The 55,115-nt window shown below is 63.2% G+C and carries 55 protein-coding genes and 2 tRNA genes (2 of these 57 cut by a window edge); 16 read left to right on the top strand and 41 right to left on the bottom strand.

The window, feature by feature from the left end:
- From GTP41_RS09095 to GTP41_RS09070, 6 genes are all read left to right on the top strand, one after another.
- Window positions 1-2,003, top strand: the 3' portion of a protein-coding gene (locus tag GTP41_RS09095) for an ATP-binding protein (RefSeq protein ID WP_371867309.1). 133 nt of this gene lie to the left of the window's left edge; the window shows 2,003 of its 2,136 coding nt (coding positions 134-2,136); its start codon lies beyond the left edge, outside the window; its stop codon occupies window positions 2,001-2,003.
- Window positions 2,000-2,200 carry a hypothetical protein gene (locus GTP41_RS09090; protein WP_161025249.1) on the top strand — a complete coding sequence of 67 codons (201 nt, stop codon included), beginning with the start codon at window positions 2,000-2,002 and terminating at the stop codon, window positions 2,198-2,200. The genes GTP41_RS09095 and GTP41_RS09090 overlap by 4 nt, the downstream gene beginning before the upstream one ends.
- A gap of 51 nt (window positions 2,201-2,251) precedes the next feature.
- A complete protein-coding gene (locus GTP41_RS09085) occupies window positions 2,252-2,785 on the top strand; it encodes a phasin family protein (protein ID WP_161025248.1) in 534 nt (177 codons plus the stop codon).
- 58 nt (window positions 2,786-2,843) lie between these two features.
- Window positions 2,844-4,484: a VRR-NUC domain-containing protein gene (locus GTP41_RS09080; protein WP_161025247.1), complete on the top strand. Its 1,641-nt coding sequence runs from the start codon at window positions 2,844-2,846 to the stop codon at window positions 4,482-4,484.
- Window positions 4,481-6,766: an ATP-dependent DNA helicase gene (locus tag GTP41_RS09075; protein WP_161025246.1), complete on the top strand. Its 2,286-nt coding sequence runs from the start codon at window positions 4,481-4,483 to the stop codon at window positions 6,764-6,766. Before GTP41_RS09080 ends, GTP41_RS09075 begins: the two co-directional genes overlap by 4 nt.
- A 71-nt stretch (window positions 6,767-6,837) precedes the next feature.
- Window positions 6,838-7,065 (top strand): hypothetical protein, encoded by a 228-nt coding sequence (locus GTP41_RS09070; RefSeq protein ID WP_161025245.1) that lies wholly within the window; start codon window positions 6,838-6,840, stop codon window positions 7,063-7,065.
- A gap of 254 nt (window positions 7,066-7,319) precedes the next feature.
- On the opposite strand, the gene GTP41_RS09065 is transcribed toward GTP41_RS09070, so the two are convergent.
- The 7 genes from GTP41_RS09065 to GTP41_RS27095 form a co-directional block, all read right to left on the bottom strand.
- Window positions 7,320-7,826 (bottom strand): DUF4124 domain-containing protein, encoded by a 507-nt coding sequence (locus GTP41_RS09065; RefSeq protein WP_161025244.1) that lies wholly within the window; start codon window positions 7,824-7,826, stop codon window positions 7,320-7,322.
- A gap of 15 nt (window positions 7,827-7,841) precedes the next feature.
- Complete coding sequence (locus GTP41_RS27100) at window positions 7,842-8,390, bottom strand: hypothetical protein (RefSeq protein ID WP_202419671.1); 549 nt, start codon at window positions 8,388-8,390, stop codon at window positions 7,842-7,844.
- Window positions 8,391-8,480: 90 nt separating this feature from the next.
- The gene (locus tag GTP41_RS09055) at window positions 8,481-9,206 is read right to left on the bottom strand and encodes a LytR/AlgR family response regulator transcription factor (RefSeq protein WP_161025243.1); all 726 of its coding nucleotides are present in this window, start codon (window positions 9,204-9,206) and stop codon (window positions 8,481-8,483) included.
- A 3-nt stretch (window positions 9,207-9,209) separates the two neighbouring features.
- On the bottom strand, window positions 9,210-10,271 hold the full coding sequence (locus GTP41_RS09050) for a sensor histidine kinase (protein WP_161025242.1): 1,062 nt from the start codon (window positions 10,269-10,271) through the stop codon (window positions 9,210-9,212).
- Entirely contained in the window at window positions 10,271-11,023 is a 753-nt protein-coding gene (locus GTP41_RS09045) for a LiaF transmembrane domain-containing protein (RefSeq protein ID WP_161025241.1), read from the bottom strand. Before GTP41_RS09045 ends, GTP41_RS09050 begins: the two co-directional genes overlap by 1 nt.
- A complete protein-coding gene (locus tag GTP41_RS09040; RefSeq protein ID WP_161025240.1) occupies window positions 11,023-11,379 on the bottom strand; it encodes a LiaF transmembrane domain-containing protein in 357 nt (118 codons plus the stop codon). Before GTP41_RS09040 ends, GTP41_RS09045 begins: the two co-directional genes overlap by 1 nt.
- Window positions 11,380-11,574: 195 nt before the next feature.
- Window positions 11,575-11,733 (bottom strand): hypothetical protein, encoded by a 159-nt coding sequence (locus tag GTP41_RS27095; protein WP_202419670.1) that lies wholly within the window; start codon window positions 11,731-11,733, stop codon window positions 11,575-11,577.
- A gap of 393 nt (window positions 11,734-12,126) precedes the next feature.
- On the opposite strand from GTP41_RS27095, the gene GTP41_RS09035 reads away from it, so the two are divergent.
- Entirely contained in the window at window positions 12,127-12,678 is a 552-nt protein-coding gene (locus tag GTP41_RS09035; protein WP_308700840.1) for an FxDxF family PEP-CTERM protein, read from the top strand.
- 43 nt (window positions 12,679-12,721) lie between these two features.
- Here the strand turns inward: GTP41_RS09035 and GTP41_RS09030 are convergent, their stop codons facing one another.
- On the bottom strand, window positions 12,722-13,276 hold the full coding sequence (locus GTP41_RS09030) for a TorD/DmsD family molecular chaperone (protein WP_161025238.1): 555 nt from the start codon (window positions 13,274-13,276) through the stop codon (window positions 12,722-12,724).
- A 154-nt stretch (window positions 13,277-13,430) separates the two neighbouring features.
- On the opposite strand from GTP41_RS09030, the gene GTP41_RS09025 reads away from it, so the two are divergent.
- Complete coding sequence (locus tag GTP41_RS09025) at window positions 13,431-14,447, top strand: type II asparaginase (RefSeq protein ID WP_229502803.1); 1,017 nt, start codon at window positions 13,431-13,433, stop codon at window positions 14,445-14,447.
- Between the two features lie 78 nt (window positions 14,448-14,525).
- Here GTP41_RS09025 and GTP41_RS09020 read toward each other — a convergent pair whose 3' ends face one another.
- A complete protein-coding gene (locus tag GTP41_RS09020) occupies window positions 14,526-15,422 on the bottom strand; it encodes a LysR family transcriptional regulator ArgP (protein ID WP_161025236.1) in 897 nt (298 codons plus the stop codon).
- Between the two features lie 105 nt (window positions 15,423-15,527).
- Between GTP41_RS09020 and GTP41_RS09015 the strand changes: the two genes are divergently transcribed.
- Entirely contained in the window at window positions 15,528-16,148 is a 621-nt protein-coding gene (locus GTP41_RS09015; protein ID WP_229502795.1) for a LysE/ArgO family amino acid transporter, read from the top strand.
- 10 nt (window positions 16,149-16,158) lie between these two features.
- On the top strand, window positions 16,159-18,171 hold the full coding sequence (locus GTP41_RS09010) for a spermidine synthase (protein ID WP_161025235.1): 2,013 nt from the start codon (window positions 16,159-16,161) through the stop codon (window positions 18,169-18,171).
- Here GTP41_RS09010 and GTP41_RS09005 read toward each other — a convergent pair.
- Window positions 18,164-18,799, bottom strand: coding sequence for an NAD(P)H-binding protein (locus GTP41_RS09005; RefSeq protein ID WP_161025234.1), 636 nt, complete (start codon window positions 18,797-18,799; stop codon window positions 18,164-18,166). The two genes, GTP41_RS09010 and GTP41_RS09005, sit on opposite strands and share 8 nt — an antisense overlap.
- Window positions 18,796-19,494, bottom strand: coding sequence for an SGNH/GDSL hydrolase family protein (locus tag GTP41_RS09000; protein ID WP_229502794.1), 699 nt, complete (start codon window positions 19,492-19,494; stop codon window positions 18,796-18,798). Before GTP41_RS09000 ends, GTP41_RS09005 begins: the two co-directional genes overlap by 4 nt.
- 200 nt (window positions 19,495-19,694) lie before the next feature.
- On the opposite strand from GTP41_RS09000, the gene GTP41_RS08995 reads away from it, so the two are divergent.
- Window positions 19,695-20,702, top strand: coding sequence for a DUF7305 domain-containing protein (locus GTP41_RS08995; RefSeq protein WP_161025233.1), 1,008 nt, complete (start codon window positions 19,695-19,697; stop codon window positions 20,700-20,702).
- A gap of 170 nt (window positions 20,703-20,872) precedes the next feature.
- Here GTP41_RS08995 and GTP41_RS08990 read toward each other — a convergent pair.
- From GTP41_RS08990 to GTP41_RS08965, 6 genes are all read right to left on the bottom strand, one after another.
- Window positions 20,873-20,949 (bottom strand) — tRNA-Arg (locus tag GTP41_RS08990).
- Window positions 20,950-21,028: 79 nt separating this feature from the next.
- Window positions 21,029-21,105, bottom strand: a tRNA-Pro gene (locus tag GTP41_RS08985).
- A gap of 55 nt (window positions 21,106-21,160) precedes the next feature.
- Window positions 21,161-22,513, bottom strand: coding sequence for a phosphoglucosamine mutase (glmM, locus tag GTP41_RS08980; RefSeq protein ID WP_161025232.1), 1,353 nt, complete (start codon window positions 22,511-22,513; stop codon window positions 21,161-21,163).
- A gap of 23 nt (window positions 22,514-22,536) precedes the next feature.
- Window positions 22,537-23,361, bottom strand: coding sequence for a dihydropteroate synthase (gene folP / locus GTP41_RS08975; RefSeq protein ID WP_161025231.1), 825 nt, complete (start codon window positions 23,359-23,361; stop codon window positions 22,537-22,539).
- Window positions 23,362-23,452: 91 nt separating this feature from the next.
- On the bottom strand, window positions 23,453-25,339 hold the full coding sequence (gene ftsH / locus GTP41_RS08970) for an ATP-dependent zinc metalloprotease FtsH (RefSeq protein ID WP_161025230.1): 1,887 nt from the start codon (window positions 25,337-25,339) through the stop codon (window positions 23,453-23,455).
- Window positions 25,340-25,492: 153 nt separating this feature from the next.
- On the bottom strand, window positions 25,493-26,140 hold the full coding sequence (locus tag GTP41_RS08965; protein WP_161025229.1) for an RlmE family RNA methyltransferase: 648 nt from the start codon (window positions 26,138-26,140) through the stop codon (window positions 25,493-25,495).
- Between the two features lie 45 nt (window positions 26,141-26,185).
- Between GTP41_RS08965 and yhbY the strand changes: the two genes are divergently transcribed.
- Entirely contained in the window at window positions 26,186-26,647 is a 462-nt protein-coding gene (gene yhbY / locus GTP41_RS08960) for a ribosome assembly RNA-binding protein YhbY (protein WP_161025228.1), read from the top strand.
- A gap of 51 nt (window positions 26,648-26,698) precedes the next feature.
- On the opposite strand, the gene GTP41_RS08955 is transcribed toward yhbY, so the two are convergent.
- The 15 genes from GTP41_RS08955 to pstS all read right to left on the bottom strand — a co-directional run bounded on the left by GTP41_RS08955 (window position 26,699) and on the right by pstS (window position 41,742).
- A complete protein-coding gene (locus GTP41_RS08955) occupies window positions 26,699-27,115 on the bottom strand; it encodes a DUF4149 domain-containing protein (RefSeq protein ID WP_161025227.1) in 417 nt (138 codons plus the stop codon).
- A complete protein-coding gene (gene greA, locus GTP41_RS08950; RefSeq protein WP_055925467.1) occupies window positions 27,115-27,591 on the bottom strand; it encodes a transcription elongation factor GreA in 477 nt (158 codons plus the stop codon). Before greA ends, GTP41_RS08955 begins: the two co-directional genes overlap by 1 nt.
- A 97-nt stretch (window positions 27,592-27,688) precedes the next feature.
- Window positions 27,689-30,907 carry a carbamoyl-phosphate synthase large subunit gene (gene carB, locus GTP41_RS08945; RefSeq protein WP_161025226.1) on the bottom strand — a complete coding sequence of 1,073 codons (3,219 nt, stop codon included), beginning with the start codon at window positions 30,905-30,907 and terminating at the stop codon, window positions 27,689-27,691.
- Window positions 30,908-32,071, bottom strand: a complete 1,164-nt coding sequence (gene carA, locus GTP41_RS08940; protein ID WP_161025225.1) for a glutamine-hydrolyzing carbamoyl-phosphate synthase small subunit — start codon at window positions 32,069-32,071, stop codon at window positions 30,908-30,910. It abuts the gene before it with no gap.
- 179 nt (window positions 32,072-32,250) lie between these two features.
- Window positions 32,251-32,898: a substrate-binding periplasmic protein gene (locus GTP41_RS08935; RefSeq protein WP_161025224.1), complete on the bottom strand. Its 648-nt coding sequence runs from the start codon at window positions 32,896-32,898 to the stop codon at window positions 32,251-32,253.
- Between the two features lie 2 nt (window positions 32,899-32,900).
- Entirely contained in the window at window positions 32,901-33,587 is a 687-nt protein-coding gene (locus tag GTP41_RS08930; RefSeq protein WP_161025223.1) for a substrate-binding periplasmic protein, read from the bottom strand.
- A gap of 49 nt (window positions 33,588-33,636) precedes the next feature.
- Entirely contained in the window at window positions 33,637-34,041 is a 405-nt protein-coding gene (locus tag GTP41_RS08925; protein WP_161025222.1) for a GlcG/HbpS family heme-binding protein, read from the bottom strand.
- 21 nt (window positions 34,042-34,062) lie between these two features.
- Window positions 34,063-35,055 carry a patatin-like phospholipase family protein gene (locus GTP41_RS08920; protein ID WP_229502793.1) on the bottom strand — a complete coding sequence of 331 codons (993 nt, stop codon included), beginning with the start codon at window positions 35,053-35,055 and terminating at the stop codon, window positions 34,063-34,065.
- A 112-nt stretch (window positions 35,056-35,167) separates the two neighbouring features.
- Window positions 35,168-36,445 (bottom strand): phosphate regulon sensor histidine kinase PhoR, encoded by a 1,278-nt coding sequence (gene phoR / locus GTP41_RS08915; RefSeq protein WP_161025221.1) that lies wholly within the window; start codon window positions 36,443-36,445, stop codon window positions 35,168-35,170.
- Window positions 36,442-37,134: a phosphate regulon transcriptional regulator PhoB gene (gene phoB / locus GTP41_RS08910; protein WP_161025220.1), complete on the bottom strand. Its 693-nt coding sequence runs from the start codon at window positions 37,132-37,134 to the stop codon at window positions 36,442-36,444. Before phoB ends, phoR begins: the two co-directional genes overlap by 4 nt.
- Window positions 37,135-37,143: 9 nt before the next feature.
- A complete protein-coding gene (phoU, locus tag GTP41_RS08905; protein WP_161025219.1) occupies window positions 37,144-37,848 on the bottom strand; it encodes a phosphate signaling complex protein PhoU in 705 nt (234 codons plus the stop codon).
- Window positions 37,849-37,869: 21 nt separating this feature from the next.
- A complete protein-coding gene (pstB, locus tag GTP41_RS08900; RefSeq protein WP_161025218.1) occupies window positions 37,870-38,634 on the bottom strand; it encodes a phosphate ABC transporter ATP-binding protein PstB in 765 nt (254 codons plus the stop codon).
- 12 nt (window positions 38,635-38,646) lie between these two features.
- Complete coding sequence (gene pstA, locus GTP41_RS08895) at window positions 38,647-39,504, bottom strand: phosphate ABC transporter permease PstA (protein WP_161025217.1); 858 nt, start codon at window positions 39,502-39,504, stop codon at window positions 38,647-38,649.
- Complete coding sequence (gene pstC, locus GTP41_RS08890; protein WP_308700839.1) at window positions 39,501-40,445, bottom strand: phosphate ABC transporter permease subunit PstC; 945 nt, start codon at window positions 40,443-40,445, stop codon at window positions 39,501-39,503. The genes pstA and pstC overlap by 4 nt, the downstream gene beginning before the upstream one ends.
- Window positions 40,446-40,698: 253 nt before the next feature.
- A complete protein-coding gene (gene pstS, locus GTP41_RS08885) occupies window positions 40,699-41,742 on the bottom strand; it encodes a phosphate ABC transporter substrate-binding protein PstS (protein ID WP_161025215.1) in 1,044 nt (347 codons plus the stop codon).
- Between the two features lie 158 nt (window positions 41,743-41,900).
- Between pstS and ppk1 the strand changes: the two genes are divergently transcribed.
- Window positions 41,901-43,985 (top strand): polyphosphate kinase 1, encoded by a 2,085-nt coding sequence (gene ppk1 / locus GTP41_RS08880; RefSeq protein ID WP_161025214.1) that lies wholly within the window; start codon window positions 41,901-41,903, stop codon window positions 43,983-43,985.
- A 21-nt stretch (window positions 43,986-44,006) separates the two neighbouring features.
- A complete protein-coding gene (locus tag GTP41_RS08875) occupies window positions 44,007-44,474 on the top strand; it encodes a SixA phosphatase family protein (protein ID WP_161025213.1) in 468 nt (155 codons plus the stop codon).
- A gap of 323 nt (window positions 44,475-44,797) precedes the next feature.
- Here the strand turns inward: GTP41_RS08875 and fliD are convergent, their stop codons facing one another.
- The 4 genes from fliD to alr all read right to left on the bottom strand — a co-directional run bounded on the left by fliD (window position 44,798) and on the right by alr (window position 48,977).
- On the bottom strand, window positions 44,798-46,108 hold the full coding sequence (gene fliD / locus GTP41_RS08870) for a flagellar filament capping protein FliD (RefSeq protein ID WP_161025212.1): 1,311 nt from the start codon (window positions 46,106-46,108) through the stop codon (window positions 44,798-44,800).
- A 9-nt stretch (window positions 46,109-46,117) separates the two neighbouring features.
- Window positions 46,118-46,438, bottom strand: coding sequence for a PilZ domain-containing protein (locus GTP41_RS08865; RefSeq protein WP_229502791.1), 321 nt, complete (start codon window positions 46,436-46,438; stop codon window positions 46,118-46,120).
- A 71-nt stretch (window positions 46,439-46,509) separates the two neighbouring features.
- Window positions 46,510-47,886: a DNA repair protein RadA gene (radA, locus tag GTP41_RS08860; protein WP_161025211.1), complete on the bottom strand. Its 1,377-nt coding sequence runs from the start codon at window positions 47,884-47,886 to the stop codon at window positions 46,510-46,512.
- Between the two features lie 2 nt (window positions 47,887-47,888).
- Complete coding sequence (alr, locus tag GTP41_RS08855; RefSeq protein WP_161025210.1) at window positions 47,889-48,977, bottom strand: alanine racemase; 1,089 nt, start codon at window positions 48,975-48,977, stop codon at window positions 47,889-47,891.
- Window positions 48,978-49,105: 128 nt separating this feature from the next.
- On the opposite strand from alr, the gene lplT reads away from it, so the two are divergent.
- On the top strand, window positions 49,106-50,368 hold the full coding sequence (gene lplT / locus GTP41_RS08850) for a lysophospholipid transporter LplT (RefSeq protein WP_161025209.1): 1,263 nt from the start codon (window positions 49,106-49,108) through the stop codon (window positions 50,366-50,368).
- On the opposite strand, the gene GTP41_RS08845 is transcribed toward lplT, so the two are convergent.
- From GTP41_RS08845 to tsaB, 4 genes are read right to left on the bottom strand one after another with little or no spacing between them, the layout of a single operon-like run.
- Window positions 50,365-51,357: a DUF1853 family protein gene (locus GTP41_RS08845; protein ID WP_161025208.1), complete on the bottom strand. Its 993-nt coding sequence runs from the start codon at window positions 51,355-51,357 to the stop codon at window positions 50,365-50,367. The genes lplT and GTP41_RS08845 overlap by 4 nt on opposite strands.
- Window positions 51,341-52,558, bottom strand: coding sequence for a uracil-DNA glycosylase (locus GTP41_RS08840; protein WP_229502790.1), 1,218 nt, complete (start codon window positions 52,556-52,558; stop codon window positions 51,341-51,343). Before GTP41_RS08840 ends, GTP41_RS08845 begins: the two co-directional genes overlap by 17 nt.
- Entirely contained in the window at window positions 52,555-53,028 is a 474-nt protein-coding gene (gene rimI, locus GTP41_RS08835) for a ribosomal protein S18-alanine N-acetyltransferase (protein ID WP_161025207.1), read from the bottom strand. Before rimI ends, GTP41_RS08840 begins: the two co-directional genes overlap by 4 nt.
- Window positions 53,025-53,732, bottom strand: a complete 708-nt coding sequence (gene tsaB, locus GTP41_RS08830; RefSeq protein ID WP_161025206.1) for a tRNA (adenosine(37)-N6)-threonylcarbamoyltransferase complex dimerization subunit type 1 TsaB — start codon at window positions 53,730-53,732, stop codon at window positions 53,025-53,027. The genes rimI and tsaB overlap by 4 nt, the downstream gene beginning before the upstream one ends.
- A gap of 40 nt (window positions 53,733-53,772) precedes the next feature.
- Here tsaB and GTP41_RS08825 point away from each other — a divergent pair, with 40 nt between their 5' ends.
- A complete protein-coding gene (locus GTP41_RS08825) occupies window positions 53,773-54,189 on the top strand; it encodes a thioredoxin family protein (protein WP_161025205.1) in 417 nt (138 codons plus the stop codon).
- Here GTP41_RS08825 and GTP41_RS08820 read toward each other — a convergent pair.
- Window positions 54,181-55,115, bottom strand: the 3' portion of a protein-coding gene (locus tag GTP41_RS08820; protein WP_161025204.1) for a xanthine dehydrogenase family protein molybdopterin-binding subunit. The gene runs 1,333 nt beyond the window's last position; the window shows 935 of its 2,268 coding nt (coding positions 1,334-2,268); the start codon falls outside the window, past its right edge; it ends in the stop codon at window positions 54,181-54,183. The genes GTP41_RS08825 and GTP41_RS08820 overlap by 9 nt on opposite strands.

The following is a 55,115-nucleotide window of genomic DNA, read 5'->3' as shown; positions in this document are numbered from 1 at the left end:
CTGCCGGCGGGGTCGCCCTGGTCTTGCTGGATGCGGCGCAAGCCGGCAGCGCGGAATTGGAACTGACCGGTCAACTGGCGCTGGCGGAAGCGGGCCGCCGCATTCCCGTCCTGGTCATGTCGCACCGCCCTTCGCAGGATGAACAACAGCGTGCCGCGCGCGCCGGCGCGGTGGGCTATTTCGGCCTGCCGCTCACCACCACCAGCGTGGTCGATCACGTGCTGCTGGCCCTCCAGGGCCCGCGCATCGGCGGCTTTGACCTGGAAGTCAACTATCACGCGATGGCCGCCGCTTCGCCGGATGCGGTGCTGCTGCTGGACATGGATTCCGGCCGCCCGGTTGATCTGAATTACCGTGCCGAGCAGCTCCTGGGCCGCAGCGCGCTGGAGCTGCTGGCCATGCCGTACTCCGACCTATGCGATCCAGCTGAACTTGCCGCCATGATGGAACGCGTGCATGCGGGCGAATTGCGCGTCCACCGCATCAACTTCACCCATAGCAGCGGGCGCATGCTCGAGTGCGAGGTGCGCGGCGTGCGCATTGCACGTCCGGGGCGGCGCCTGTTCCATATCCGTCTGGTGGACGCCTCCGGCGCCCAGCGCGCAGAGGCCTTGCGCCTGGGCCAGGAGCAGCTGCTGGAGATGATGGCGCGCGGCGCGCCGCTGCAGGCCACCCTGGAAGCCCTGGTGGCGCTGGTGGAGTCGCAGTCGGATGGCGTGCTGTGCTCCGTGATGCTGCTGGACGAGGACGGCCAGCATATGCACAGCACCTGCTGCCCAAGCCTGCCGCCCGAGTATGCCGCCAGCCTGGAAGGCTTGGGCATCGGGCCTGGCGTCGGCTCCTGCGGCACGGCCATGTACCGGCGCGAGGCGGTTGTGGTGTCGGACATCGAGCACGATCCGCTGTGGGCCCCCTACCGTGCCCTGGTCCAGGCGCACGGCCTGCGCGCTTGCTGGTCCATGCCGATCATGCAGGACGAGCACACGGTGCTGGGCTCCTTCGCCATGTATTACCGCACGGTGCGCCACCCTGATGTAGAGGAGCAGCGCCTGATCGGCGTCGCCAGCCACCTGGCCAGCATCGCCATTGAACGGGCGCGGCGCGAGGCCGAGCTGCTGCGTCACCGCACCCACCTGGAGGAGCTGGTGGCGGCGCGCACCGCCGACCTGTCGCGCGCCATGGAACAGGCCGAGCTGACCAACGAAGAGCTGCAGTCGGCGCTGGAAAACCTCAGCATGACGCAGGAGGAGCTGGTGCGGCGCGACAAGCTGGCGGCGCTGGGTTCGCTGGTGGCCGGGGTGGCGCATGAATTGAACACGCCGATCGGCAACAGCCTGGTCACCGCGTCCACCTTTGCCGACCACACTTCGGCCCTGGCGGGCCAGATGGCAGCCGGCATCCGCCGTTCGGAACTGGCGGCCTACCTGGCGCAGGCGCGCGAGGCGGGCGCGATCCTGCAGCGCAACCTGCAGCGCGCCGCCAGCCTGGTGGCCAGCTTTAAACAGATCGCCGTCGATACCACGGACGTCCAGCGCCGCAGCTTCGACCTGGCGCAGCTGTTGCAGGAATTGCTGACGCCCCTATGGGCCAGCCTGCCGCAACCGCGCCCGCAACTGGCGCTGGACGTGGCGCCCGGCCTGCAACTGGACAGCTACCCCGGCCCGCTGGCGCAAGCGCTGGGCCACCTGCTCGACAACTGCATAACGCATGCTTTCGGCGCGCAACCGGCGGCCGGCGCCAAAGTCAGCCTCGGCGCCCACGCGGAAGGCAGCGAAGTGCTGCTGACCGTGGCCGACAATGGCGCCGGCATCGCCCCTGAACACCTGCGCCGCATCTTCGACCCGTTTTTCACCACCCGCCTGGGCGCCGGCCAGTCCGGCCTTGGCCTCTACATCACCCACAATATCGTGACCGGCGTGCTGGCCGGCCATATCGAGGTGGCCAGCACGCCCGGCCAGGGCAGCACCTTTACCTTGCATTTACCCATGAGCGCTCCCCGATGAAACGCCGCCTCGCCCTCCTCCTGCTGACCGCCAGCGCCGCCGCCGCCGCACTGGCCGCCCCCGCCCGCTGGTACCTGTACCAGAGCCGCCTCGACGGCCAGAAAGCCTGCTCGCAAACGCCGCTGGGCGAAGGCTGGACGCAAATCGCCGGCCCGTACCAAGATGCCCATTGCGAAAAGTTGGTGCGTACTAAATAATGGAGCCAGAGCAAGAAGCAGCGCCATCCCAACGACCACGAAGGAGACCGTATGTTTCAAAATCCCGAGCAGTTCGCCAACGCCACCAAGACCCTGTTTGAATTCCAGCTGGAGACCTTCAACACCCTGACCAGCCGTGCCATGCAGGGCGTGGAGCAGGCGGTGGCCCTGAATATGTCTACGGCCCGCAAGGCGCTGGACGAGCATGTGGATGCCGGCCGCCAGGTCAGCGCCGCCGCCAGCCCGCAGGAGGCGCTGGACGTGATCAACGCCCGCCTGCAGCCCGGCATGGCGGCGACCAACGCCTATAACCAGCAGCTGAGCGCCCTGTTGACAGAAATGTCGACCGACTTCCACAAGGCCGCCGACGCCCACCTGGCCGAGGCCAAGTCCAACTTGAGCGCCCTGATTTACGACGTGACCAAGAATGTGCCGCCCGGTTCGGCCAACGCGGTGGAAATTGTCAAAACGGCCATCGATAACGCCTTTAAAGGCTATGAACAGGTGACCCAGGCCACGCGCGACGCCGTCAAACAGTTCGAGCACCAGGTCGAAAAAGCCAGCGCCAAGAGCAAGAAGGGCTGACAACGCCGGCGCCGGCGCGTTATACTGTATATAAATACAGTTTTCGCGCCGCGCCTGCATGAACCCAGTCCTTGAAAATCCGTTCTATTACCTGGAAAACTTCCACCAGGTCCTGCATTGGATTGGCGAGCGCTATAGCGACCTGCTGACCGGCGAGGAAGCCGAATTCCTCGCCCGCTTCCCTGCCCTGCCCCAACCGGCGCGCGCGCTGTTCGTGCGCATGGTCATGCGCAAGGGCGAATTTTTCCGCGCCTCCAAGCTCAGTTACCCCGAAATCGGCTGCACCGTCAGCGCCGCCGCGCCCCTGGTCGAGCAAGGCTGGCTGCTGCAGGACCCGGAACTGACCCTGGACGAATTATTCGACCTGCTGCAAAAGCCGGAGATCGCGCGCGTGTTCGCGCTGACCGGCGCCGAACGCAGCGCGCGCAAGGCCGAGCAGCTGGAAGCGCTGCGCGCGCGCCACGAAGGCCGCCACCGTTTCACCGCCTGGTATGCCGACGCCGGCGACCAGGTCTACCACATCCTCTCCAAGCCGCTGTGCGACCGGCTGCGCCTGATCTTCTTCGGTAACTTCCACCAGGACTGGTCGGAATTCGTGCTGTCCAACCTGGGCATCTACCGCTATGAGAAGGTCGAGTTCTCGCCGGCGGCGCGTGGTTTCCGCTCGCGGCGCGACATCGACGATTACCTGGCCCTGCACGCCTGCCGCGAGCGCTTTGCCGACGGTGCTGACCCGCTGCTGCTGGCGCGCGAACTGCCGGCGCTGGCCGGCGACAATGAATGGCTGCTCAGCCGGCGCCAGAAAATGCTGTTCCAGTTCGGCCAGCAGCTGGAAAAGCTCGGCAACTGGGCCGGCGCATTTGAGCTGTACGAGCAGTGCGCCTATCCCGGCGCCCGCGCCCGCGCCATCCGCGTGCTGGAGAAAGACGAGCGCCTGGGCCTGGCCTACGAATGGCTGCAGCGCGCGCAAGCCGCGCCCGAAAGCGAGGCCGAGCGCCAACAGCTGCTGCGCATGGCGCCGCGCCTGCGCCGCAAACTGGGGCATATGCGCGCACCGGCCCACAAGCCCACGCCGGTGGAGCGCATCGACCTGCAACTGCCCATGCCCAGCGAGGATTGGTGGGTCGAGGGCGTGGTGCGCGACCACCTGTGGCAGGACGACGCGCCCTGCTTCTACGTTGAGAACGCGCTGGCCAACTCGCTGTTTGGCCTGCTGTGCTGGGATGCGGTGTTTGCCGCCATTCCCGGTGCCTTCTTCCATCCCTTCCACCACGGCCCGGCCGACCTGCACAGCGCCGACTTCCAGCGCCGCCGCGCCGCCCTGTTCGAGGCCTGCTTCGCGCGCCTGGACGACGGCAGCTACGTTGACCATATCCGCGCCAACTTCGCCGCCAAGTCCGGCCTGCAGTCGCCCTTTGTGTACTGGGACGCGATCGACGGCGAGCTGCTGGAACTGGCGCTGGCCTGCATTCCGGTCGCCCACCTGCGCCGCTGGTTTGAGCGCATCCTGCTGGACATCAAATCCAACCGCAGCGGCTTCCCGGACCTGATCCAGTTCTGGCCCGCCGAATCCCGCTACCGCATGGTGGAGGTGAAAGGCCCGGGCGACCGCCTGCAGGACAACCAGCTGCGCTGGATCGATTACTGCGCCGAGCACGGCATGCCCGTTTCCGTCTGCTACCTGGCATGGCAAGAATGAGCTATACGATCGCCGTCCGCGCCCTGTGCGAATTCACCGCCAAGCAAGGCGACCTTGACCTGCGCTTCACGCCCACGCCGACCGCGCAGGAAGGCATCGAGGGCCACGCCATCGTCACCAGTCGCCGTGACGACGGCTATGAGCGCGAGGTAAGCCTGGCGGGCGACTTCGGCCCGCTGCATGTGCGCGGCCGCGCCGACGGCTACGACCCGCGCCAGAACCAGCTGGAGGAAATCAAGACCTACCGCGGCGACCTGGCGCGCCAGCCTGCCAACCACCGCATCCTGCACTGGGCCCAGCTCAAGGTCTACGGCCACCTGCTGTGCGCCGCGCGCGGCCTGCCGGCACTGCGCCTGGCGCTGGTCTATTTCGACATCGGCACGCAAAAGGAAACCGTGCTGGCCGAAGACGCGGATGCCGCCACCCTGCGCGCCTTCTTCGAAGAGCATTGCGGGCGCTTCATCGCCTGGGCCGAACAGGAGCTGGCGCACCGCACCGCGCGCGACGAACAACTACGCGCCCTGCGCTTCCCGCACGACGATTTTCGCCCCGGCCAGCGCCAGCTGGCAGAAGCCATGTTCAAGGCCAGCGCACGCGGCTGCTCGCTGCTGGCGCAGGCGCCGACCGGCATCGGCAAGAGTATCGGCAGCATCTTCCCCATGCTCAAAGCCAGCGCCGAACATTGCCTGGACAAGGTCTTCTTCCTCGCCGCCAAAACCAGCGGCCGCAGCATGGCGCTCGGCGCGGTGGAAACCATCAAGCGCAGCGCGCCGCTGCTGCCGCTGCGCGCGCTGGAGCTGGCCGCCAAAACCACCGCCTGCGAGAACCCGGACAAAGCCTGCCACGGTGAGTCCTGCCCGCTGGCGCAAGGCTTCTACGACCGCCTGGCCGGCGCGCGCGCGGCCGCGCTGCAACTGCCGATGCTGGACCGGGCCGCCGTGCGCGAGGTGGCGCTGGCACACCAGGTCTGCCCCTACTACCTGCAATCGGAGCTGGTGCGCTGGGCCGACGTGGTGGTGGGCGACTACAACTACTACTTCGACATCAGCGCCATGCTGTACTCGCTGACGCAGATGAACGGCTGGAAGGTCGGCGTGCTGGCCGACGAGGCGCACAATATGGTGTCGCGCGCGCGCAAGATGTACTCGGCCGAGATGGACCATGTGCGCCTGCGCGTGCTGCGCAAGACCGCGCCGGAAGCGCTGCGCAAGCCTTTGGACCGCGTCCACCGGCAATGGAGCGCGCTGGAGAAAGAGCAGGAAGGCGCCTACGCCTGCCACGCCGCGCTGCCGGAAAAGTTCATGGCCGCGCTGCAGAACGCCTGCAGCGAAATCGGCGACTACATGGCCGAGCACCCAGCCTGGTTCGACGCGGACGTGCTGGACTTCTATTTCAACGCCCTGCTGTTCGGCCGCCTGGGCGAAAGCTTTGGCGAGCACTCGCTGTTCGATATCGAGATCAGCGACGGCGGGCGCGGCGCGGCGGCGGGCCGGGTCAACTCGGTGCTTTGCATCCGCAACATCCTGCCCGCGCCTTTCCTCAAGCAGCGCTTCGAAGCAGCGCACACGGTAGCCCTGTTTTCCGCCACGCTCAGCCCCTGGAACTACTACGCCGACACGCTCGGCATGCCGGAAGGTAGCGCCTGGGTCGATGTCGCCTCCCCGTTCGAGGCGCAACAACTGCAAGTGCATATCGCCAGCCACATCTCCACCCGCTACCAGCACCGCGAACGCTCACTGGCCCCCATCGCCGCACTGATGGGCGAGCAATACCAGCGCCAGCCCGGCAACTACCTGGCCTTCTTCAGCAGTTTCGATTACATGGAAAAGGTGGCCGAGTTGTTTGCCGCGCGCCACCCCGACGTGCCGCTGTGGCGCCAGGAGCGCCGCATGGACGAAAGCGCGCGCGACGCCTTCCTGGCCCGCTTCCGCACCGGCGGCGAAGGCATCGGCTTCGCCGTGCTGGGCGGCTCCTTCGGCGAAGGCATCGACCTGCCGGGCGACCGCCTGATCGGCGCCTTCATCGCCACCCTCGGCCTGCCGCAGATCAATCCGGTCAACGAGCAGATCAAGGCTCGCATGGAGAGCGCGTTCGGCGCCGGCTACGACTACACCTACCTCTACCCCGGCCTGCAGAAAGTGGTGCAGGCCGCCGGCCGCGTGATCCGCACCACCAGCGACCAAGGCACCATCCACCTCATCGACGACCGCTTCGCCCGCCCCGAAATCCAGGCCCTCCTCCCCGCCTGGTGGCAAGTCGCAGCGCGGAACTTTTCTGCATAGGTCCTGTCCAATGTCAAAACCTGCTGGTGTCACGTAGGCCACAGTGAAGTTTTAGCCCAGCAGGAGGCCACATGGATCACGGGGAGCGACTCGCTAAATTAGAGGCTGAAGTGGACTATATACGGGAAACCCTTGTAGAAATTAAAGGTGAGCAAGTCCGGCTCCGGGACCATATAGATCGCGGATTTGCCGAGTTGCGCACAGAGATGGCAAAAAACACGCGCTGGATGATCGGCATCGCCGTAACCTATGGTACGGCAATCCTCGGCATGATGGCCAAGATGGCCGGAATGTACTGAGCCCTGCAGCTCCGCAGGGACGAAACACTTCAAACGACGTAACCAGCGAGGGTTCCAGCTTAACTTTTGCCGCGTCTAGCCCATGCTTCCGTTTAAAGCCGCGTTTGAGCTCCGTAAGGGAATCATTACGATTCCGGTCTGATAGAACGTGGCAACTGTAGGCTTTGCTTTTGCAGAACCCCTACGGCCCGTCGTTAGACCCAGCAACCGCGCCGCGAGACTCCAAACCGCCGGTTCAACAGGCCTGAAGACAGTTATCGCCGGCGCTGGCCGGGGCCGCACAGGAGGGCGTGGTTCTCCTTGCGCTGGCGGACAATCTCGCGTGTTTCTTCCTCGCTCGCGACCGAACTTGCGCCGTTGGCGCGGTTGAAGGCGAGGCGCTTGGCTTTCTCGGAGTATGCGATCTGCTGCGCGTCGCGCGTACACATCTCATCGTCCGTCATCGGCTTGTCGGATTTGTGCATGCTGGGGTTGTACGGCTCTTTATTCGCCTGCTGCGCTGCCCGAGCCGCCGTCCTGCGCTCCTCCTGCTGCTGTTTGACCAGGCGCTCGCGCGACGCCCTTTCCCGCTCTCGCCAGTCGTCGCCGCCGGCCGACCCGGTCGACCCGGAGGTGGCGGCACGCGGCACCGCCTTCACATCCACCCCATCCTGTGGGCGATCCGAATAGTGCACCTTGCCGTTGGCATCGGTCCACTTGTACAACTGCGCGTGGGCCGGCAGGGCTGCCAGCGCCAGCACCATCCACAAAAATCGTTGCATACCTGTTCCAACCGTTTATTTAAGCGCAGGGAATTCCGCGCTGGAGACCATAAGCGAGAACTCGTGCCTGAATTCGTAATCGCCAACGTAAGCCTGTGCGATTTTTCCAGTCCAGGTAATCCTGAATTGAGAGGTATCGCCAATCCGGTCGAAGCGGATCTTGTGCTTTGCCGCCGCATCGTGTCCCAGCAAGTAAATGTGGAACGCCAGGTCTTCGAAATCCTCAACGGCCTCGGGCTCAGGATCGATACTCAGTTCCAGCCCGTCTAACATTTCGGGGGAATAGTCCGCTTTGGGACAAACGCGGAATCCCTCGTTACCCCAGTAGTTTGAGGACAACGTGCACGCGTGGTAATTGCCCCAGACGATGGGGGCTGCCCAGTCGGATGGATAATCCACGTCCTCATCATCCTGAATGTCCCGCTCCGCGTAGTAGTCGGCGGACTTGAGGTGCAGGTCGAACCACACCTCGCCGTGCATCTCTTTGGCGGACCATGAGAACTCTTTGATGGGGTGGCCTTCCGGCCACGGATTGTCCTTGAAATAGATCCGGTCAGGCGTCATGCGCATTTCTTATTGGCTGCAAACCCGGCATATTAGCTTGCGCGGGACAAGTGCAATCTCACCAAAAGTCACGCAACGGCCAGGGGCGCCTTATAAACCCTTCACTTTCTGGTAACCGCTGCGGCTCACCGGGATCTTGCGGCCGTCTTTCAGCACGGCGCAGTGGCTGTCCTTGGTGGCCTGTTCGATGCGCTCGATACGCTCCACATTCACGATCCACGAGCGGTGCAGGCGCACGAAGCGGGTCTGGTCCAGCTGCTCCTCCAGCTCCGACAGGCGCTGGTTCTTCAGGTAGGGTTTGCCCTCGGCCAGAATTTCGACGTAATCATCCTGCGCTTCGATGGAGTCGATGCGCTCCGCCGCGATCACGTGCACGCGCGCGCCGTCGCGGATCAGCACCCGCTCCAGCGGGCCATTGCGCACCGCCGCTTCGGCGGCCATCTGCACCACCGCCGGCCGCTCGCCGCCCAGCCGCTTGCGCACATGGGCCAGCGCCTGGTCCAGGCGCTCTTGCGGATAGGGCTTGAGCAGGTAGTCGATGGCGTGCACCTCGAACGCCTTCAGGGCATACTGGTCGTAGGCTGTCGCGAAAACGTAATGCGGCTTGCTGCCGGCCAGCTCCACCACTTCAAAACCGTCCAGCTTGGGCATCTGGATATCCAGGAACACCACATCGGGCTCCATCTCCGCGATCGCCTTGACCGCCTCGAAACCGTTGGCGCATTCCGCCACCACGTCCACGTCGGCGTGGGCGCGCAGGTATTCCCGCATGACGCCACGGGCCAGTTCTTCATCATCGACAATGACGACGCGCATATTTCAGGACTCCTTCGTCTCGACGGGCAGCGTCAGCGCCACCCGGTATTTGTTATTCTCTTGCGTGCAATGCAGTTTGGCCAAGTGGCCGTATGCCGCCTGCAAACGTTCGCGCACATTGACCAGGCCGATGCCATTGCCCTTGCGCGGCGGCGTGTCCGGGTCGGTATCGTTTTCCACGCTCACCGTCAGCAGCGAACCCTCGCGCCGCGCCTCGATGCGCACCACACCACCCTCCGGCAAACCGCCGATGCCGTGCTTGACCGCGTTTTCCACCAGCGGCTGCAGCAGCATGGGCGGCAGCAGGCATGGCAAGGCTGCGTCATCCACCTCCTGCTCAACGCCCAGCCGCGCGCCGAAACGCACTTTCTCGATCGCCAGAAAGTGGCCGATCAGGCGCACTTCTTCTTCCAGCGTGATTTTGCCTTGCGCTTCGATGCCCAGGCTCTGGCGGAAGAAGTCCGACAGGCGCTGCGTCATATCGCGCGCCCGCTTGGGGTCGATCGAGGTCAGGGCGCTGATCGAATTCAAGCTGTTGAACAGGAAGTGCGGGTCGATCTGGGTGCGCAGCATGCGCAACTCCGCATTGCGCGCCAACAGCTTCGACTCCAGCTCGCGCTGCTCCGCCTGGCGCGCCCGCAGGAACTCGGCCAGCAGGTAGTTCAGGGTGGCCAGCAGGCCGTACAGCATGACGCCAAGGCTGAACAACAGGGCCACCAGCTGGGGCCGGGGCGCGATGGCCTGCGCTTCGAACGCTTCGGCCGCGCCGTTCCACACGCCCAGTAAAAAGACCCAGAAGAAGCCGGCGCACACGGCAGCGGTCAGGGTCGAGACCAGGATCACCGCCGGGCTGCGCTCACGCAAGGGGTTGGCCTTGCACATATAGTAGGCGGAGAAGCCGGCCGCCACCGAGAACAGCAGGCTGGCCGGCACTGCGAACAACTGGGCGCGCAGCATGGTTTCGTCGCACAGGGCGGCCACCGCCCCGCCCGCGCCAAGCCCCAGCAGCAGCCACACGGTCAGGTACAGCAGCACGCCGCTGCGGCTGGTCAGTACGCGCTGCATCAGTTGCGGATTTCCACGCCGCCCATGATGGCGGTGCCACGCACCACCAGGCGCTTGCTGGCGTCCTTCGGCTCCATGGTTTTCTCGTCGAAGCCGCCCAGGATCGGCGTGCCTTCCAGTTCCACTGTCCAGTCGGTCGGCACCTTGATCGAAATGCCGCCCATGATGGCGAACACGTTCAGCACGGCGGTGCCGTTCAGGGAGGCGGTACGCATGTCCAGGTCCACGCCGCCCATGATGCTGGTGATGTCGCCGCCGCGGAAGTCCTGCGTCGTCACCTTGCGCTGGAAGCCGCCCAGGACAGCCGTCAGGTCCAGTACGCGTTCGCTGGTCTCGCCTTCCGACACGCCGAACAACGCGGAGTGGTCGGGATTATCGATATCGGCCAACGCATCGGCAGTCGACGAGCTGGAATTGCGGCGACGGGCACGGAACACCATCAGCACGCCAACCGCGATGAGGCCGATCGGGAACAGCACCTTCCAGCTGATATAGATCAGGCCCAGGCCCTTCAGCAAGGACACGGCGCCGAAGCCGATCATCATGCCGCCCGCCAGGTAGGCCACGCCGCCACGGCGCGGCGCTTGCGCCAGGGTCGAGGCGCCCACAACCATCAGGATGAAGGGCCAGAAGTGCACCCGCATATCCAGGTCGATCCACCCCAGATTATCGATCAGGAACAGGAAACCGGCCAGGATGACGGCGGCGCCGATCAGCATCTGGGTGGTGGTATTGCGCTCGCGGCTAGTCATTATTGGTTCTCCTCTTTTTTGGCGGTGTATTTAATCACAACTGGCTGCACCAGCATACTGATGCCTGCGATGATGACCAGGATCGGCCAGCTGTTGTTGAAGGTCAGGCCCCACAGGTGTTCGAACGATGCGTAGAACCAGCCGGCGAAGGCGATCTGGCACAGGCCGTCCACCACATGTTTGGGGGCGGTGGGCGGAATCAGTTTCACGGCGCCGAAGATCATCACCAGGAACGGCCAGTAACGCCACAGCTGGCCAATCGGCGGCATGTCGAAGTCGATCAGGAACAGCACGCCCACAGCGATGACGATCAGGCCCCAGAGCAGTTGGTTGCGGCCTTGCATGTCTTTGTTCATTTTCTTGCTCCCCGTTGATTGGATGGGTGAACGATACCGGGGGGCGGGCGGCGGCGAAACGGCTTTTCGGTGAATGGCGGCGCCGGCTCGGTGAATGGCGAAGATTTCAGCGAACGGCGAGGAAATGGGCACGACAGGCGAAAAAATGCCCGCTGCCGGTCTGGTCAGCGGGCTATGGTGGCGGGGTACGGAGACCTAACGACCTTGCTCCATCTTTGGTTCGAAAAGCATCAAGCCCCAACCGAGTTGGCGGCGAATCTCCTCTGGCGAAGGGGGCGGCTTGATCTCTTGCGAACGGCGTTCGAGGTATTCGCGCACCACGTACTTGGATGGATGGTTCGTTTGGGTCTGCATGATAGGCCTCCGTATTCTGTTTGCTCGATCACGGTTCCATGTTATGGCCGGGCACCGCACCGGACGGTGCGTTTGCGTACAAATCCCCCGTCAGTTCGGCTCTTGCTACTGTCGGATTCGGCCTACGAACCCTGCGCACGAAAAAAAGTTCCGCTTGACCTTGGGCGGAGATTGGACGACGCCCGGGAACCCGCGCAGGCCTTTGTACGCTTGAAAACATACACACTTCATTAATGAAGTATATAGCAAAACCAGTGGGCTATATTGGTCAGCGTTAGTAAGCGGGAAAGGTTATGTTTTCAGCAGGCCACTGATGATATAGCCAAGCAATTTCTCGCGTGCTAGCAAAGCTTCGCTTCACCTTCACAACAACACTACTCAAGGGGTATTAACATGAAGAAAGCGTTTTTTAGCAAGGTAGCCGGTACATTGATGCTATCCGCAGGGCTGTTTGCCAGCTCCGGCGCAATGGCACAAACAACCCTGACCTTTGATGGTGCAGGCAATGCGATCTTTGGCGCATTGCATGCCACGCCGGGCGACTTTATCGACACTTATCTGTTCTCGGTCGATACCAATGCCAGCTACGCCAGCGGCTCAGTCGTCGTAGGCCGCACCTGGCTCGACGCCGCCCGCCTGGCAAACTATGGCATTACCGGCATCCAGTTCTTTAAGGTCGAAGCCGACGCCAGCCGCACCGATCTGGACACCACGTTTGACACCTCCTCGGGCATCCAGTTCTTCCCGATCGACGCCCTGATGTCGGGCAATTACGGCTTCACCGTGACCGGTTCCACTGCGCTTGAAGGCATGGGCGGCTCGTACGCCGGCAACCTGAACCTGGCTGCACCGATTCCGGAACCAGCCACTTATGCCATGCTGTTGGTTGGGGTTGGCCTGCTGGGCCTGGCTTCGCGCCGCAAATCCAACGATAAACTGGGCTAAGTCGCCACCCTCCCCTCGTGGAAACCCGCTGCGGCGGGTTTTTTTACGCCGGCATCCGGGCGAAGGTCTGGCTTTCCACCTGCACGAAATGGCGCGCCAGGCCGCCCGCCGCGCGGTAATAGGAGGCGCCGGGGTGGGCGTCGATCGCATCGAACAACTGCATGCCCCAGGGTTGGATATGGGCGCCGAAAAATGCCCGCTGCGCCGGCAAATTGCCGTGCAAGGAACGCATGGCATCGCACAAAGCGGCGAAATGGTCTTCGCCCTCGGTCAGGTGCTCGGAGCGCTCCAGACCCAGACGGGCCAGGTCTTCATGCAGGCTGGCCAGTGCGGCAGCGGACAGGTAATGCGAACCGCACAGGGCAACCGCCGGCTGGCCGTCCCCGGCAAACAGCGTCCGGTACTCTTGCAGCACCTTATCCTGGTCGGTTTTGCCGCTGGCACGCTGCAAGCTGCGCCAGCCGCTGGCCAAGGCCCCCTCGCCTTCAATCGCGGCATCGGTGATCAGGTCCAGCACCACTTGCGACGGCGGCCCATAGAACAGCATGGACAGCAAGCCGTACAGTTCCGAACGCGCGTACTCTTCATCTTCGGTCATCAACGTCCCACCTCAATAATGGAAGCCTACTGCCAATACTGCACCAGATTTAGTAAGATGCGCAACATTCCCAACATTCCCTCAATAAGTCCAAGGAGATCGCATGCACCGTTCCAAGCCCGCGCAATTCATCTTCGCCCTGTTTGCCTTCCTCATGGCATTCAGTGTGCATGCGCAGAAACTTCCTAACGTGATGATCCTGGCAACCGGCGGCACCATCGCCGGTACCGGCGCCACGTCCACCACCACGGTCGGCTACACCGCCGCCACGGTCGGTGTCCAGCAGCTGATCAACGCGGTGCCCGAACTGCGTAAAGTTGCCAACGTCAGCGGTGAGCAAGTCTTCCAGATCGCATCTGAAAGCATGACCAACGAGCACTGGCTGACCCTGGGCAAGCGCGTCAACACCCTGCTGGCCCAGCCAAACGTGGACGGCATCGTGATCACCCACGGCACCGATACCCTGGAAGAAACCGCCTACTTCCTGAACCTGGTGGTCAAGTCGCGCAAGCCGGTGGTGCTGGTCGGCGCCATGCGCCCCTCCACCGCCCTGTCGGCGGACGGCCCGATCAACCTGTATAACGCGGTATTAATTGCCGGCAGCCAGGACGCGGTTGGCAAAGGCGTGCTGGTGGCTTTGGGCGATCAAATCCATAGCGCGCGCGATGTCACCAAAGCGAATACCTCGACCCCGGATGCATTTAAAACCGCCGAATTGGGCATGATGGGTTATGTGCAGGGTCCAAAAGCGCATTTCTACCGTGTTTCGACCCGCAAGCACACCACCGAAACTGAATTCGATATTTCCAGCCTGAACGCGCTGCCGCAAGTTGATATTGTGTATGGCTATGCGAATATGAATGCGGTCGCGCTGAATGCGTTTATTGCGGCGGGCGCCAAAGGCATTATCCACGCCGGCACTGGCGATGGCAGCCTGGCAGCAAAAGTAAAGCCAGACCTGATTGCGGCGCGTAAAAGCGGTACGATTATTGTGCGCTCCAGCCGGGTTGGCCAAGGTATTTTGGCGCGCAATGGCGAAGCAAATGACGATGAATTGGACTTCGTGGTAGCCGATACACTGAACCCACAAAAGGCGCGTATTCTGCTGATGCTGGCCATGACCAAAACCAGCAATACCAAAGAACTGCAGCGCATGTTCTACACGTATTGATTCTTGCCCCGAGAGCCCGCCGCACGCGGGCTTTTTTGCGCCCATTTTGAGCCAACTATTGGCGCGTTCACGCCATCTTTAAGCCTGCCTGTCCAGCGCGCGCCCCGCAGCGGCGATCACCTCCTCCGTCAGGCGCACCAGGCGCGGCGACTGAATGCGCCATGCATGCCAATACAATTGGACATCCAGGTATTTTCCCGGCGCCAAATCGACCAATTCCCCCGTTTCCAGCATCGATTTATATTGCTGGCGCGGCAGCATGCCATAGCCCATTCCCAGCCGGATGGAAGCGACAAATGGATCGCTGGAAGGAATATATTGGACCGGATAAGCGCCCAAAGGTAATCCGAGTTCACGCTCGATAAATATCTGCTGCAGCGAGTCTTTCCGATCGAAAAACATGACCGGCGCATTGCGCGCGGCTTCACGATTAAATCCCTCCGGGAACCAGCGCGCGGCGAATTCCGGATGCGCCAATAAACGGTAGCGCATATAGCCCAAATGCTGGGCGCGGCAGCCGCGCATCGGTTCGGGCGCACTGGAAACCCCGGCCAGCACTAATCCCTTTTCGAATAAGGAATACGTATGGTCCTGGTCATCCAGAATTATCTCCAGCAGGATATTCTCCTTATTCAGGAAAGAACTCAGCTCAGGCAGGAACCAGGTGCCCAAGGTATCGTTATTCACCGCGACCGCAATACGCGGCGGTACCGCATCGGCGATTTTCAATTCCGCCAGAAACTCCTGCTCCATTAAACGGCTGCGGCGCAGATACTGCACTAACTGCTGCCCGGCCGAGGTCAGCCGGATGGGGCGGCTGCGGATCAGGAGCGGCGTCCCGAGCGCTGCCTCCAGCCCGCTGACCCGCTGCGACACGGCCGAGGGCGTCAAGTGCAAGGCCGCCGCGGCCTGTTCAAAACTGCCGCCATCGATCACCGCCAGCAGCGCCTCGCCCTGCCTTGGGTCTGGAATCATTACCGCACTCCTTAAGCAAATTTAATGAATAGTGAAATATATTAATTGAGCTTCACTTGGCGTGCCATGCGCCGCAGAATCCGGGCTCCACAACAGGAGGGAAAAATGCAGGCATACGTCAACGGTTTGGGGCTGGGCGCCAGCCTGATCATGGCCATCGGAGCGCAAAACGCCCATGTATTGCGGATGGGAATCAAACGCCAGCATGTCGCGCTGACGGTGGCCGCTTGCATCGTGATCGACGTGGTGCTGATCGGCCTGGGCGTGGCAGGTGCCGGCGCCATGATCCAGTCTTCGCCCCTGCTGCTGGCGGCGGCGCGCTGGGGCGGCGCCGCCTTCCTGCTGTGGTATGGGCTGCGCAGCTGGCATTCCATGCTGACGCCAAAATCCCTGGCCATCGAGGATACCGCCCCGGCGCCGGACGCGCGCCAGGCCCTGGCCAGCGTGATCGCCCTCTCCCTGCTGAACCCGCACGTTTATCTCGACACGGTCGTCCTGCTGGGTTCGGTCGGCGGCAGCTATCCCGACAGCCAACGGCTCGGCTTCACGGCCGGCGCCATGAGCGCCTCCCTCCTGTGGTTCAGCGCGCTGGGCTTTGGCGCCAGCCGCCTGGCAGGGGTATTCGGCCGTCCCATGGCATGGAAATGCATCGAAGGCCTGACCGGCGCCATCATGCTGGCCCTGGCCGCCAGCCTGGTGCTGGGCTCAGCGGCCGTTACGGGGTAAGATTGACCGCATGCTCATCCTTTACGCCGGCACCATTGTCCTCAGCGCCTTCCTGCTGTTCCAGGTGCAGCCGATTATCGGCAAGATGGTGCTGCCCTGGTTCGGCGGATCGGCGGCGGCGTGGACGGTCTGCATGCTGTTCTTCCAGTTCACCTTGCTGCTCGGCTACCTGTACGCCCACCTCAGCAGCCGCAACCTGGCGCCGCGCCGCCAAGCGTGGCTACACGCCGCCCTGTTGCTGGCTGCGGCCCTGACGCTCCCCATCATCCCCGCCGATAGCTGGAAACCCGGGCCCGGCGACGACCCGGCCCTGCTCCTGCTGGGCCTGTTGAGCGCCAGCATCGGCCTGCCCTACTTCCTGCTATCGACCACCGGACCGCTGCTGCAGCACTGGTTCGCGCAAGAGCGGCCGGGCAGCGTGCCCTACCGCCTGTTCGCCCTATCCAATTTTGCCTCCCTGCTCGGCCTGCTCAGCTATCCGCTGCTGTTCGAACCGCGCTTCACGGTCCAAGAAATGTCCACCCTCTGGTCGGCGGGCTTCATCCTGTTCGCCCTGTTCTGCGCCGCGCTGGCATTGAACGGACGCGGCCGCACCGCAAGCAGCGCGCGCCCCGTCCCCGCGCCCGCTGGCGCCCCCGGTCTGCGCGACAGCCTGACCTGGTGCGCCCTGACCGCCGTGCCCAGCGTGATCCTGATAGCCGCCACCAGCCACCTCACCGCCAACATCGCACCGATCCCGATGTTGTGGGTGCTGCCGCTGGTGCTCTACCTGCTGACCTTTATCCTGTGCTTTGAAAGCGCCCGCTGGTACAAGCGCTGGCTATTCCTGCCGCTGATGGCCGTGCTCACGCCCCTGCTAATCGCCGGCACCACCTTCCCCAGCCTGCTCCCCTCCGGCATCGCCTGGCCGGTGCTGCTGTTCAGCGTCAGCATCTTTGCGTACTGCATGGCCTGCCACGGTGAACTGGCCCGCCTCAAACCGGCGCCCGCCCAGCTCACCGCCTACTACCTGATGATCGCGGTCGGCGGCGCCGTGGGCGGCCTGTTCGCAGGCCTGGTCGCACCGCGTATCTTCAACGACGACTATGAACTGACGCTGTCCTGCATTGCCGCCGTCTGCGTGGTCGGCGCCGCCTGCTACCACCGCCCGGCCGAAAAGATGCAGCGCGGCGCGCGCATCAAAGCCACGGTCTTCTGCACCACGCTGGTGGGCGTGCTGTGGGGCGCCAACGCCATCTGGCCCTCCACCCCCACCGCCAAAGCGCGCAATTTCTACGGCACCGTCAAAGTCAAGGATAGCCAGCGCGACGAAGGCAAGGTCCGCCAGCTGACGCACGGCGTCATCGTCCACGGCCGGCAGTTCCTCGACCCGCAGAAACGGCGTTGGCCCACCACCTACTACGGCAACACCGGCGGCGCCGGTATCGCCATTGCCGCCAGCCGCCATGGCGAAGGCCAGCACGTCGGCGTGATCGGGCTCGGCGCCGGCACCATGGCCGCCTACTGCCGTCCGGGCGACGTCTACCGCTTCTATGAGATCAACCCGCTGGTCATCGAGTTCGCCGAGCGCCACTTCAGCTTCCTGCGCGACTGCCCCGCCAGCAAAGAATTCGCCCTGGGCGACGCCCGGCTCGTGCTCGATGCCGAAGCGTCGCGGCAATTCGACATGCTGGCGGTGGACGCCTTCTCCGGCGACGCCGTGCCCGTCCACCTGCTCACGCGCGAAGCCTTCGCCATCTACTTCCGCCACCTGAAGCCGGACGGCGTACTGGCCATCCATATCTCCAACCGCTACCTGAATATGGCACCCGTGATAAAGCGCGCCGCCGACAGCATGCAGCGACCCGCCTACCTGGTGGAGAACAAGTCCGACCCCGCGCGCGGCATCACCGCCGCCACCTGGGTGCTGCTTGGCCCGCGCGAGCGCCTGCAACGCTACGCCGGCCTGCAGGAACTGCCGGCCGCACCCGGCGTCCGGCCATGGACCGACGATTACAGCAGCCTGATAGGCATCATCAAATAGTCATCCTGTCGGACGAAATGATGTGCTCGCCGGGCTGGGGATGCAGCGCCGCCTCCAGCATGGCCCGCGCAATGCACGACGCAGGATTGATACGCCAAGCGCGCGGCAAAACCGGCCCCAGCGCCGTCAGAACGGCCGCCAGGGCACGCTCCCCGGGCCGGAACTCCTCCCGCGCACCGCCAATCAAGCCGGGGCGCACGATCACCAGGGAAGGAAACGCAAGCGAGCGCAAGCCATGCTCCACCTCACCCTTCACGCGATTGTAGAAAACGCCGGAACCCGCATCCGCCCCCAGCGCGGAATTCAACACAAAGGCCGGCGTTCCATGCTGGCGCGCCAAACGCGCCACCGCCATCGGATAGCCATAATCGACCTTGCGGAACGCCTCCTGCGAGCCAGCCAGCTTGATCGTCGTGCCCAAGGCGCAGATGACCGCATCGGCCTGCCACCACGGCTCCATGGCCGGCAACTGGTCGAAATCCACCACCGGTGCCGTCAACTTGGGATGCGGCGCCAAACGACGCCGCGCAGGCGCCACCACTGCACTCACAGCAGGCGACTCCAGCGCCATGCGCAACACCTCGCGCCCCACCAGGCCGGTCGCGCCAACGATCAATAACTTAGTCATTTAACTCCCATATAAGCGGCGGCCAGCAAGTCCGCCCACACCTCGCAGCCCTTGGCCGAAGGATGGTAGCCATCCTCCGCCGCCAGCGCAGCATCGTTGCGCGAATCCAGCACAAGCGGCACATGGTACAGCCAGGCATGCTCACGCGCCAAGGCAGCCAGCCCGCGATCGAGCGCCGCCGCCTTCAAGCCCAGGACCCAGCGCAAAGGACGCGGCAACGCGGGGAACTCCCGCATCGGCGGCACGCCCGACAGCAGCACCAAACGCGGCTGGCACCGCGCGCGCAAGTGCTCCAGCAAGGCCAGCACATCCCGCTGCCAGGCGCCGACCGGACGGAACGCCACCGTATCGTTCACCCCAAAGGCCACCAGCAGCACATCGACCGGCTCCGGCGGCACCTGCGGCAGCAACTGCGCCAGCGCATCGCGCACCGTCGCACCATTGCGGCCGCAGGCGCGCCACTGCACCGCCCGCCCCGTCCGCCGCGCCAGTGCACGGGCAAATTGCGCGGTGATCGCCTGCTCCTGCCGCGCCACGCCCACGCCCGCCACCGGCGACTCGCCCAGCCCCAACACGCGCAAGGGCGCGCCGGGCGCCGCCCCGACCAGCACACCATGCCGCGCCCCAGGCGCCTCCGGCAGGCGCGGCGTGCGGGCGCGCGTACGCCGCCCCTGCAGCATAAGCAGAGGCAGCAAGGGCAACGCCAGCATTTCCGGCACGATATTTTTAAGGCAACGCAATTAGCACCAATTGATGTCGAAAAATTTTACACAGGAAGCCAGCGACGCACGCCCCGGGCACGCCGGCACCAAATAAATCATACACTTATGAAGCATGGCCTAAAAATTGCTTACAGTAATGTATAATTACTGATAGATAATTCTCATTGCAAATAATGAAAGCCATTACTGCCCTCCTCCTGGTCGCCGCCCCAGTCTTCGCAAATGCCGGCCCGTACACCATCTACGCCGGAAAAAATGTCGAGCTGAACCAAGAAACCAAGGTCACCGGCAACGTCGCTGCCGGCGGCAACCTGGACATGAAATACCAGTCCCAGGTCCAGGGCAACGTCGCCACCACGGGCAAAGTGACGTTGGAACAAGGCAGCAAGGTCTTCGGCAATGTCGCCGCCGCCAATACCGTACACGCAAAATACGAAGCAACCGTGACCGGCAAGATCGAAACCAGCGCGCGCGACAAAGTCGCCGTGACCCTGGAACAGGCCTCCAAGGTCGGCAACGTCGTGCACAACGCCGGCACGGCGATCGACGCCAAATGGGGCGCGAACTACGCCAAAGATATCATTGCCCCGGTCAGTGCTCCATCACTGGATGTGCTGCCAGGCGCCTCCCCGTTCACCGTGGGCAGCAACGTCTTCAACCTGGACGCCTACACCACCGGTGCACTGGGGCAAGGCAAGTATGGCAACGTCAAGCTCGGCACCGACGCCACCTTGACCTTGAGCGCCGGCTCCTACTACTTTGACTCGCTCGACGTTGGCGGCTTCGGCAAGCTGATCTTCGACCTGAGCGGCGGCGCCATCAAGCTCTACGTGCTGAACAATATCAAGATTGGCCAGGACTTCGAGTTCGACGTCCTGAACGGCAGCGCCGCCAACATTTACACCGAAACCAAGGGCAACTACGAGCTGGGCATCAATGGCGAATGGTACGGCACCCTGTTCGGATCGGGCGACAAGAGCAACCTGCACTTCGGCCAGAACGCCACGCTCGGCGGCACCTTCCTGGCGCGCCAGAACATCCAGCTGGACATCTACAGCACGGTTGTCGGCCTGCCAAGTGGCACCGACCAGGGCCAAAGCGGCAAGATCCCCCTGCCAGGCAGCCTGCCACTGCTGGGCCTCGGCCTGCTAGCGCTGGCCACCCTGCGCCGCCGCAACTAAGAAGCAGAACGGCGCCAAAACCGGTGCCAGGTCTGTCATTCGGACACGCGAACTAAAAGTTTGATCAGTCTCAATACCGAAAAATCATAGTTTTTGGGTATTGAGGCAGATCAAAGAATTGGTTCCAGTGTCCGAATGACAGACCTGGCACCGGTTTTTTTATTTGAAAATGGCCTGCCCTGCAGGAATCGAACCTGCGACCCTCGGCTTAGAAGGCCGATGCTCTATCCAACTGAGCTAAGGGCAGAGACGCGGGTCCAGCATGTTTTTTCTGGACCGCTAAATGAAAAGCGGGTTGTCCTAAGACAACCCGCTCGAGATGTTCCTGGTCGGAGTACAAGGATTCGAACCTTGGACCCCCTGCTCCCAAAGCAGGTGCGCTACCGGGCTGCGCTACACTCCGATAAACGAATAATACCCCGGCGAGGGCCTAGTCGTCAATGTCACGCGGGCAACTTTTATGCCGCCAGCGCAGTTTCTACTTTGTCGGCGATGCGGCGCGCCATGCTTTGGGCTTTGTCGGCGTCGCGTGCTTCGACCATGACCCGGATCAGGGGTTCGGTGCCGGAGGCGCGGATCAGCACGCGGCCGGTGTCGCCCAGCTCGGCTTCGACCTTTTCTTTTTCCGCGACCATGGCGGCGTTCTTTTGCCAGTCGAATCCGGCCGGGACGCGGACGTTGATCAGGGTTTGCGGGAACAGGGTCACTTCGCCGGCAATCTGGGCCAGGGTCTTGCCGCTGCGCTTGAGCGCGGACAGCACCTGCAACGCGGAGATGATGCCGTCGCCGGTGCTGTGCTTGTCCAGCGCCAGCAGGTGGCCGCTACCCTCGCCGCCCAGGATCCAGCCTTTGTCCTGCATTACTTCCAGGACGTAGCGGTCGCCCACCTTGGCGCGGGCGAAGCCGATGCCTTTTTGCTTGAGGGCGACTTCCACCGCCATATTCGTCATAAGGGTGCCGACGGCGCCGGCGACGCCGCCATTGGCCAGGCGGTCCATCACCATCACGTACAGCAGCTCGTCGCCGTTGTACAGGCGGCCGGCGGCGTCGCACATGATCAGGCGGTCGGCGTCGCCGTCCAGGGCGATGCCGAGGTCGGCTTTGTGCTCGAGCACGGCGGCGGCCATGGCTTTCGGGGCGGTGGCGCCGTGCCCTTCGTTAATGTTGAGGCCGGTAGGCTTGTTGCCGATGGCGATCACTTCCGCGCCCAGTTCGTGGAACACGTGCGGGGCGATGTTGTAGGCGGCGCCGTGGGCGCAATCAACCACAACTTTCAGGCCGCGCAGGTCGAGCTCGTTCGGGAAGGTGCTCTTGCAGAATTCGATGTAGCGGCCCTGGGCGTCTTCCAGGCGCTTGGCGCGGCCCAGCTTGTCGGGCGCGACGCAGTCCATCGGCTGGTCGATCTGGGCTTCGATGTCGAGCTCCACCGCGTCAGGCAGCTTGGCGCCCTGGTCGGAGAAGAACTTGATGCCGTTATCCTGGAAGGGGTTGTGCGATGCCGAGATCACCACGCCGGCCTGCAGGCGCAGTGCGCGCGTCAGGTAGGCGATGGCCGGGGTCGGCATGGGGCCGGCCAGCATCACGTCCACGCCGGCGGCGGCAAAACCGGCTTCCAGCGCGGCTTCCAGCATGTAGCCGGAGATGCGGGTGTCTTTGCCGATCAGGACGGTGGGACGGGCGGTGCCCGTGGTGGCCGCTTTGGCCAGCACTTTGCCTGCGGCGTAGCCGAGGCGCATGACGAAATCGGGGGTGATCGGCGCCTGGCCTACCAGACCACGAATACCATCTGTACCGAAATATTTGCGTGCCATATTCTGTTCTCTTCCTCGTTTTCTTAGTGAGCCGCCTGCCACACCTTGAGTGCGTCGACGGTCTCCGCGACATCGTGCACCCGGACGATCTGGGCGCCATGCGCGACTGCTGCCAATGCGCCGCCGATGCTGCCGGCCAGGCGCTGCTCTACGGGTTTGCCGGTGACGGCGCCGATCATCGATTTGCGCGAGAGGCCGGCCAGCAACGGTACGCCGAGTTCGGCCACCATCTGCCTGCCCGCCTTCAGCAGCGCGTAGTTGTGCTCGACCGTTTTGCCAAAGCCGAAGCCGGGGTCGATCCACAGGCGCTCTTTGTCGATGCCTGCCGCCGTCAGCACGGCGATGCGCTCGGCCAGGAATGCCGTGACTTCGCGCACCACGTCATTGTACTCTGGCTGGGCCTGCATTGTTGTTGGATTGTTAAGCATGTGCATTACGCACAACGCACAATCGCTGTCTTTCACGGCCTCGATGGCGCCGGGGGCGCGAAAGCCGTTGATGTCGTTGATCATGTCGACGCCGGCCAGGACGGCTTCGCGCATGACTTCGGGTTTGTAGGTGTCGACGCTGATGGCTTGGCCGCAGTCGCGCAGGGCGAAGATGAGGGGCAGGACGCGGCGCAGCTCTTCCTCCAGGGGCACGGGCGGGGCGCCGGGACGGCTGCTTTCGCCGCCAATGTCGAGGATGTCGGCGCCGTCGCGGATCATTTGCTCGGCGTGGGTGATGGCGTAGTCGAGTGCGGCGAACTGGCCGCCGTCGCTGAAGGAGTCGGGGGTGGCGTTGAGGATGCCCATCACCAGCGCGCGGCTGGTCGGGAAATTGAAGCGGCCAAACTTGTGTTGAGGCATATTGGGTTGGCAAACAAATGGGGTACGTCCCCATTTTTTTTGGAAAAAAAAAGGTGAGGACGAATCCTCACCTTTTATCCGTTCTGGGCAATCAGGCTGGTGCGGTGGCGTTCGGGGTCGGGTTGGAACCTGGGCCGTCGCTACCCGGCTGTTTGCGGATGGTGGTGCCGGCCTTCGGTGGGCGCGGCTCCTGCCCTGCCATGATGTCGTTCACCTGGTCGGCGTCGATGGTTTCCCATTCCAGCAGGGCCTTGGTCATCACTTCCACCTTCTCGCGGTTCTCTTCCAGCAGCTTGCGCGCCAGTGCGTACTGGGTGTCGAGGATGGTGCGGATTTCCGCGTCCACCTTCTGCTGCGTCGCTTCCGAGATGGTCTTGTTGGCGCCGCCCAGCCAGCCGTCGTTCTGGCTGTCTTCGTACACCATCACGCCCATCGCATCGGACATGCCGTACTTGGTGACCATGGCGCGGGCCAGCTTGGTGGCGCGGGCGAAGTCGTTCGATGCGCCGGTCGACATCTGGCCGACAAAGATCTCTTCCGCGATACGGCCGCCGAACAGGATGGAAATCTCTTCCAGCATCTTGTCCTTGTAGCCCGAAATATTATCGTGCTCCGGCAGCTGCCAGGTCAGGCCCAGGGCCCAGCCGCGCGGCATGATCGTGACTTTGTGCACCGGGTCGGCTTTCGGCAGCAGCTTGGCCACCACGGCGTGGCCGGACTCGTGATAGGCGGTATTGCGGCGCTCTTCTTCGCGGATCACCATGGACTTGCGTTCCGGGCCCATGAAGATCTTGTCCTTCGCGTCTTCGAAGTCGATCATGTCGACCAGGCGCTTGTTGCGGCGCGCGGCGAACAGGGCGGCTTCGTTGACCAGATTGGCCAGGTCGGCGCCCGAGAAACCAGGGGTGCCGCGGGCCAGGATGTCGGCTTTCACGTCGGTGCTGATCGGCACTTTGCGCATGTGCACGTTCAGGATCTGTTCGCGGCCGCGGATGTCCGGCAGGCCGACAGAAACCTGGCGGTCGAAGCGGCCTGGGCGCAGCAGCGCCTTGTCCAGCACGTCGGCACGGTTGGTCGCGGCAATCACGATCACGCCGGACGAGGCTTCAAAGCCGTCCATCTCAACCAGCAACTGGTTCAGGGTCTGTTCACGTTCGTCGTTACCGCCGCCCATGCCGGCGCCGCGATGGCGGCCGACCGCGTCGATCTCGTCGATGAAGATGATGCATGGCGAGTGCTTCTTGGCGTTCTCGAACATGTCGCGCACGCGGCTTGCGCCCACGCCGACGAACATTTCAACGAAGTCCGAACCGGAAATCGAGAAGAAAGGCACCTTGGCTTCGCCGGCAATGGCGCGTGCCAGCAGGGTTTTACCGGTACCTGGAGGACCGACCATCAGCACGCCGCGTGGAATACGGCCGCCCAGTTTCTGGAACTTGGTCGGGTCGCGCAGGAAGTCGACGATCTCGGTCACTTCCTCTTTGGCTTCGTCGCAACCGGCCACGTCGGCAAAGGTCACGGTGTTGTTGGTTTCGTCCAGCATGCGCGCCTTCGATTTACCGAAGGAGAACGCGCCGCCCTTGCCGCCGCCCTGCATCTGGCGCATGAAGAAGATCCACACGCCGATCAGCAGCAGCATCGGGAACCAGGAGACGAACACTTGTTGCAGGATGCCTGGCTCTTCCGGCGGCTTCACGTCGAAGCGCACGCCGTTTTCGCGCAGGTCGCCAATCAGGCCGCGGTCCAGGTAGGTGGACGTGGTGCGGACTTTGGTCTCGTCAATCTTGGTGGCGGTAATGGTGTTACCTTCAATTACCACATCCTTGATGCGCTTGGCTTTGATCTCGTCCAGCAGGTCGGAGTACTGGATGCCCTTTACGCCGCCGGCCATGCTGTGGCTGTCAAATTGCTTGAACAGCATAAATAACAGCAAGGCCACGACGACCCAGATAGCCGATTTAGAAAACATGTTATTCACGAAAACTCCTTGGATGCGGGCGCACCAGTTACCTGTAGCAGAAACCCGATTTTACTCGTTTAACACGGGCCGTGCTACAAACCAGCCCAATGGTGCATACTCCTGCGCCGGATATGTGGGTTTTTTCGGCTAAATCAAGAGTAAAAATGCCATTTATTCCACGGGATTCTTCAATCCACGGCCGAGTAAGAAGATTTCGGAGGATTTATCCCGGCTGGCCTTCGGCTTTTTCTGCACCACGACCTTGAATTCGCGGCGGAATTTCTCGACGATCTGGCTAAAGCCCATATCCTTGAAACACTTCACCAGCAGCGCTCCGCTCGGCTTCATATGGTGCTGGCTGAATTCAATGGCGATATCGATCAGGTCTTCCATGCGGGCCGCGTCGGCCACCGCAATACCGGACAGGTTGGGCGCCATATCGGATAAAACAAGGTCCGCCTTGCGGCCCTGCAGCACCTCGGCCAACTGGTCGAGCACTTCGTTCTCGCGGAAATCGCCCTGGATGAAGTGCATGTCGGCGATCGGCTCCATCGGCAGGATGTCGAGGCCGATCATGGTGCCGTTGATGCCGCCATCCTCCTTGCCGGCCAACTTGCGGCGCACGTACTGCCCCCAGGAACCGGGGGTACAGCCCAGGTCGACGATCACCTGGCCGGGCTTGACCAGTTTTTCGTCCTCGTCGATCTCTTTCAGCTTGTAGGCGGCGCGGGCACGGAAGCCATCCTTCTGGGCGGCTTTCACATACGGGTCGTTAATATGGTCGTGCAACCAGTTTTTGTTTAATTTGTTCTTAGCCATTAGCGTAGAATACTGCCTTTAAGAGAAACCTATCCAAAAATAACTATGCTGAACCTTACTCCTGCCGAGCGCAGCGTCCTGCGCGCCGAGGCCCATGGCCTGAAACCTATCGTCATGGTCGGCGAATCCGGCCTGACCCCTTCCGTCATGAAGGAGATCGAGCTGGGCCTGGACTCCCACGGCCTGATCAAGGTGCGCGTTTTCGGCGATGACCGCGAAGCCCGCATCGAAATGTACGAAACCATCTGCGAAAAGACTGGCGCCGCGCCGGTTCAGCACATCGGCAAGCTGCTGGTGCTGTACCGCCCGAAAGTCGAAGCCGAGAAAGCCGGTTCCGGCAAGGCCGGCAAAGGCATGCGCATGGTGACCATCGTTAAGCCAAGCGCCTCCGGCACCAAGAAGCCATCGGTGAGCAAGGTCCTGCTGAAGGGGAACGAACGCGTTACCGCCGGCGGCACCATCAAGCGCGTCAAGAAGAAAGTCGGCACCAAGAAGTCGGTCGGCTAAAAAATGGGGACGTACCCCATTTATTAAAAAAGGGGGCACATCCCCCTTTTTTTACGTCTGCTTCCAGAGCAGCCAGCCCGCCAGCAGGCTTTGTGCCAGGTAGATGCTGCTGGAAATCCCATGCAGCTTGCCAAAGCTGCCGTCGTTGGCGGCTTTGGCGGCGGCCATCATCGGTTGCAGGCCGAAATGGCTGGCCACCGTGCACATCACCATCGCCACCACAATCAAGAGCACCGTGCGGCGGCGCTTGGGCGTCCAGTCGCGGGTGCCGAAGAACAGCAGCACGCCCATCGCGGCGCCGCAGCCCAGCGACAGCATGGCCATCGAGTGAAACATGCTGCCGGCGATCTGGCCCGCCAGCACCCGGTCGAGCGTGGCGAACAGGGTCGGCGCCACCAGGTAGCCGACCGCCCACAGGCTGCCGGCCCACAGGGCGGCCACCAGCAGGCGAACCTTGGCCAGCACCATCAGACGTAGCGCACTTCGAGGATTTCGTATTCGCGCGGGCCGGACGGGGCCTGCACTTCGACCACGTCGCCGGCGTATTTGCCGATCAGGGCGCGGGCGATTGGCGAGGTCACGGAGACTTTGCTCATTTTCAGGTCCGCTTCGTCGGTGCCGACGATCTGGTAGCTGACTTTCGAGCCCGATTCCAGGTCTTCCAGGTCCACGGTGGAGGCGAACACCACGCGCCCTTCCGCGTCCAGCGTGGTCGGGTCCACGATCTGGGCGGAGCTCAGCTTGCCTTCCAGTTCCGCGATACGGCCTTCCACGAAGGCCTGGCGCTCCTTGGCGGCATCGTATTCTGCATTCTCGGACAAGTCGCCGTGCGAACGCGCTTCGGCGATGGCATCGATGACAATGCGGCGTTCCTTGGTCTTGAGCTGGTGCAGCTCTTCTTTCAGGAGTTCGGCGCCGAATTTAGTCAGTGGAACGGTATTCATGTCTGTCTCTTGTTAAATTGCTAAAAAACACAGAGCCCGCGCCATGCTGCGGCGCGGGCTCTGTGGTTATATTGTCAAGCGTACTACTTTACGGGTCTTAGTTTAAAGACTTATGCAGACCTTGTAAATCGTACACACGCAATTCATCAAGATGGCGGATGCCGGCGACCGCCGCTTCCGCACCGGCGATGGTCGTGTAGGTGGTGACGCGGGCCGCCAGCGACGAGGTACGGATGTTGCGCGAGTCGTTGATCGCGGTACGCTTCTCTTCCACGGTGTTGATCACCAGGACGATTTCGTGGTTCTTGATCATGTCGACCACGTGCGGACGGCCTTCCGACATCTTGTTCACCGGGGTGACCGGGATGCCGGCGGCGGAGATCACGGCGGCGGTGCCCTTGGTGGCGCACAGGGTGAAGCCGGCGTCGACCAGGTCCTTCGCCACTTTCACGGCGCGCGGCTTGTCCGACGCTTTCACCGACAGGAACACCTTGCCCGACTTCGGCAACTTGACGCCGGCGCCCAGCTGCGACTTGACGAAGGCTTCCGCGAAGATGGCGCCCACGCCCATCACTTCACCGGTAGATTTCATTTCCGGGCCGAGGATGGTGTCCACGCCTGGGAACTTCACGAACGGGAACACGGCTTCCTTGACGCTGTAGTAAGGCGGCACGACTTCCTTGGTGATGCCCTGGTCAGCCAGCTTCTGGCCCACCATGCAGCGCGCGGCGATCTTGGCCAGCTGCAGGCCGGTCGCTTTGGACACGTAAGGCACGGTACGCGAAGCGCGCGGGTTCACTTCCAGCACGTAGACCACGTCCTTGCCTTCTTGCTTCTGGATCGCGAACTGCACGTTCATCAGGCCCACCACGTTCAGGCCCTTGGCCATCAGCGAAGTCTGGCGCTTCAGTTCATCGATGGTTTCCTGCGACAGCGAGTAAGGCGGCAGCGAGCAGGCGGAGTCGCCCGAGTGCACGCCGGCTTGCTCGATGTGCTCCATCACGCCGCCGATGAAGGTGGTGTCGCCGTCGGAGATGCAGTCCACGTCGCACTCAATGGCGTCGTTCAGGAAGCGGTCCAGCAGCACCGGGGAGTCGTTCGACACCTTGACCGCTTCGCGCATGTAGCGCTCCAGGTCGCGCTGCTCGTGCACGATTTCCATCGCACGGCCGCCCAGCACGTAGGATGGGCGCACCACCAGCGGGTAGCCGATTTCCTGTGCCAGCGCCAGCGCTTCTTCCTCGGTACGTGCGGTGCGGTTCGGCGGCTGGCGCAGGCCCAGGTCCTGCAGCAGCTTCTGGAAACGCTCGCGGTCTTCGGCCGCGTCGATCATGTCGGGCGAGGTGCCGATGATCGGCACGCCGTTGGCTTCCAGGTCCAGCGCCAGTTTCAGCGGGGTCTGGCCGCCGTACTGCACGATCACGCCCACCGGTTTTTCCAGGTCGACGATTTCCAGCACGTCTTCCAGGGTCAGCGACTCGAAGTACAGGCGGTCGGAGGTGTCGTAGTCGGTCGAGACGGTTTCCGGGTTGCAGTTGACCATGATGGTCTCGTAGCCGTCTTCGCGCATGGCCAGCGCGGCGTGCACGCAGCAGTAGTCGAATTCGATACCCTGGCCGATACGGTTCGGGCCACCGCCCAGCACCATGATCTTCTTCTTGTCGGTCGGGTTGGACTCGCACTCTTCATCGTAGGTCGAGTACATGTACGCGGTGTTGGTCGAGAACTCGGCGGCGCAGGTGTCGACGCGCTTGTACACCGGACGGATGCCCAGTTCGCGGCGCTTGTTGCGCACGGCGGTGTCGCCGCATTGCAGCAGGTAGCCCAGGCGGCGGTCCGAGAAGCCCTTCTGTTTCAGCTTGTACAGGGTGTTCTTGTCCAGGTTTTCCAGCTTCTGGGTGTCGAGCCACAGTTCCAGGTCGATGATTTCCTTGATCTGCACCAGGAACCACATGTCGATCTTGGTCAGCTGGTACACCTCTTCCAGGGTGAAGCCCTGGGCGAAGGCGTCGCCCACGTACCAGATGCGGTCCGGACCCGGCTCGCCCAGTTCCTCTTCCAGCTTTTCGCGGTCGGTGGTCTTCTGGTTCATGCCGTCCACGCCCACTTCCAGGCCGCGCAGGGCTTTCTGGAACGATTCCTGGAAGGTGCGGCCCATCGCCATCACCTCGCCCACGGATTTCATCTGGGTGGTCAGGTGGTGGTCGGCTGCCGGGAATTTTTCAAAGGTGAAGCGCGGCACCTTGGTCACGACGTAGTCGATCGAAGGCTCGAACGAGGCCGGGGTCGCGCCGCCGGTGATTTCGTTGCGCAGTTCATCCAGGGTGAAGCCCACCGCCAGTTTCGCCGCCACCTTGGCGATCGGGAAGCCGGTGGCTTTCGATGCCAGTGCCGAGGAACGGGACACGCGCGGGTTCATCTCGATGACGATCATGCGGCCGTCTTTCGGGTTGATCGAGAACTGCACGTTGGAGCCGCCGGTATCGACGCCGATTTCACGCAGCACTGCCAGCGAGGCATTGCGCATGATCTGGTATTCCTTGTCGGTCAGGGTCTGCGCCGGCGCCACGGTGATCGAGTCGCCGGTGTGCACGCCCATCGGGTCCAGGTTTTCGATCGAGCACACGATGATGCAGTTGTCCGCCTTGTCGCGCACCACTTCCATCTCGTACTCTTTCCAGCCCAGCAGCGATTCTTCGATCAGCAGCTCATTGGTCGGCGAAGCCTCCAGGCCGCGTTTGCAGATCGCTTCGAATTCTTCTTCGTTGTAGGCGATGCCGCCGCCGCTGCCGCCCATGGTGAACGATGGACGGATGATGGTCGGGAAACCGACTTCCTTCTGCACCGCCCACGACTCTTCCATCGAGTGCGCCACGCCGGAACGGGCCGAACCCAGACCGATCTTGGTCATCGCGTCCTTGAACTTGGAGCGGTCTTCCGCCTTGTCGATGGCTTCCGGCGTCGCGCCGATCAGTTCCACCTTGTACTTGTCCAGCACGCCGTTGCGGTGCAGGTCGAGCGCGCAGTTCAGCGCGGTCTGGCCGCCCATGGTCGGCAGGATCGCGTCCGGCTTTTCCTTGGCGATGATGCGCTCCACCACTTGCCAGGTGATCGGCTCGATGTAGGTGACGTCGGCCATTTCCGGGTCGGTCATGATGGTCGCCGGGTTGGAGTTCACCAGGATGACCTTGTAGCCCTCTTCGCGCAGCGCCTTACAGGCTTGCGCGCCGGAGTAGTCGAATTCGCAGGCCTGGCCGATGATGATCGGGCCGGCGCCAATAATCAGGATGCTTTTAATGTCAGAACGTTTTGGCATTTATTTCTTCTCCGCGGCATTCATCATGTTGATGAAGCGGTCAAACAGGTAGGCGACGTCGGTCGGGCCAGGCGAGGCTTCAGGGTGGCCCTGGAAGCAGAAGGCCGGCACGTCGGTGCGGGCGAAGCCTTGCAGCGAACCGTCGAACAGCGACACGTGGGTCACGCGGCAGTTGGCCGGCAGCGTGTCCGCGTCCACAGCGAAGCCGTGGTTCTGCGAGGTGATCATCACCTTCTTGCTGTCCAGGTCCTGCACCGGGTGGTTGGCGCCGTGGTGGCCGAATTTCATCTTCAGGGTCTTGGCGCCGGAAGCCAGTGCCAGGATCTGGTGGCCCAGGCAAATGCCGAACACCGGGATTTTCTTTTCCATGAAGACGCGGGTCGCGGCAATCGCGTAATCGCACGGCTCAGGATCGCCTGGACCGTTGGACAGGAACACGCCGTCCGGGTTCAGGGCCAGCACGTCCGCGGCGGGCGTTTGCGCCGGCACCACGGTCACTTTGCAGCCGCGCGAAGCCAGCATGCGCAGGATGTTGCGTTTCACGCCGAAGTCGTAGGCGACCACGTGGAATTTAGGGTTAGCTACCTTGCCATAGCCTGTGCCCAGTTCCCATTCGGTTTCGGTCCACTCGAAGGTGGTCGCGGTGGTGACCACTTTCGCCAGGTCCATGCCGGTCAGGCCCGGGAAGCTGCGCGCCAGTTCCAGCGCCTGTGCCACGGATGGCTCATTGCCCTGGGTGCCGGTCAGGATCGCGCCGGCTTGGGCGCCCTTCTCGCGCAGGATACGGGTCAGCTTGCGGGTGTCGATACCGGCGATGGCGACAATGTTCTCGGCCTTCAGGTAATCGGACAGCGACTGGTGGGAGCGGAAATTCGAGGCGACCAGCGGGAGGTCACGGATGATCAGGCCAGCGGCATGAACTTTGGAGGCTTCGACGTCTTCGGTATTGATACCGTAGTTGCCGATATGCGGGTAAGTCAGGGTGACGATCTGGCGGGAGTAGCTAGGATCGGTCAGGATCTCCTGATAACCGGTCATGGAGGTATTGAAAACGACTTCGCCCGTCGTGTGACCGGCAGCGCCAATGGAAATACCTTTAAAGATTGTTCCGTCGGCTAGTGCCAGGATGGCTGGAACGGCAGGGCCAGAAAAAAATGGCGGCAAGGGCAACTCCTGATTAAGTTACCGTAGCGACGCCACTCAGACAACCCACGGGCGAACGGGCGCAATGCCGGGCTCGAAGGTCAGATGATGATGGATGTGTGAGGTAGGCGCTACGGTCGAATGGTAATTGGCTAAACCTTTGAATTATAACCTAAACTTCCCTCGCCGGCAAGGCCGCCTTAATCCCGTTTCAGGTCGCGCAACGCCTCCGCCAGGCGCGGCACCAGGGCGGCGTGGCGCTTGTGCAGGAACAGGTAAAGCGGCACTTCCTCCAGTGCCGGCTGCAGCAGATACAGGTCGTGGTCGGTCGCCATGGCCGCCCGCGCCTCCTTATTCTGGCGATCCATGATGGCGACATCGCAGCCGCCGTGGCGCAGCATGCGCAGCAGCGAGGCGTCATCGTCCATGCGCTGGCGCGGCAGCTGGCGGGTGCGCTCCTCCATCAAGGTATAGCCGCGCCGCACGCACAGCGTATGGCCGCGCAGTGCCGCCCAGCCGCCGGCAACGTCCAGCTGCTTGTAGCTATAGGCGCTGGGCGCGTACAGGAAGACCGGTTCGGGCACCGGCAGCAGGTCGGGGAAATCGCGCGCCGCCAGCATGGTGCGGCCAATGGCGCCATCCAACTCGCCGCGGTTGGCCATGACCATGCCGCGCCGCGGCGGCAAGGGACGCATGGCGACGCGGATGCCGGCGCGTTTGGCGGCGGCCTGGATGACTTGCCAGGCTTCGATGTGGGCCGGCGTGTTGGGGATCAGGTAGAGCTGCAAGTCCCGCCCTTGCGCCGGCAGCGCCAGCAGCGCGCAGAGCAAGGCGGGCAGGACGCGCATGGCTAGTCGGCCTCGCCCGACAGCTTTTGCAGCGTGCCGTCGGCCCGCATCTGCTTCAGCGCCGCCGTCAGCTTGGGCACCAGCGCGGCGTGGCGCTTGTGCAGGTAGACATATAAGGGCATTTCTTCCAGCGGCGGACGCAGCTGCGCCAGGCCAGGGTCGGCCGCAATGGCGGCCTTGGCGGCGGGCTCGTTGCGGTCCATGATGGCGACCTCGCAGCCGCCCTCCTTCAGCATGCGCAGCATGGACGCCTCGTCTGCCAGCTGCTGGCGCGCCATGTCGCGCGTGCGGACGGTGGTCAGCTGCAGGCCGCGCCGGATGCACAGCGAGTAGGAACGCAGCGAGGCCCAGCCGCCGCGCACATCGGGCCGCATATAGGAATAAGCGGTGGGCGCATAGTGGTAGACCGGTTCCGGCACGCGCACCAGGTCGCTGAACTTCTGCTCGACGCCGATCGAGCGCCCCACCGCGCCATCGATCTGGCCCAGGTTGGCCTCCACCACGCCGCGCTCGGCCGACATGGGGCGCGCCACCACGGTGATATTGATGCGCTTCGCCGCCGCCTCCAGCACCGGCCATGCCCGCTCATTAATCGAGTGCTGGGCGATGACGGACAGCTGCAGCTCGTCGGCACGTAGTGGCGTCGTCTGAAAAACTAGGCAAATTAGCAAGGCGACCGGCAGTCTCATTACTCCCCCTTGCCCGTATTCTATGAATACCTTGCCTCAACTGCAAGAACTAAGACAATGCGGCAATACCCGCCTTGGCAATTTGTGCATCTTCGTTGGATTTAACACCAGAAACGCCCACGGCGCCAACGGTATATCCATCCACCACGATATTCACGCCGCCTTCCAGCGGCGCTTCCACCATCGGCACGCCGATAAAGGAGCTGCGGCCGCCGTTGATCATATCCTCATACACTTTGGACTCGCGGCGCCCCAGGGCCGACACGCGCGCCTTGGCCGGCGCGATATGCGAAGAGAGCGGCGCCGCGCCATCCAGGCGCTGCAGCCACAGCAGGTGGCCGCCGTCATCCACGATGGCGATGCAGACCGCCCAGTTATTCTTGAGCGCCTCCGCCTCGGCGGCAGCGGCGATTTTCTTCACGTCTTCCAGGGACAGCACTGGCTTGGTCAGCATGCTTTATCTTCCTCTATCTAGTTATGGCGCCGGCATTTCGCGGCGCGCCTTGAGCTTTTGCTTCAGTTGCGCCATGACGGCATTGGTGGCCCGCTCGCCCGCCAGCATGGCGCCGCTGCGGTTATTGAAATCGTTCGACGCCATCTTGCCCAGCGGCGGCTGGATCACGATGTCCGCATCGCGCAGTTCCAGCTGGTTGATGCGCTGGCCCATGATGGAGAAGGTCTGCATGATGACCTCCAGCGACGAATTGGTCGCCTGCGCCTCCGCCTGGGTCGAAATATTCACCGCGATGATGAACTCCGCCCCCATTTCGCGCGCAAAGCGCACCGGCACCGGCGCCACCAGGCCGCCATCGACATAGGTATGGTCGCCGATCCGCACCGGCTGGAACACGCCCGGCACAGCCGAGCTGGCGCGCACCGCCATGCCGGTATTCCCGCGCTGGAACAGGATCGGCTGGCCGGTTTTCAAATCCGACGCCACCGCCCCGAACGGGATTTTCAGCTTCTCGATGGTGCGGTGGTTCACCGCTTTATTGACGAAAGCCTGCAGCGCCTCGCCCTTCAGCACGCCGGAGGACTTGCTGAACAGGGGCAGCGCCCAGTCCGAAATGGCCGACTCATCGAGTTCGGTCGCCATCTTTTGCAAGGAGCTGGCGTTGTTGCCGGCCGCGTACAAGGCACCGACCACCGAACCCGCACTGGTGCCCACCACCAGGTCCGGCACGATGCCCTGCGCCTCCAACGCCTTGATCACCCCGATATGGGCAAAGCCGCGCGCCGCGCCGCCGCCCAGCGCCAGCCCGATCTTCACCTTCCGCAGCGGCAAGGCCGCAGGCGGGTGCGCCGCTTGCGGCTGGACTGGCACGGAATGCGGATCAACGGAAACCAGCGGCACATCGGTCGACTTGACCGGCGGCGGCAAATCAGTGGTGACGGTGGTGGAGGTAGTCTGGCAGCCGGCCAGCACTGCGGTGGCCAGGATGGCAAGGGCGAAACGTTTCAGCTGCATGTATGGGATTATTTGCTCATTTTTTAAGGCGAGCAGATTGTACCTAAAAAATGGGGACGTACCCTATTTTCCCCGCAGAGGGAAAATAGGGTACGTCCCCATTTTTTAGGGTTTAGCTTTTGGGGAGGCTGACGGTGAAGGTGCTGCCCTGCCCCGCTTCGGAGGCGATGTGCAGCTTGCCGCTGTGGCGCAGTAGCACGTGCTTGACGATCGCGAGGCCGAGGCCGGTGCCCTGGGTCTCGCGCGAACGGCTCTTGTCGACGCGGTAGAAGCGTTCGGTCAGGCGCGAGATGTGCTCGGGGTTGATGCCGATGCCATTGTCCTGCACCTGGAACTGCACGCCGCTCGGGGTGTCTTCCCAGCGCAGGCGGATGGTGCCGCCGGCCGGGGTGTAGCGTACGGCGTTGGAGGCCAGGTTGCCGAAGGCGCTGTGCAGTTCGTCCACATTGCCCATCACGTCGCCGCCCTGCACTTCGAGGGAAATCTCGTGCTTGCCGCCGGACAGGGCGCGCGCTTCGTGCAGCACCTGTTCCAGCAGGGCGCCGATGTTCACGTGCTCCGGCCGCATTGGGTGGTCCACCGATTCCAGGCGCGACAAAGTCAGCATATCTTCGATCAAATGCTGCATGCGCGTGCTTTGCTCCATCATCAGCTTGAGGTGCGCGGCGCGCGTTTCGGCGTCCAGCTCCATCGAGGCGGCGATTTCCAGGAAGCCGGCGATCACCGTCAGCGGCGTGCGCAGCTCGTGCGAGGCGTTGGCGATGAAGTCGCGCCGCATCATCTCCGCGCGCTGCGTTTCGGTGATGTCGTGCGTGACCAGGATCTGGCGCCGGTTTTCAAACGGGATGATGTGCGCCACCAGCTTGCGGCCGCGGAAATTCAGCGTCAGCGGCTGGTCGTAGCGGCCCAGGATCAGGTAGTCCATGAAATCGGGGCTGCGCACCAGGTTGGTCACGCGCATGCCCTTGTCGCGGCTTTGCTGCAGGCCCAGATGCTCTTCCGCCGCCGGGTTGCACCATTCGAGGAACAGCACATCGTCCATGATCACCACGCCGTCCGGCAGCAGGTGCATGGCCTGGCGGAAGCGGGCCAGCCATTCGGTCAGCTCGGCCTGGTTTTTCTCGTCGTCACGGCGCAGGCGGTACAGGCGGGCGAAGATGTCGGTCCATTCGCCCCAGCCGTCCGGCAGGCGGCCCGACTCGGGCTTTTCCAGCCATTCGCTCAATTGGTACAGGTATTTGAGCTGGATGAAGACCGCCGCCAGCACGCCGGCAAATGCCGCCACCACGCCGGCTGCCATGCCGAACCACCACCACACCAGGCCGGCCCCGCCCAGCAGGAAGCCCAGGCGCAGCGCCACCGGAACCCAGAACACGACTTTTGGGTTCATGACTTCTCCGTGAGCATATAGCCCACGCTGCGCACCGTTTTGATCAGATGTTCGGCTTCTTTCAGCGCCTTGCGCAGGCGCAGCACGTGCACGTCCACCGTGCGCTCCTCGATCACCACATGGTCGCCCCAGACCTTGTCCAGCAGCTGGCTGCGCGAGAACACGCGCTCCGGGTGCGCCATGAAGAACTTGAGCAGCTTGTATTCGGCATGGCCGATGTCGATCTTGTTGTCGTGCATGGAGACGGTGCAGCTGACCGGGTCCAGCACCACCGGGCCGGCCTTGAGCTGGGTTTCCGCCAGCTCGGGGCTCTTGCGGCGCAGCAGCGCGCGCGAGCGGGCCAGCAGCTCGCGCGGCGAGAACGGCTTGGTGATGTAGTCGTCGGCGCCGCCGTTCAGGCCTGCCAGCTTGTCCTCTTCCATGCTCTTGGCGGTCAGCATGATCACCGGCACGTTCGAGAAATGGCGGTCGCCGCGAATGCGCGCCAGCAGGCGCAGGCCGCTCTGGTCGGGCAGCATCCAGTCCAGCAGCACCAGCTGCGGGGTGCGGGTCTGCATGGTTTCCCAGGCTTCCTGCGTGGATTGCGCCACCACGCAATTCCAGCCCGCCTCGCGCAGCGAGAACCTTACCAGCTCGACGATCGCCGGTTCGTCTTCAACAATCAGTACTGTCGTTTTGTCGGATGCCATTGTTATGAATTACTCAGGGCTTGCCTCGGTTGATGCGCTGCGGTTGGTGTGGCGGATGTCCTTGCCTTCCACGACGTAGATCACGTATTCCGCGATGTTCTTGGCATGGTCGCCAATGCGCTCGATGGCCTTGGCCACCCACATGGTGTCCAGGGCAGCCGAGATTGTACGCGGATCTTCCATCATGAAGGTAATCAGGTTGCGCATGATGGTGCGGTATTCGTGGTCGATCACCGCGTCCTGGGCGATCAGTTGCAGCGCCTGCTTTTCATCGCTGCGGGCGAAGGCGTCCAGCGCGTCGTGCAGCAGGTCGCTGGCGGCGGTGGCGATATTGCGCACCATTTCGTAGTGGTTCAAGGTCACCGCGCCGCGCGCGTGCAGGGCCTTGGAGATGCGCGCGATCTTGGCCGCTTCGTCGCCGATGCGTTCCAGGTCGGTGATCACCTTGATGGTGGCCATCACGGTGCGCAGGTCGTTGGCGGTCGGCTGGCGCTTCACGATCAGGTGGCTGCACTGGTCGTCCAGCTCGACTTCCAGCTGGTTCACGTTGGCGTCTTCGGCAATCACGCGCTCGGCGCGTTCCACATTGCCGATGCGGAAGCAGGTCATCGCATCCAGGAACTGGGTTTCAACCATGCCGCCCATCAGCAGCACTTTGGAGCGGATGCCTTCGAGTTCGGTGTCGTAGGCCTTGGAGGAGTGTTCGCCCATCATATTTTTATCTCTCTATCCTTATTAGCCGAAACGGCCGGTGATGTAGTCCTGGGTCTCTTTGCGCACAGGATTCATGAAGATCTGGTCGGTCTCGCCGAACTCCACCAGCTCGCCCAGGTACATATAGGCGGTGTAGTCGGAGCAGCGCGCCGCCTGCTGCATATTGTGGGTCACGATGGCGATCGTGTAGTCCTCTTTCAGCTCGGAGATCAGTTCTTCGATCTTGGAGGTGGAAATCGGGTCCAGGGCGGAAGTCGGCTCGTCCAGCAGCAGCACGTCCGGCTTCACCGCCACGCCGCGCGCGATGCACAGGCGCTGCTGCTGGCCGCCGGACAGCGACAGGCCGCTCTTGGTCAGCTTGTCCTTCACCTCGCCCCACAGCGCGGCTTTTTTCAGGGCCCATTCCACGCGCTCGTCCATCTCGCCTTTGGACAGGTCTTCGTACAGGCGCACGCCGAAGGCGATATTGTCGTAGATCGACATCGGGAACGGGGTCGGCTTCTGGAACACCATGCCGACCTTGGCGCGCAGCATGTTCACGTCCAGGCCCGAGTCCAGGATGTTGTGGCCACGGTAGCGGATCGCGCCCTCAGCGCGCTGGCCCGGGTACAGGTCGTACATGCGGTTCAGGGTGCGCAGCAGGGTCGACTTGCCGCAGCCGGACGGGCCGATGAAGGCGGTGACCTTCTTCTCGTGGATGTCCAGGTTGACGTTATGCAGGCTGCGCGTCTTACCGTAGTAGAAGTTCAGGCCGGAGATTTCAATGATTTTGCTAACTTGGGTCATGATCTGTACTCGTTATTTTGGTGCTTTTTGTGCAAACACGGTGCGCGACAGGATATTCAGTGCCAGGACGCTGAAGGTCACCAGCAGTGCGCCGCCCCAGGCCAGTTCGCGCCAGTTGTCGTATGGGCTCATCGCATACAGGTAGATCACTACCGGCAGGTTGGACAGCGGCTGGTTCATGTCGGTGCTGAAGAACTGGTTGTTCAACGCGGTGAACAGCAGCGGCGCGGTTTCACCGGAAACGCGGGCCACGGCCAGAAGCACGCCGGTCATCACGCCGGCCTTGACGGCGCGCAGGCGCACCATCATCGAGACCTTCCAGCGCGGCGCGCCCAGGGCGTATGCCGCTTCCAGCAAGGAGTTCGGCACCAGCTTGAGCATATTGTCGGTGGTGCGCACCACTACCGGGATAGCGATCAGCGACAGCGCGATGGAACCGGCGAAGCCGGAGAAGTGCTTCACATTGGCCACGTACATGGCGTACACGAACAGGCCGATCACGATCGACGGCGCGGACAGCATGATGTCGGTCACGAAGCGGGTCAGCTGGGCGATCTTGTTCTCTTCGCCGTACTCGGCCAGGTAAATGCCGGCCAGGATGCCGACCGGGGTCGAGACGGCGGTCGACAGGCCAACCATCATCAGCGAGCCGACGATGGCATTGCGCAGGCCGCCGCCCTCGGTGGACGGCGCCGGCGTATCAGCCGTGAACATATGCACGCTCAGGGCCGAGAAGCCGTTAATCAGCAGCGTGGCCAGAATCCACAGCAGTGCAATCAGGCCGAGCGACATGGCCGCCACGGACAAGAACATGCCAACGCGGTGTGTCAGCAAGCGGCGACGGTAGACAGGGTTCTTAACTTGCATCATTTCACGCCCTCCTTGCGCGACAGGCCCATCAACATCAGCTTGGCGGCGGACAGGACAATCAGGGTGATTACAAACAGGATCAGGCCGAGTGCGAACAGCGAGGATACGTGCAGCTTGGTCGACGCTTCGGCAAACTCGTTGGCCAGGGTCGAGGCGATCGAGTTACCTGGCGAGAACAGCGATGTCGGCAGCTTGTTGGCGTTACCGATCACGAAGGTCACTGCCATGGTTTCGCCCAGGGCGCGGCCCAGGCCCAGCATGACGCCGCCCACCACACCAGTCTTGGTGTAAGGCAGCACGACCTTGCGCACCACTTCCCAACGGGTGCAACCGAGGCCGTAGGCGGATTCTTTCAACACGGCCGGCACGATCTCGAACACGTCGCGCATGACGGAGGCAATGAACGGGATGATCATCACGGCCAGGATCATGCCGGCGGTCAGGATGCCGATGCCCATGGTCGGGCCCTTGAACAGCACGCCGATCCACGGCAAGGCGCCGAAGGTCGATTTCAGCAGCGGTTGCACATATTCGCTGAACATCGGTGCGAACACGAACACGCCCCACATGCCGTAAATGATGGACGGCACGCCGGCCAGCAATTCAACGGCGGTGCCCAGCGGGCGGCGCAGCCAGACCGGACACACTTCGGTCAGGAACAGGGCGATGCCGAAGCTGACCGGGAAGGCGATCAGCAGCGCGATACCGGCGCTGGCCAGGGTGCCGACGATGGCAATGGCGGCGCCGTACTTGTCGTTGACCGGGTCCCATTCGACGGTGGTGATGAAGCTCGGGCCGAACTCCTGCAAAGCAGGCAGGGCACCGTTGATCAGGGAAATGATAATGCCGACCAGTACAAACAGTACGGTCAGCGCAAATACCATCGTGATCTTGTGGAAGAACCAGTCCTGGATGCGCTGGCGGCGCACGACGGACTGCATGGCAGCGACGGAAGCACTCGTGGAGGCTGGTTCCGCTAACTGAAGGGTGGCTGGTGAGGTGATTTCTGCACTCATGATTTGTATTTTGGTTTAGCTAACCGGGGCGCCCTGCGTTCAAGGCGCCCCGCTCAACTCCCTTTTCTAAACCCGGTAAACCAGGGTCTGACCCAAGGGTCAGACCCTGTCAGCGCCACTTGCGGTGGAAGGGTCAGACCCTTGGGTCTGACCCTGGTTTCCCGGGGTAAAGGGACAATTAGTACAGCGCCTTACCGGACGAATCCTTCAGGTTGGCTTTCCAGGACGATTGCACTTGCTTGACCACGGTATCTGGCAGCGGCACATAGTCCAGTTCGGTGGCGGCAGCATCACCGTTCTTGAAGGCCCAGTCGAAGAACTTGATCACTTCCTTGCCTTTGTTCGCGTCAGCCTGTGCTTTGTGCATCAGGATGAAGGACACACCGGTGATAGGCCAGGAGGTTTTGCCAGCCTGGTCGGTCAGCACCACGCCGAAGCCCGGGGTCTTGGTCCATTCTGCATTCGCAGCAGCGGCCTTGAAGTTGTCGTCGTCCGGCTGGATGAAGTTGCCATCCTTGTTTTTCAGCTGGGTGTGAGCGATTTTGTTCTTCTTGGCGTAAGCCCATTCCACGTAACCAATCGCGCCCTTGATACGCTGCACGTTGGCGGCAACGCCGTCGTTACCCTTGCCACCCACGCCGGTTGGCCATTTCAGGGCGGTGCCAGCACCAACCTTGGTCTTGAACTCAGGATTCACTTTCGACAGGTAGTCGGTGAACAGGAAGGAAGTGCCGGAGCCGTCAGCGCGGTACACCACGGTGATTTCAGCCGCTGGCAGCTTCACGCCCGGGTTCAGGGCCGCGATGGCCGGGTTGTTCCACTCGGTGATCTTGCCCAGGTAGATGTCGGCCACCACTTGGCCGGTCAGCTTCAGCTGGCCAGGAGCGATACCGTCCAGGTTCACCACGGTCACCACACCGCCCATGATGGCCGGGAACTGCATCAGGCCGTCCGCATCCAGTTCCTCTGCTTTCAGCGGCATGTCGGACGCGCCGAAGTCGACGGTCTTGGCTTTGATCTGCTTGATGCCGGCGCCGGAGCCTACCGATTGGTAGTTCAGGCCGTTGCCGGTGGACGCCTTGTAGGCTTCAGCCCATTTGGCGTAAATCGGATAAGGGAAAGTTGCGCCTGCACCGGTCATATCCGCTGCGGAAGCGGTCGAGAACGCCATTGCCGCAGATGCGCCAACAACGAAGGAGGTCAACAACTGTTTCATACGCATATCAAAGGTCCTTGTTAGGGGGTTGGGGTTTGAATGCTCCGCAGTCTATGACGGCAATATTACAGCTCTATGACATGCAAAAATATTGTTTAAACCATGGTCACAAACTTGTCATATTTCCTAACTACACTAATTACATCCCTAAAAATAGTGCTAACATGACAAGCATGACGAAGTCCCAAGTTTCATTCCTCGACCGCGAGCTGTCGCAGCTGGCGTTCAACCGCCGCGTCATGGCGCAAGCCGAAGATCCGACGATCCCGGTGCTGGAGCGCCTGCGCTACCTGTGCATCATGAGCAGCAACCTGGACGAATTTTTCGAGGTGCGCGTCGCCAGCCTGCTGGCCGCCGCCAGCCTGGACGGCGGCCTGGACGACCACCCTGCCCTGGCCGCCAGCCTGGAACGCGTTTCCAACGAATGTCATGAACTGGTCAGACGCCAGTACGAGATATTTAACACGGCCGTGTTGCCGGAAATGAAAGCCCAGGGCATCCATATCGTGCGCCACAGCCAGCGCAACGAAGCCCAGCGCGCCTGGGTCAAGGATTATTTCGAACGCGATGTACGCCCCCTGCTGACGCCAATCGGCCTGGATCCGGCCCACCCGTTCCCGCAAGTAGTTAACAAGAGCCTCAATTTCATCGTCGCCCTGAACGGCAAGGACGCCTTCGGCCGCGGCACCGCCATCGCCATCGTCAAGGCCCCGCGCGTGCTGCCGCGCGTGATCCGCCTGCCGGACCACCTGTCGAAAGAGGAAGGCATTTCCTTCGTCCTGCTCTCTTCCGTCATCCACGCCCACATCGCCGAGCTGTTCGCCGGGCGCGACGTGCTGGCCTACTCCCAGTTCCGGGTCACCCGCGATTCCGATCTGTGGGTGGACGAGGATGAAGTGAAAAACCTGCGCCAGGCCCTGAAAGGCGAGCTGCAAGGCCGCGCCTACGGCCGCTCGGTGCGGATCGAGGTGGCCAAGAACTGCCCGCCCGAGCTGTCGCAATTCCTGCTCGACCAATTCGGCCTGGACCAGACCCGCCTGTACCGCGTCGACGGCCCCGTCAACATGGTGCGCCTGGGCGAGATCGTGGAGCAGGCGCGCCGCCCCGAGCTGCGCTTCCCGCCGTTCACCGCCGGCGTGCTGGCCAAGACCGTCAACAACGACATCTTCGCCACCATCCGCAAGCACGACATCCTGCTGCACCACCCGTTCCAGAGCTTCCAGACCGTCATCGACTTCATCCGCAGCGCCGCGCTCGACCCGGCCGTGGTGGCGATCAAGCAGACCGTCTACCGCACCGGCATGAACTCCGACCTGATGGAAGCCCTGATCGCCGCCGCCCGCAGCGGCAAGGAAGTGACGGTGGTGGTGGAACTGATGGCGCGCTTCGACGAAGAAGCCAATATCAACTGGGCCGACAAGCTGGAGCAAGCCGGCGCCCAGGTCGTGTACGGCGTGGTCGGCCTGAAAACCCACGCCAAGATCGCCCTGGTGATCCGCCGCGAAGAAGGCGGCCTGGCCTATTACGCCCACCTTGGCACCGGCAACTACCACCCGACCACGACCAAGTTCTACACCGACTTCGGCGTCCTGAGCTGCCAACCGGAGCTGGGGCGCGACGTCAACGAAGTCTTCATGCACCTGACCAGCCTGGCCAAGCCGCAGCGCATGCACCACCTGTGGCTGGCGCCCTTCGCCTTGCAGGACCAGATCATCAAAGCCATCAAAAACGAGGCAAAAATCGCAAAAGCCGGGCGTCCGGGCCGGATTATCGCTAAAATCAATGCACTAACCGATGAACCGGTGATCCGCGCCCTGTATGCCGCCTCGCGCGATGGCGTGAAGATCGACCTGATCGTACGCGGCGCCTGCATGCTCAAGCCTGGCGTGCCGGGCCTGTCCGAAAATATCCGCGTGCGCTCTATCATCGGCCGCTTCCTGGAACATAGCCGCATCTATTACTTCCGCAACGACCTGGCGCACGACGTGATGCTGGCCAGCGCGGACTGGATGAACCGCAACCTGCTGCGCCGCATTGAAGTGGCGTTCCCGGTACTCGACCGCGCGCTGAAACGGCGCGTCGTTGCGGAAGGTTTGACGCCTTACCTGAAGGACAACTCCAATGCATGGGAGCTGGACGACCACGGGGTGTACCACCGCCGCAAACCGCGCGGCAAGCAAAAGCCCTTCAGCGCCCAGCAACACCTGATGGAGTCGCTTGGTACCCCGGCCGCAATGCCGGTGGAATGAAGCCAGCTCAAGGGAGGAAGCATGGACCTGATCTTGTGGCGCCACGCAGAAGCTGAACCAGGCCAGCCCGGCCTGGACGACCTGGAACGCGCGCTGACGCCCAAGGGCCACAAGCAGGCGCGGCGCATGGGCCAGTGGCTCGACTCGGTCTTGCCGGAAAACTGCCGCATCCTGGTCAGCCCCGCCACCCGCACGGTGCAAACCGTGGGCGGCCTGGGCCGCAAATACAAAATCCACCCCGACCTCGCGCCCGGCGCCGACCCGGCCGACATTTTGAAAGCCGCCAACTGGCCGGCATCCAAGGAAGCGGTGCTGGTGGTCGGCCACCAGCCCACCCTCGGCCAAGCCGCCGCCCTGCTGATGACGGGCGAGGACTGGGATTGGGAAATGAAAAAAGGCGCGGTCTGGTGGTTCGTGCAGCGCGAAGCGGACGACCCGAGCAGCTTCTACCTGAAGGCGGTGATGCAGCCCGACCTCGTGACCAAATAAACCCCTTCTACTCCTTCGTTTGCCGAATACTTGTTGCTGTTGGGCTTGTAATTGCAAGTCTGTCTGCTAGAGTTTAATTGTATCAACTCTAGGGAGCGGCCTACGGCAACGCAGGCTGGTTTGATATGTGGGCTCTGTTCACCATGGGCATATTCGGCTGCATGATCGCTTTGATTGTGTATGAGATCATTGCTGAATATCGCGGGGGACATCATAAGTTGGTTGATCGCTACCACGAGTAGCTAGCGCTTCTGCAGAGGCGAGGCTCCGCTGCGTTACCTTCGGGTCGCGCCGCCGGAGCCTTCAGTTTTTTGGGGCGATGATCAGGCCAGCAGATCGAGCAGCGACGAGGTGCCGCCGCCCTGCTCTTCCTGCGAATACATGCGCACCAGCGCCTGGGCTTGCAGCGTCAGTGCCTGCGCCATCTTGGCTTTGCGGTCTTGCAGGGTATCCACTTCGCGGTCGGCTTGCGTCATCGCGCGCGAGACCACGCTGCGTTCGCCGCCGAGCGCTTCCAGGCGTTTGCCAAGGGCATCGGCCAGGCCGCGGCCTTCGTTGGTGAACAGCTTGGCCACGCCTTCCGCGTCATTGGCGATGGCTGCCGTGAGCTTGTCCTTGTCCAGCTTGATGCGGCCGCTGTCGTCGAAGCTGATGCCGGCATTGGCCAGCGTTTCTTTATTGCTGCCGGCATTGCGCACCATGTCGCCGAGCTGGGCGCTGACCTGGGTCAGGGCCTGGTTGCCTTTCAGCGCGCCTTTCTGCAAGGCGCCAAGGCGGTCCTGCAAGGCGTTGAAGCCGCTTACGAAGGACTCGACGTTCTTGGCGATCTGGCCGTTGTCGCGGGCGATGGTGACGGTGGTTTCGCCTTTGCCGGTCAGGTTCAGGGTGGTGCCCGCAATGGCCGATTCAATGCTGTTGTCGGCGCTGCGGATGGCTTTGCCATTCACGGTCAGCAGCGCGTCCTGCGCGGCCTGGGTCTGTTCCATGCCGTTGAATAGCTGGCGCACGGTGGCGTCGCCGGCCACGCTGATCTTGAGCGCGGAGGCTTCGCCGCTTGCGCTGCGCAATTGCAGCGAGGTGCCGGTGCTGGAGCGCACCAGGCTGGCGTCGAAGCCGGCGTTCTTCAGCGCCTCGGCGATGCCCTGCAGCGTGTTGTTGCGGCTGTCGATGGTGATGCTCTTGCTGCTGTCGCCGCTGCCAATGCGGATCACGGTGGGCGAGCCGGTGCCGAGCGGGGTGTCCGGCGTTTGCGCTTCCGGGCTGATGAGGATTTGCTGCTGCGCCAGCTGGCTGACTTTAACGGTATGTGAACCCGGTTCGGCCTTGCCATTGGTGGCCACACCCAGCACGCCGGTGCTGGAGGTGCTGGCCCGGGTGCTGAGGCCGGTGCCCGCCAGGCGCTCGGCAACATCCTGGAACTGCGACAGCGCGGCCTGCAACTGGCCCAGCCCAGACAGGCGTGCCTGGCTGCTGTTGATGTTGGCGTTCAGCTTGGCGGCCACGCCGCGCTGGGCGGCCATGGTTTGCTCTACGCGCGCCAGCACGCTGGACGAAGGTGTGCCGGCCGTACCCGCATTACCCAGGCCCAGCGAGGAACCGTACATATTGCTTAGCAAGCCGCTCACATAGTTCATAAGTTAAGTTTAGCGCATGAATTTGGTAATTGCACCTGCCGCTTCGTTATCGAGCGGGAGGAAGGTGAAACCAATCTTGAACTCATCCCCTGAGAAAATGCAGTTGTTGACCTTGCCGCGCGTGTTGACGATTTGCGGCTTGCCATCGACCAGCATCTCGAACACGATCTGGCCGGTGCCACCAACATTGACTTTATTGCCTGCGGTCAGCGAAATGCCCGCCAGGCCCAGGTCGAAAGTGCGCGCATTAATTGGCGCGCCGCCGTCCATCACAATCATCGCGCGTACACGCAGGATCTTGCGTGCGCCTTGCCTTGAATCTACTAACAATTTCTTGTCCGTTATGTGAACTGGTTGATATTGAGCTTGATATTGTAGCCAATATTTAGGGAATTGCTATATTACTGAAGCTCTCTCAGCCGGTTAAAGGCATCATCGATGCGTTCCACCGGAATAATGGTCATGCCCTCGATCGCTTGTTTCGGTGCATTCGCCTTCGGAATCATCGCAATCGAGAAGCCCAGCTTGGCCGCTTCGCGCAGGCGCTCCTGGCCGCGCGGCGCGGGCCGGATTTCTCCCGCCAGGCCCACTTCACCAAATACCACGAATCCGTTCGGCAGTGCCTTGTTACGCATCGAAGAGTTGATCGCCATCAAGACTGCGAGGTCGGCGGCCGGTTCCGTGATCTTTACGCCACCCACGGCGTTGATGAAAACGTCCTGGTCGAAAGCGGCAATGCCGGCATGCCGGTGCAGAACGGCCAGCAGCATGGCCAGGCGATTCTGCTCCAGGCCCACGGACAGGCGGCGCGCATTGGGCAGGTGGCTGGTGTCGACCAGGGCCTGCACTTCCACCAGCAGGGGGCGCGTGCCTTCCTGCGTCACCATCACGCAGGAACCGGGCACCTGGTTCTCATGCGAGGACAGGAACAGGGCCGACGGGTTGGAGACGCCTTTCAGGCCCTTCTCCGTCATGGCGAACACGCCCAGCTCATTCACTGCGCCAAAGCGGTTCTTGATGGCGCGTACCAGGCGGAAGCTGGAGTGGTTGTCGCCCTCGAAGTACAGCACGCAATCGACGATGTGTTCCAGCACGCGCGGGCCGGCCAGCGCGCCCTCTTTCGTCACGTGGCCAACCAGGATGATGGTGGTGCCGCTGGTCTTGGCGACCCGGGTCAGTTGCGCCGCGCATTCGCGCACCTGGGCCACCGAGCCGGGCGCCGATGCCAGCGCATCGGAGTACAGAGTCTGGATCGAGTCGATCACCGCCACTTGCGGCTTGAGGTCGGCCAGGGTGCCGAGGATTTTCTCCAGCTGGATTTCAGCCTGCAGCTTAAGGTCCTTGGCATCCACCGCCAGGCGCTTGGCGCGCAGCGCGATCTGGGCACCGGATTCCTCGCCGCTGACATACAGCACGCTCTTGACCTTGGACATATTGGCCAGCGCTTGCAGCAGCAGGGTCGATTTGCCGATGCCGGGGTCGCCGCCGATCAGCACCACGCCGCCCGCCACCAGGCCGCCGCCCAGCACCCGGTCGAACTCCTCGATGCCGGTGCCGAAACGCGGCACGTCCAGCGCTTCGATATCCTGCAGCGACAGCACGGGCGCGGTCTGCGCCAGCGATTGGTGCTGCGCTTGCGAGAAACGGTTGCCGCCGGCAGCTTCGATCACGGTTTCCACCATGGTGTTCCACTGCTGGCAGGATGCACACTGGCCGGTCCACTTGCTGCTGGTGCCGCCGCACTCGCTGCAGGTGTAATTCGTCTTTGCCTTGGCCATGCTTACGCCTCGACCACGCGCACGCGCGGCGCCAGGGCGCACATCAGCTCATAGCCGATGGTACCGGCTGCCGTCGCCACTTCGTCGATCGGCATGCCCTGCCCCCACAGCACCACCTTGCTGCAGACGCGGGCGTTCGGCACATTGGTGAGGTCCACGGTCAGCATGTCCATCGAAACGCGGCCTACCAGGCGGGTACGCACGCCATCCACCAGGATCGGGGTATCGATCGGCGCGTGGCGCGGGTAGCCGTCTGCGTAGCCGCAGGCCACCACGCCGATACGCATGGCCTGTTCGGCCTTGAAGCGGCTGCCGTAGCCGACGTAGTCGCCCGGGCCGATCTCCTGCACGCCGATCAACTCGCTGGACAGGGTCATGGTCGGCTGCAGGCCGAACTCCTGCGCGCTCTGGCCGCCCGGCGTGCCGCCGTACAGCATAATGCCCGGGCGCACCCAATCGGTCGCCAGCAGCTCGCCCAGCTCCGGCATGTGCAGGATGCCGGCCGAGTTGCACAGGCTGCGCGCGCCCGGCAGACCGGCCGCGCCTTCATTGAAACGGCGCACCTGCTCGGCCAGCGGCATGCACGGATGGTGCAGTTCGTCGGCATTGGCAAAGTGGGTCATCAGGGTGATCGTGCCAACGTGCGGAATGGCGCGCAGGCGGGCATGGGCGGCCGCGTATTCGGTCGGCTTGAAGCCGAGGCGGTTCATGCCGGTGTTCATCTTGAGGTGCACATTGACGGGGCGCGCCAGCGGGGTGCGCTCCAGCATTTCAAGCTGTTCGACGCAATGGACTGCGCCTTCGATACCATGTTCGGCCATGGCCAGCAAGTCGGCTACGTCGAACCAACCCTCTAATAACAGGATTGGCTTGCTCCAACCCAGTTCGCGCAGGCGCACCGCATTGTCCGGTTCGATCAGCGCCAGGCCGTCGGCGGCGGCAAAGCCGCGCATGCCGCGCTCCAGGCCATGCCCATACGCGTTAGCCTTAACCACGCCCCACGCCTTGGCGCCTGGTGCACAGGCCTTGGCGCGGGCCAGGTTATGCTGCATTGCAGCGAGATGGATCTGGGCGACGATGGGCCTTGGCATGGCGGAAACCTGGCAAAAATAGAATGCGGCATTTTAACCTTAGCGCCCACTTAATGCAGGCCGCAATTCTTTGGAAAGCCACCTTTCCATGGTATAAAGCTTCCCGAGATAATTATCGGGCGTCCTGAATGAATCGTGGTTTTTATACCATCATGGCCGCGCAGTTCTTTTCCTCGTTGGCGGACAATGCTCTGCTGATCGTGGCGATCAATCTGCTGGTGACCATGCAAGCTCCGGCCTGGGTAACACCCTTGCTGAAGCTGACCTTTGTGCTGTTTTACGTGCTGTTAGCAGCATTCGTAGGCGCTTTTGCCGATGCCTTGCCTAAAGGCCGGGTGATGTTCATTTCCAACCTGATCAAGATTTTTGGCTGCGCGCTGATCTTCTATCACGTGCACCCGCTGGCTGCCTATGCGGTGGTTGGCTTTGGCGCGGCAGTGTACTCGCCGGCCAAGTACGGCATCCTGACGGAATTGCTGCCGCCGGAAAAACTGGTGGTCGCCAATGGCTGGATCGAAGGCCTCACCGTGAGCTCCGTGATCCTGGGCATCGCCCTGGGCGGCGCGCTGGTGGGTGGCCCGATTTCGGCGGCCATTAATGGCATTGACATTCCGGGCATTGAAACCGGCATCGACACGGTGAGCGAAACGGCGCTGATGGTGGTGATGTTCACCTACCTGCTGGCGACCCTGTTCAACCTGCGCATTCCGGACACCGGCGCGCGCTACGACCACCAGGAGCGCCATCCGCTGCGCCTGATCAGCGATTTCGCGAACTGCTGCGGCATCCTGTGGCGCGACAAGCTGGGCCAGATTTCGCTGGCGGTCACTACCCTGTTCTGGGGCGCTGGCGCCACCTTGCAGTTCATTGTGCTGGAGTGGGCCAAGCAGCAGCTGGGTATGACGCTGGATAAAGCGACCAGCACCATCGCTGTCTTCGCGGTCGGTGTGGCGCTGGGCGCGGCCCTGTCGGCACGCTTTATCACCCTGCGCGACTCGCTGAAAGTGATCCCGCTGGGTATCGCCATGGGCATCGTGGTCATGCTGATGATCTTCGTGCACGACGTGCGCCTGGCTTATCCGCTGCTGATCCTGGTGGGCCTGCTGGCGGGCTTCTTCGTGGTGCCGATGAATGCGCTGCTGCAGCATCGCGGCCACGTGCTGATGAGCGCCGGCCATTCGATCGCAGTGCAGAACTTCAATGAGAACCTGTCGATCCTGACCATGCTGGCGATGTATGCGCTGATGGTGAAACTGCACCTGAGCATCAACGCCATCATTGTGCTGTTTGGCTTGTTCGTGGCCGGTTCCATGTTCGCCATCCAGCAGCTGCACAAAGCCAACCAGGCCAAGCATGATTCGCTCGGCCTGATCGGCGAGCACAAACACTAAGCGGGCAAGGCCCCTTCTCCTCGGCGCGCCTGGGCTCGGGCGCGCCAGTCATCCGGCACCACAAAGCCGCGTTCCACTTCTTCCAGCCAGCCGCCCTGCTCGCGTACCGTCGCCACCAGCACGGGGCCGGGATCGGCGGCGAATTTCTCCCGCAGCGTATCGAGCAATCCCGCGCGCGCCATTGGCGCCGGGGTGGCGGGTATTTGCACATCGGTGCCGGCGCTGCGGTCGGCCGGCGTGCGCAGGGGCGCCAGCCATTGCAGGCGCGGCATCACGATGAATTGCTCGCCGGGCGCGTCGGCTTGTTCGCTGAGCGTGCGCCAGTAGCCGCGACAGTGGCCAGGGGAGATGCCCTCGATCAGCGGCGCGGCTTCGGTGGCGTGGTAGAACAGCCAGCCTTTCACCAGGGCTTGCGCGCTGCGGACCGGCACCGGGACGACCTGCTGCGCGGCGGGGTGCTGCGCCAGTTGCAGCTGGGCGTTGAAGATCTTGCGCATTTTCAGGCCGAGGGTATCGGCCAGGTTGGGGCCGACCAGGCGGTTGTAGTTACCCGTGTCAGGATCGCCATCGAGCAGGTAGAACTTGGTGGCGAATTCAATGTGGCGCAAGCTGGCGCCGCCGTCTTCCCGCAAAAGGAAGTCGAATTCGCCGATGGTGCCATTCCTGCCGTCGCGCACTTGCAGGCCGTGTGCGGCGAGCGTGCCTCGCTGGGCGAAGTAGAAGGCCATCAGCTTTTCGGCGTACAGGCCAAGACGGGAGTAAACGCGGTTGCCGAGCGCCGCGTCCAGCGGTGCCGGGTCGGCGTCCAGGTCGGCCAGCCAGTTGGCGACCGCCGGGCCGACCGGGCCGAGGGTGGCGATGCGGCCGTGCCAGTGCGGGCTGTGCGGGTCGAGCAGGTCGGGCGAGTCAAGCAGCCATGCCAGGGCGCGGACATGGGGCCGCGCGAGGTGGCCCCATTTGCCATGGAAGCGGTTAGCGTCGGCCGGCATGGGCGGCTTTGGCCAGGCACAGGTCCTGCCATGCCTTGGCCTTGTCTTCCGGTTTCTTCAGCAGGTCGGATGGGTGGTAGGTGGCGACCACCGGCACGCTGCCGTTCATCATGATGCGGCCACGCGCGGCGCTGCCCAGCAAGCCCTTGCCGGTGCTGTGGCCGAAGGCGACGATCACTTTGGCTTGCGTCAGCTGCAGCTCGCGCTCCAGGTAGGGGCGGCAGGCCTGCAGTTCTTCGGCGCTCGGCGCGTGCGGAGCGTGGCATTTCACCAGGCTGGTGAGGTAGGCGCCCTTCTCGGTAGTCTGGCCGACCGCTTTGAGCATGTTGTCGAGCAGGTGGCCGGCGGCGTCGGCGAATGGGTAGCCTTCGGTGTCTTCCGTTTGGCCGGGGGCGGTGTCGAGGGCGATCCAGGTCGCCTGCTCGTCGCCGCGGCCGGGAACGGCTTGCTGGCGGGTTTCGCAGCGCGCGCAGCGGGTGCAGCTTGCCACGGCGGCTTGCAGGGCGGGCCAGTCCATCGCGGCGATTTCCTGGTCGCTCGCCTGGCCGGGTCGCGGCGCCGGGCGGCCCGCGGCTGGCGCGGCGACGGGTTGGTCGTCGTCGAACCAGGATGGGGGCTCGTCCATCGGGCTGTCGCCGTGCGCGGGCAGCGGGTCCATTGGACTCGGCGCGCCATGGCCGGCTGCGGCGCCTGGCGCGCGGCGCGCTGGCGGCGCGGCGTCGGGCTGCTCGGGGGGCGCCACTTTCTTGCGCTGCGGTTTGAATTCGGGCGTTGGCGCGTCGTCAAACCAGGACATGTCCTCGCCGGTCGAGGCAATGCTTGGCGTACCAGGGACGCGCGACGGCGCTGCGGGAGCCGGTGCACTCCGCTCCTCGGCGCGTGGCTGCTGCGTTTCGGCATGGGCGGCAGCGGGCGCGACCGAGGCAGCGGGCGCATCCGCCAGCGGGACAGGCGGCGGCTGCGGCGCGGCGTGAGCCGCTGCGGCGGAGGGCGGCGCCATCCCAGCACGGACGGCGGCGGGCGGTACGGCGGCGGTGACAGCTGCTGGCGGCGCCGGCGTGGCCGCGCTCAATTCGGCGGCGGCCGAGGCAGCATCCATGCCGGCTGCATCATCAGCGGCAATCAAAGCGCGGCTACGCAGGCGCCACTGCGGCCCCACGCCCATTTCCTCCAAAAACACAGCAGAGCGACGATCAGTCATAAGCCGAAACGCATCACAATAGCGTCCTCGCGGGTTGAATCAGCAGCGGGATAATAGCCTTTGCGGCGCCCTATCTCCAAGAAACCATAGCGCTGGTAGATCTCCAGCGCGCGGCCGTTGGAAGGCCGCACTTCGAGCAGGACCGATTCCATGCCCAGCCCGCGCGACAAGGCGACGGCCTGGTTGACCAGCACGCGTCCCAGTCCCTTGCCCTGCCAACGCCGCGCCACGGCGACATTCAGCAGGTGCGCCTCATCGACAATCGCCATCACCAGGAAATAGCCCATCAGTTCACGGTCCGGCGCGCGCAGCACCCAGGCGTGGTAGCCCTGGTTCAGGGAATCGACGAAGTTGGCGCGGCTCCAGGGGTACGGATACACCGCCTGCTCCACCGCCACCACCTCGTCCAGGTCACTATCCTGCATTGGCTCGTAAATCAGCCGGGCCAGATCCCATACCGGTTGCTTCATGCCTGCGACGCCTTCATCTCTGCTCGTTCGGCCTTGGTGTAGGCGACCTTGTTGCGCAGGTAAAGCGGCTGCGCCTGCGCGGCCGGCACGGCGTGGCCGGCGGCAAACGCGGCGCGGCCCAGCTGGGCCACCTGCACCGCGTGCGGCATGATGGCGGCATCCGCGCCCTCGGCAAAAGCCTTGCCGGCAAAGGCCTCGGCATACGCCGGGAAACCGTTGCCGCAGGCGCGTACCGGGCCGGAAGGCGCCACCCCGGCCGGGGCCGACAGCGCAGCCGGCAGCACCGCGACCGGCAGGCCGCCGTCGAAGCGGTACTGCGCCCAGTAGACCTCGTTCATGCGCGCGTCAAGCACGGCCAGCACTTGCGCCGGCGCGGCGTCGCCGTGGCGCGCCAGGTGCGCCAACGCCATGGCGTCCAGCGTTACGATCGGCAGCAGCGGCAAGCCGGCGCCAAAGCCCAGGCCCTGCGCAATGCCGCAGGCGGTGCGCACGCCGGTGAAGGAACCGGGGCCGGCGCCGTAGGCGATGGCGTCGCAATCACGCAGGACGATGCCCGCCTCCTCCAGCAATTCCTGGATCATGGGCAGCACGGCCTGGGAGTGGGTGCGTACGCCGGACGATTCGCGGAAATACACGCGCTCCCCGCGCAGCAAGGCGCAGGAAGCCATTTCAGAGGATGTTTCGATTGCAAGAATGGTAGCCATGGCCGGTATTTTAACCTGTGGGCATGTACAATAGCACCCCATGCACAGCACTACCCTACATGCCGACAACCGCGCCGAAGTGGCCGCCGCGCTGGCGCAAGACCGTCTGGTCGTGGCCTGCCTGTGCGCCGCCTGGTGCGGCACCTGCGCTTCCTACCGCGCGGCTTTCGAGGAACTGGCGAGCCGCCACCCGGACAAATATTTCCTGTGGGTCGATATCGAGGACCACGCCGACCTGGTGGGCGACCTCGATGTCGAGAACTTCCCTACCCTGCTGATCCAGCGCCACGACCACGTGGCCTTCTTCGGCACCATGCTGCCGGACCCGAACGTGGCGCACCGCCTGGTCGAAGCCCAAGCGGAACTCAGCGACGAGGAACTGGCGCGCCAGGCCGCATCCACCCCCGAACGCCGCCAATGGCAGCAGGAGTGCAACCTGCGCGCGCTGCTAGGCTAATTTCAACGGCAGGCTGCGCAGCCGCTGGCCGGTCAGCGCAAACACCGCATTGGCTACCGCCGGCGCCACCGGCGGCGTGGGCGGTTCGCCGACGCCGCTCGGGCGCTCCGTGCTGAGGGTGATGATGGTCTCCACCTGCGGCACCACATTCATGCGCGGCACCGGGAAATCGTGGAAGTTGGTCTGCACCACCTTGCCGTCCTTGATCGTAATCTCGCCGTCCAGCGCCGCCGACAGGCCGAACACCACGCCCGACTCCACCTGCTGCGCCACCAGGTTGGGATTGACCACCAGGCCGCAGTCGATCGCGCACACCACGCGGTGCACGCGGATCTGCTTGTCCTGCACCGACACTTCCGCCACCTGGGCCACGATGGTGCCGAAGGACTGGTGCAGCGCCACGCCGTGCGCGCGCCCCTCCGCCGGCTTGCCCGCTTTGGCCACCGCCGCATTCAGCACCGCCAAATGGCGCGGATGGTTGATCAGCATGGTGCGGCGGAATTCCACCGGGTCTTTGCCGGCCGCGCTGGCCATTTCGTCGACAAAGCTCTCCTTGAAGAAGGCATTGTGCGAGTGGCCCACCGCACGCCAGTTCCCCAGCGGCACCGCGCTGTCCACCGCCACGTGGCTGATGCGCTGGTTGGGAATCTCGTACTGCATGTCGTACAGGCCTTCGGAGGTATGCTTCTCCGGCCCCATGCCCGGCAAGCCCAGGTTGCGCTCGATGAACTGGTGCACCAGCACGCCGCTCGCGCTACGCGCATCCCAGGCCACGATATTGCCGGCGCCATCCAACCCGGCCTCCAGGCGCGCCACCGCCGCCGGGCGGTAGACGTCGTGCGTCATATCGTCCTCGCGGGTCCAGATCACCTGCACCGGCGCACCCTTGGTTTCGCGCGCGATGGCGACGGCTTGCGCCACCATGT

The organism is Pseudoduganella guangdongensis, from assembly GCF_009857475.1.
Taxonomy (GTDB): Bacteria; Pseudomonadota; Gammaproteobacteria; order Burkholderiales; family Burkholderiaceae_D; genus Rugamonas; species Rugamonas guangdongensis.
Note: the sequence above shows the minus strand (reverse complement) of the source record. Positions and strands in the feature narration are given on the sequence as shown.

What these genes read in the sequence shown, in the direction of transcription:
- GTP41_RS09090 (WP_161025249.1), top strand. Translation starts at nt 2,000, where the DNA reads ATGAAACGCCGCCTCGCCCTCCTCCTGCTGACCGCCAGCGCCGCCGCC.
- GTP41_RS09085 (WP_161025248.1), top strand. Translation starts at nt 2,252, where the DNA reads ATGTTTCAAAATCCCGAGCAGTTCGCCAACGCCACCAAGACCCTGTTT.
- GTP41_RS09080 (WP_161025247.1), top strand. Translation starts at nt 2,844, where the DNA reads ATGAACCCAGTCCTTGAAAATCCGTTCTATTACCTGGAAAACTTCCAC.
- GTP41_RS09075 (WP_161025246.1), top strand. Translation starts at nt 4,481, where the DNA reads ATGAGCTATACGATCGCCGTCCGCGCCCTGTGCGAATTCACCGCCAAG.
- GTP41_RS09070 (WP_161025245.1), top strand. Translation starts at nt 6,838, where the DNA reads ATGGATCACGGGGAGCGACTCGCTAAATTAGAGGCTGAAGTGGACTAT.
- GTP41_RS09065 (WP_161025244.1), bottom strand. Translation starts at nt 7,826, where the DNA reads ATGCAACGATTTTTGTGGATGGTGCTGGCGCTGGCAGCCCTGCCGGCC.
- GTP41_RS27100 (WP_202419671.1), bottom strand. Translation starts at nt 8,390, where the DNA reads ATGACGCCTGACCGGATCTATTTCAAGGACAATCCGTGGCCGGAAGGC.
- GTP41_RS09055 (WP_161025243.1), bottom strand. Translation starts at nt 9,206, where the DNA reads ATGCGCGTCGTCATTGTCGATGATGAAGAACTGGCCCGTGGCGTCATG.
- GTP41_RS09050 (WP_161025242.1), bottom strand. Translation starts at nt 10,271, where the DNA reads ATGCAGCGCGTACTGACCAGCCGCAGCGGCGTGCTGCTGTACCTGACC.
- GTP41_RS09045 (WP_161025241.1), bottom strand. Translation starts at nt 11,023, where the DNA reads ATGACTAGCCGCGAGCGCAATACCACCACCCAGATGCTGATCGGCGCC.
- GTP41_RS09040 (WP_161025240.1), bottom strand. Translation starts at nt 11,379, where the DNA reads ATGAACAAAGACATGCAAGGCCGCAACCAACTGCTCTGGGGCCTGATC.
- GTP41_RS27095 (WP_202419670.1), bottom strand. Translation starts at nt 11,733, where the DNA reads ATGCAGACCCAAACGAACCATCCATCCAAGTACGTGGTGCGCGAATAC.
- GTP41_RS09035 (WP_308700840.1), top strand. Translation starts at nt 12,127, where the DNA reads ATGAAGAAAGCGTTTTTTAGCAAGGTAGCCGGTACATTGATGCTATCC.
- GTP41_RS09030 (WP_161025238.1), bottom strand. Translation starts at nt 13,276, where the DNA reads ATGACCGAAGATGAAGAGTACGCGCGTTCGGAACTGTACGGCTTGCTG.
- GTP41_RS09025 (WP_229502803.1), top strand. Translation starts at nt 13,431, where the DNA reads ATGGCATTCAGTGTGCATGCGCAGAAACTTCCTAACGTGATGATCCTG.
- GTP41_RS09020 (WP_161025236.1), bottom strand. Translation starts at nt 15,422, where the DNA reads ATGATTCCAGACCCAAGGCAGGGCGAGGCGCTGCTGGCGGTGATCGAT.
- GTP41_RS09015 (WP_229502795.1), top strand. Translation starts at nt 15,528, where the DNA reads ATGCAGGCATACGTCAACGGTTTGGGGCTGGGCGCCAGCCTGATCATG.
- GTP41_RS09010 (WP_161025235.1), top strand. Translation starts at nt 16,159, where the DNA reads ATGCTCATCCTTTACGCCGGCACCATTGTCCTCAGCGCCTTCCTGCTG.
- GTP41_RS09005 (WP_161025234.1), bottom strand. Translation starts at nt 18,799, where the DNA reads ATGACTAAGTTATTGATCGTTGGCGCGACCGGCCTGGTGGGGCGCGAG.
- GTP41_RS08995 (WP_161025233.1), top strand. Translation starts at nt 19,695, where the DNA reads ATGAAAGCCATTACTGCCCTCCTCCTGGTCGCCGCCCCAGTCTTCGCA.
- glmM (WP_161025232.1), bottom strand. Translation starts at nt 22,513, where the DNA reads ATGGCACGCAAATATTTCGGTACAGATGGTATTCGTGGTCTGGTAGGC.
- folP (WP_161025231.1), bottom strand. Translation starts at nt 23,361, where the DNA reads ATGCCTCAACACAAGTTTGGCCGCTTCAATTTCCCGACCAGCCGCGCG.
- GTP41_RS08965 (WP_161025229.1), bottom strand. Translation starts at nt 26,140, where the DNA reads ATGGCTAAGAACAAATTAAACAAAAACTGGTTGCACGACCATATTAAC.
- yhbY (WP_161025228.1), top strand. Translation starts at nt 26,186, where the DNA reads ATGCTGAACCTTACTCCTGCCGAGCGCAGCGTCCTGCGCGCCGAGGCC.
- GTP41_RS08955 (WP_161025227.1), bottom strand. Translation starts at nt 27,115, where the DNA reads ATGGTGCTGGCCAAGGTTCGCCTGCTGGTGGCCGCCCTGTGGGCCGGC.
- greA (WP_055925467.1), bottom strand. Translation starts at nt 27,591, where the DNA reads ATGAATACCGTTCCACTGACTAAATTCGGCGCCGAACTCCTGAAAGAA.
- carB (WP_161025226.1), bottom strand. Translation starts at nt 30,907, where the DNA reads ATGCCAAAACGTTCTGACATTAAAAGCATCCTGATTATTGGCGCCGGC.
- GTP41_RS08935 (WP_161025224.1), bottom strand. Translation starts at nt 32,898, where the DNA reads ATGCGCGTCCTGCCCGCCTTGCTCTGCGCGCTGCTGGCGCTGCCGGCG.
- GTP41_RS08930 (WP_161025223.1), bottom strand. Translation starts at nt 33,587, where the DNA reads ATGAGACTGCCGGTCGCCTTGCTAATTTGCCTAGTTTTTCAGACGACG.
- GTP41_RS08925 (WP_161025222.1), bottom strand. Translation starts at nt 34,041, where the DNA reads ATGCTGACCAAGCCAGTGCTGTCCCTGGAAGACGTGAAGAAAATCGCC.
- GTP41_RS08920 (WP_229502793.1), bottom strand. Translation starts at nt 35,055, where the DNA reads ATGCAGCTGAAACGTTTCGCCCTTGCCATCCTGGCCACCGCAGTGCTG.
- phoR (WP_161025221.1), bottom strand. Translation starts at nt 36,445, where the DNA reads ATGAACCCAAAAGTCGTGTTCTGGGTTCCGGTGGCGCTGCGCCTGGGC.
- phoB (WP_161025220.1), bottom strand. Translation starts at nt 37,134, where the DNA reads ATGGCATCCGACAAAACGACAGTACTGATTGTTGAAGACGAACCGGCG.
- phoU (WP_161025219.1), bottom strand. Translation starts at nt 37,848, where the DNA reads ATGATGGGCGAACACTCCTCCAAGGCCTACGACACCGAACTCGAAGGC.
- pstB (WP_161025218.1), bottom strand. Translation starts at nt 38,634, where the DNA reads ATGACCCAAGTTAGCAAAATCATTGAAATCTCCGGCCTGAACTTCTAC.
- pstA (WP_161025217.1), bottom strand. Translation starts at nt 39,504, where the DNA reads ATGATGCAAGTTAAGAACCCTGTCTACCGTCGCCGCTTGCTGACACAC.
- pstC (WP_308700839.1), bottom strand. Translation starts at nt 40,445, where the DNA reads ATGCAGTCCGTCGTGCGCCGCCAGCGCATCCAGGACTGGTTCTTCCAC.
- pstS (WP_161025215.1), bottom strand. Translation starts at nt 41,742, where the DNA reads ATGCGTATGAAACAGTTGTTGACCTCCTTCGTTGTTGGCGCATCTGCG.
- ppk1 (WP_161025214.1), top strand. Translation starts at nt 41,901, where the DNA reads ATGACAAGCATGACGAAGTCCCAAGTTTCATTCCTCGACCGCGAGCTG.
- GTP41_RS08875 (WP_161025213.1), top strand. Translation starts at nt 44,007, where the DNA reads ATGGACCTGATCTTGTGGCGCCACGCAGAAGCTGAACCAGGCCAGCCC.
- fliD (WP_161025212.1), bottom strand. Translation starts at nt 46,108, where the DNA reads ATGAACTATGTGAGCGGCTTGCTAAGCAATATGTACGGTTCCTCGCTG.
- radA (WP_161025211.1), bottom strand. Translation starts at nt 47,886, where the DNA reads ATGGCCAAGGCAAAGACGAATTACACCTGCAGCGAGTGCGGCGGCACC.
- alr (WP_161025210.1), bottom strand. Translation starts at nt 48,977, where the DNA reads ATGCCAAGGCCCATCGTCGCCCAGATCCATCTCGCTGCAATGCAGCAT.
- lplT (WP_161025209.1), top strand. Translation starts at nt 49,106, where the DNA reads ATGAATCGTGGTTTTTATACCATCATGGCCGCGCAGTTCTTTTCCTCG.
- GTP41_RS08845 (WP_161025208.1), bottom strand. Translation starts at nt 51,357, where the DNA reads ATGCCGGCCGACGCTAACCGCTTCCATGGCAAATGGGGCCACCTCGCG.
- GTP41_RS08840 (WP_229502790.1), bottom strand. Translation starts at nt 52,558, where the DNA reads ATGACTGATCGTCGCTCTGCTGTGTTTTTGGAGGAAATGGGCGTGGGG.
- rimI (WP_161025207.1), bottom strand. Translation starts at nt 53,028, where the DNA reads ATGAAGCAACCGGTATGGGATCTGGCCCGGCTGATTTACGAGCCAATG.
- tsaB (WP_161025206.1), bottom strand. Translation starts at nt 53,732, where the DNA reads ATGGCTACCATTCTTGCAATCGAAACATCCTCTGAAATGGCTTCCTGC.
- GTP41_RS08825 (WP_161025205.1), top strand. Translation starts at nt 53,773, where the DNA reads ATGCACAGCACTACCCTACATGCCGACAACCGCGCCGAAGTGGCCGCC.